The organism is Janthinobacterium sp. SUN128 (assembly GCF_030587275.1).
In the GTDB taxonomy this organism is placed as follows: Bacteria; Pseudomonadota; Gammaproteobacteria; order Burkholderiales; family Burkholderiaceae_D; genus Janthinobacterium; species Janthinobacterium lividum.
Genome location: NZ_JAPWHY010000005.1, coordinates 115,344 through 170,787, shown reverse-complemented (window position 1 = coordinate 170,787; position 55,444 = coordinate 115,344). Strand labels below are relative to the sequence as shown.

Annotated in this window: 57 protein-coding genes, 1 tRNA gene and 2 pseudogenes (2 of these 60 only partly in view); 19 read left to right on the top strand and 41 right to left on the bottom strand. The window is 62.7% G+C overall.

Features of this window, described 5'->3' with window-relative positions; genetic code table 11:
* From O3297_RS25875 to gpmA, 17 genes are all read right to left on the bottom strand, one after another.
* Window positions 1-785 carry the 5' end (the start) of a patatin-like phospholipase family protein gene (locus O3297_RS25875; RefSeq protein ID WP_305050794.1) on the bottom strand. Its footprint begins 1,477 nt before the window's first position, so only the first 785 of its 2,262 coding nucleotides appear in the window; it begins with the start codon at window positions 783-785; its stop codon lies beyond the left edge, outside the window.
* A gap of 58 nt (window positions 786-843) precedes the next feature.
* Window positions 844-1,401, bottom strand: a complete 558-nt coding sequence (locus O3297_RS25870; protein WP_070258557.1) for a type II secretion system protein N — start codon at window positions 1,399-1,401, stop codon at window positions 844-846.
* A gap of 15 nt (window positions 1,402-1,416) precedes the next feature.
* Window positions 1,417-2,637 carry a type II secretion system inner membrane protein GspF gene (gspF, locus tag O3297_RS25865; protein ID WP_034783560.1) on the bottom strand — a complete coding sequence of 407 codons (1,221 nt, stop codon included), beginning with the start codon at window positions 2,635-2,637 and terminating at the stop codon, window positions 1,417-1,419.
* A gap of 10 nt (window positions 2,638-2,647) precedes the next feature.
* Window positions 2,648-4,069, bottom strand: a complete 1,422-nt coding sequence (gene gspE, locus O3297_RS25860) for a type II secretion system ATPase GspE (protein ID WP_034783561.1) — start codon at window positions 4,067-4,069, stop codon at window positions 2,648-2,650.
* A 10-nt stretch (window positions 4,070-4,079) separates the two neighbouring features.
* Window positions 4,080-6,329 (bottom strand): type II secretion system secretin GspD, encoded by a 2,250-nt coding sequence (gene gspD / locus O3297_RS25855; protein ID WP_070258553.1) that lies wholly within the window; start codon window positions 6,327-6,329, stop codon window positions 4,080-4,082.
* Window positions 6,326-7,102 (bottom strand): type II secretion system protein N, encoded by a 777-nt coding sequence (locus O3297_RS25850; protein WP_034783563.1) that lies wholly within the window; start codon window positions 7,100-7,102, stop codon window positions 6,326-6,328. The genes gspD and O3297_RS25850 overlap by 4 nt, the downstream gene beginning before the upstream one ends.
* Window positions 7,099-7,632 carry a type II secretion system protein GspM gene (gene gspM / locus O3297_RS25845; RefSeq protein ID WP_305050792.1) on the bottom strand — a complete coding sequence of 178 codons (534 nt, stop codon included), beginning with the start codon at window positions 7,630-7,632 and terminating at the stop codon, window positions 7,099-7,101. Before gspM ends, O3297_RS25850 begins: the two co-directional genes overlap by 4 nt.
* A complete protein-coding gene (gene gspL / locus O3297_RS25840; protein WP_305050791.1) occupies window positions 7,629-8,858 on the bottom strand; it encodes a type II secretion system protein GspL in 1,230 nt (409 codons plus the stop codon). The genes gspM and gspL overlap by 4 nt, the downstream gene beginning before the upstream one ends.
* Window positions 8,859-8,877: 19 nt before the next feature.
* Window positions 8,878-9,852, bottom strand: a complete 975-nt coding sequence (gene gspK, locus O3297_RS25835; protein ID WP_070258549.1) for a type II secretion system minor pseudopilin GspK — start codon at window positions 9,850-9,852, stop codon at window positions 8,878-8,880.
* Window positions 9,849-10,472: a type II secretion system protein J gene (locus O3297_RS25830; protein WP_034783569.1), complete on the bottom strand. Its 624-nt coding sequence runs from the start codon at window positions 10,470-10,472 to the stop codon at window positions 9,849-9,851. Before O3297_RS25830 ends, gspK begins: the two co-directional genes overlap by 4 nt.
* Entirely contained in the window at window positions 10,472-10,855 is a 384-nt protein-coding gene (gene gspI, locus O3297_RS25825; protein WP_034783570.1) for a type II secretion system minor pseudopilin GspI, read from the bottom strand. Before gspI ends, O3297_RS25830 begins: the two co-directional genes overlap by 1 nt.
* Window positions 10,852-11,346: a GspH/FimT family pseudopilin gene (locus O3297_RS25820; protein WP_046681998.1), complete on the bottom strand. Its 495-nt coding sequence runs from the start codon at window positions 11,344-11,346 to the stop codon at window positions 10,852-10,854. Before O3297_RS25820 ends, gspI begins: the two co-directional genes overlap by 4 nt.
* 12 nt (window positions 11,347-11,358) lie before the next feature.
* On the bottom strand, window positions 11,359-11,811 hold the full coding sequence (gene gspG / locus O3297_RS25815; RefSeq protein ID WP_034783572.1) for a type II secretion system major pseudopilin GspG: 453 nt from the start codon (window positions 11,809-11,811) through the stop codon (window positions 11,359-11,361).
* A 93-nt stretch (window positions 11,812-11,904) separates the two neighbouring features.
* Complete coding sequence (locus O3297_RS25810) at window positions 11,905-12,666, bottom strand: HesA/MoeB/ThiF family protein (protein ID WP_092609305.1); 762 nt, start codon at window positions 12,664-12,666, stop codon at window positions 11,905-11,907.
* An 8-nt stretch (window positions 12,667-12,674) separates the two neighbouring features.
* Window positions 12,675-14,168, bottom strand: a complete 1,494-nt coding sequence (locus O3297_RS25805; RefSeq protein ID WP_034783575.1) for a S41 family peptidase — start codon at window positions 14,166-14,168, stop codon at window positions 12,675-12,677.
* Window positions 14,169-14,215: 47 nt separating this feature from the next.
* Window positions 14,216-15,679: a murein hydrolase activator EnvC gene (locus O3297_RS25800; protein ID WP_305050841.1), complete on the bottom strand. Its 1,464-nt coding sequence runs from the start codon at window positions 15,677-15,679 to the stop codon at window positions 14,216-14,218.
* A 76-nt stretch (window positions 15,680-15,755) separates the two neighbouring features.
* Entirely contained in the window at window positions 15,756-16,502 is a 747-nt protein-coding gene (gene gpmA, locus O3297_RS25795; RefSeq protein WP_034753030.1) for a 2,3-diphosphoglycerate-dependent phosphoglycerate mutase, read from the bottom strand.
* Window positions 16,503-16,608: 106 nt separating this feature from the next.
* On the opposite strand from gpmA, the gene O3297_RS25790 reads away from it, so the two are divergent.
* From O3297_RS25790 to O3297_RS25770, 5 genes are all read left to right on the top strand, one after another.
* Window positions 16,609-17,025: a rhodanese-like domain-containing protein gene (locus tag O3297_RS25790; protein WP_070220898.1), complete on the top strand. Its 417-nt coding sequence runs from the start codon at window positions 16,609-16,611 to the stop codon at window positions 17,023-17,025.
* A gap of 25 nt (window positions 17,026-17,050) precedes the next feature.
* Window positions 17,051-17,317: a glutaredoxin 3 gene (gene grxC, locus O3297_RS25785; RefSeq protein ID WP_034783579.1), complete on the top strand. Its 267-nt coding sequence runs from the start codon at window positions 17,051-17,053 to the stop codon at window positions 17,315-17,317.
* A gap of 161 nt (window positions 17,318-17,478) precedes the next feature.
* Window positions 17,479-17,952 (top strand): protein-export chaperone SecB, encoded by a 474-nt coding sequence (gene secB / locus O3297_RS25780; protein WP_034783580.1) that lies wholly within the window; start codon window positions 17,479-17,481, stop codon window positions 17,950-17,952.
* Between the two features lie 181 nt (window positions 17,953-18,133).
* Window positions 18,134-18,595, top strand: a complete 462-nt coding sequence (locus tag O3297_RS25775) for an SH3 domain-containing protein (protein WP_034783582.1) — start codon at window positions 18,134-18,136, stop codon at window positions 18,593-18,595.
* A 36-nt stretch (window positions 18,596-18,631) separates the two neighbouring features.
* Window positions 18,632-19,672, top strand: a complete 1,041-nt coding sequence (locus tag O3297_RS25770) for an NAD(P)H-dependent glycerol-3-phosphate dehydrogenase (protein ID WP_070258537.1) — start codon at window positions 18,632-18,634, stop codon at window positions 19,670-19,672.
* A gap of 14 nt (window positions 19,673-19,686) precedes the next feature.
* On the opposite strand, the gene O3297_RS25765 is transcribed toward O3297_RS25770, so the two are convergent.
* From O3297_RS25765 to mscL, 4 genes are read right to left on the bottom strand one after another with little or no spacing between them, the layout of a single operon-like run.
* Window positions 19,687-20,031: a hypothetical protein gene (locus tag O3297_RS25765; protein WP_225317152.1), complete on the bottom strand. Its 345-nt coding sequence runs from the start codon at window positions 20,029-20,031 to the stop codon at window positions 19,687-19,689.
* 15 nt (window positions 20,032-20,046) lie between these two features.
* Window positions 20,047-20,739, bottom strand: coding sequence for a DUF2461 domain-containing protein (locus O3297_RS25760; protein WP_092609311.1), 693 nt, complete (start codon window positions 20,737-20,739; stop codon window positions 20,047-20,049).
* Window positions 20,740-20,760: 21 nt separating this feature from the next.
* Window positions 20,761-21,921, bottom strand: a complete 1,161-nt coding sequence (locus O3297_RS25755; protein ID WP_070258533.1) for a Do family serine endopeptidase — start codon at window positions 21,919-21,921, stop codon at window positions 20,761-20,763.
* Between the two features lie 41 nt (window positions 21,922-21,962).
* Window positions 21,963-22,412: a large conductance mechanosensitive channel protein MscL gene (mscL, locus tag O3297_RS25750; protein ID WP_305050782.1), complete on the bottom strand. Its 450-nt coding sequence runs from the start codon at window positions 22,410-22,412 to the stop codon at window positions 21,963-21,965.
* Window positions 22,413-22,824: 412 nt separating this feature from the next.
* Here mscL and petA point away from each other — a divergent pair, with 412 nt between their 5' ends.
* The 8 genes from petA to O3297_RS25710 all read left to right on the top strand — a co-directional run bounded on the left by petA (window position 22,825) and on the right by O3297_RS25710 (window position 29,124).
* The gene (gene petA, locus O3297_RS25745) at window positions 22,825-23,433 is read left to right on the top strand and encodes a ubiquinol-cytochrome c reductase iron-sulfur subunit (RefSeq protein ID WP_034783594.1); all 609 of its coding nucleotides are present in this window, start codon (window positions 22,825-22,827) and stop codon (window positions 23,431-23,433) included.
* Window positions 23,434-23,435: 2 nt separating this feature from the next.
* The gene (locus O3297_RS25740) at window positions 23,436-24,848 is read left to right on the top strand and encodes a cytochrome bc complex cytochrome b subunit (protein WP_230522813.1); all 1,413 of its coding nucleotides are present in this window, start codon (window positions 23,436-23,438) and stop codon (window positions 24,846-24,848) included.
* 36 nt (window positions 24,849-24,884) lie between these two features.
* Window positions 24,885-25,649 (top strand): cytochrome c1, encoded by a 765-nt coding sequence (locus O3297_RS25735; RefSeq protein ID WP_305050779.1) that lies wholly within the window; start codon window positions 24,885-24,887, stop codon window positions 25,647-25,649.
* Between the two features lie 120 nt (window positions 25,650-25,769).
* On the top strand, window positions 25,770-26,381 hold the full coding sequence (locus tag O3297_RS25730; RefSeq protein ID WP_010394154.1) for a glutathione S-transferase N-terminal domain-containing protein: 612 nt from the start codon (window positions 25,770-25,772) through the stop codon (window positions 26,379-26,381).
* A gap of 139 nt (window positions 26,382-26,520) precedes the next feature.
* The gene (locus O3297_RS25725) at window positions 26,521-27,033 is read left to right on the top strand and encodes a ClpXP protease specificity-enhancing factor (RefSeq protein WP_070258525.1); all 513 of its coding nucleotides are present in this window, start codon (window positions 26,521-26,523) and stop codon (window positions 27,031-27,033) included.
* Window positions 27,034-27,059: 26 nt separating this feature from the next.
* A tRNA-Thr gene (locus O3297_RS25720) sits at window positions 27,060-27,135 on the top strand.
* 176 nt (window positions 27,136-27,311) lie between these two features.
* A complete protein-coding gene (locus O3297_RS25715; RefSeq protein ID WP_305050777.1) occupies window positions 27,312-28,535 on the top strand; it encodes an integrase arm-type DNA-binding domain-containing protein in 1,224 nt (407 codons plus the stop codon).
* Window positions 28,536-28,584: 49 nt separating this feature from the next.
* A complete protein-coding gene (locus O3297_RS25710) occupies window positions 28,585-29,124 on the top strand; it encodes a hypothetical protein (protein ID WP_305050775.1) in 540 nt (179 codons plus the stop codon).
* A 27-nt stretch (window positions 29,125-29,151) separates the two neighbouring features.
* Here the strand turns inward: O3297_RS25710 and O3297_RS25705 are convergent.
* The 4 genes and pseudogenes from O3297_RS25705 to O3297_RS25690 form a co-directional block, all read right to left on the bottom strand.
* Window positions 29,152-29,292: pseudogene (locus tag O3297_RS25705) on the bottom strand (ATP-binding protein); the annotation flags it as partial.
* 43 nt (window positions 29,293-29,335) lie between these two features.
* Window positions 29,336-29,662: pseudogene (locus tag O3297_RS25700) on the bottom strand (helix-turn-helix domain-containing protein); the annotation flags it as partial.
* 99 nt (window positions 29,663-29,761) lie between these two features.
* Entirely contained in the window at window positions 29,762-30,931 is a 1,170-nt protein-coding gene (locus O3297_RS25695) for a hypothetical protein (protein WP_305050773.1), read from the bottom strand.
* A 597-nt stretch (window positions 30,932-31,528) separates the two neighbouring features.
* Entirely contained in the window at window positions 31,529-33,424 is a 1,896-nt protein-coding gene (locus O3297_RS25690) for a DUF4209 domain-containing protein (protein WP_305050772.1), read from the bottom strand.
* A 532-nt stretch (window positions 33,425-33,956) separates the two neighbouring features.
* Between O3297_RS25690 and O3297_RS25685 the strand changes: the two genes are divergently transcribed.
* Complete coding sequence (locus O3297_RS25685) at window positions 33,957-34,163, top strand: dodecin (RefSeq protein WP_305050771.1); 207 nt, start codon at window positions 33,957-33,959, stop codon at window positions 34,161-34,163.
* A gap of 27 nt (window positions 34,164-34,190) precedes the next feature.
* On the opposite strand, the gene O3297_RS25680 is transcribed toward O3297_RS25685, so the two are convergent.
* Window positions 34,191-34,502, bottom strand: a complete 312-nt coding sequence (locus tag O3297_RS25680) for a hypothetical protein (RefSeq protein ID WP_092609338.1) — start codon at window positions 34,500-34,502, stop codon at window positions 34,191-34,193.
* Window positions 34,503-34,664: 162 nt separating this feature from the next.
* On the opposite strand from O3297_RS25680, the gene O3297_RS25675 reads away from it, so the two are divergent.
* Together O3297_RS25675 and O3297_RS25670 are read left to right on the top strand one after the other, a co-directional pair.
* On the top strand, window positions 34,665-35,039 hold the full coding sequence (locus O3297_RS25675) for a hypothetical protein (protein ID WP_092609341.1): 375 nt from the start codon (window positions 34,665-34,667) through the stop codon (window positions 35,037-35,039).
* A 211-nt stretch (window positions 35,040-35,250) separates the two neighbouring features.
* Complete coding sequence (locus O3297_RS25670; RefSeq protein WP_305050768.1) at window positions 35,251-36,237, top strand: EDSAP-1 family PEP-CTERM protein; 987 nt, start codon at window positions 35,251-35,253, stop codon at window positions 36,235-36,237.
* A 67-nt stretch (window positions 36,238-36,304) separates the two neighbouring features.
* Here O3297_RS25670 and O3297_RS25665 read toward each other — a convergent pair whose 3' ends face one another.
* From O3297_RS25665 to O3297_RS25600, 14 genes are all read right to left on the bottom strand, one after another.
* Window positions 36,305-37,366, bottom strand: a complete 1,062-nt coding sequence (locus tag O3297_RS25665) for a LytR C-terminal domain-containing protein (protein ID WP_305050766.1) — start codon at window positions 37,364-37,366, stop codon at window positions 36,305-36,307.
* 11 nt (window positions 37,367-37,377) lie between these two features.
* The gene (locus O3297_RS25660) at window positions 37,378-38,316 is read right to left on the bottom strand and encodes a type II secretion system F family protein (RefSeq protein WP_034783626.1); all 939 of its coding nucleotides are present in this window, start codon (window positions 38,314-38,316) and stop codon (window positions 37,378-37,380) included.
* A 118-nt stretch (window positions 38,317-38,434) separates the two neighbouring features.
* On the bottom strand, window positions 38,435-39,412 hold the full coding sequence (locus O3297_RS25655) for a type II secretion system F family protein (protein ID WP_092609351.1): 978 nt from the start codon (window positions 39,410-39,412) through the stop codon (window positions 38,435-38,437).
* Window positions 39,413-39,535: 123 nt separating this feature from the next.
* Complete coding sequence (locus tag O3297_RS25650) at window positions 39,536-40,882, bottom strand: CpaF family protein (protein ID WP_077408925.1); 1,347 nt, start codon at window positions 40,880-40,882, stop codon at window positions 39,536-39,538.
* A gap of 50 nt (window positions 40,883-40,932) precedes the next feature.
* Window positions 40,933-42,102, bottom strand: coding sequence for an AAA family ATPase (locus tag O3297_RS25645; RefSeq protein ID WP_034783630.1), 1,170 nt, complete (start codon window positions 42,100-42,102; stop codon window positions 40,933-40,935).
* 52 nt (window positions 42,103-42,154) lie between these two features.
* Window positions 42,155-42,763: a TadE/TadG family type IV pilus assembly protein gene (locus O3297_RS25640; RefSeq protein WP_151092154.1), complete on the bottom strand. Its 609-nt coding sequence runs from the start codon at window positions 42,761-42,763 to the stop codon at window positions 42,155-42,157.
* Window positions 42,753-43,235 carry a TadE/TadG family type IV pilus assembly protein gene (locus O3297_RS25635; protein ID WP_151092152.1) on the bottom strand — a complete coding sequence of 161 codons (483 nt, stop codon included), beginning with the start codon at window positions 43,233-43,235 and terminating at the stop codon, window positions 42,753-42,755. The genes O3297_RS25640 and O3297_RS25635 overlap by 11 nt, the downstream gene beginning before the upstream one ends.
* Window positions 43,232-44,662: a pilus assembly protein TadG-related protein gene (locus O3297_RS25630; RefSeq protein ID WP_305050759.1), complete on the bottom strand. Its 1,431-nt coding sequence runs from the start codon at window positions 44,660-44,662 to the stop codon at window positions 43,232-43,234. Before O3297_RS25630 ends, O3297_RS25635 begins: the two co-directional genes overlap by 4 nt.
* Window positions 44,652-44,954, bottom strand: coding sequence for a hypothetical protein (locus tag O3297_RS25625; protein WP_092609360.1), 303 nt, complete (start codon window positions 44,952-44,954; stop codon window positions 44,652-44,654). Before O3297_RS25625 ends, O3297_RS25630 begins: the two co-directional genes overlap by 11 nt.
* Window positions 44,955-44,970: 16 nt before the next feature.
* On the bottom strand, window positions 44,971-46,410 hold the full coding sequence (locus O3297_RS25620) for a type II and III secretion system protein family protein (protein WP_070258636.1): 1,440 nt from the start codon (window positions 46,408-46,410) through the stop codon (window positions 44,971-44,973).
* Window positions 46,411-46,428: 18 nt separating this feature from the next.
* Window positions 46,429-47,286 (bottom strand): Flp pilus assembly protein CpaB, encoded by an 858-nt coding sequence (gene cpaB, locus O3297_RS25615; protein ID WP_305050755.1) that lies wholly within the window; start codon window positions 47,284-47,286, stop codon window positions 46,429-46,431.
* Window positions 47,283-48,656, bottom strand: coding sequence for an ATP-binding protein (locus O3297_RS25610; RefSeq protein ID WP_305050753.1), 1,374 nt, complete (start codon window positions 48,654-48,656; stop codon window positions 47,283-47,285). The genes cpaB and O3297_RS25610 overlap by 4 nt, the downstream gene beginning before the upstream one ends.
* Before the next feature lie 93 nt (window positions 48,657-48,749).
* Window positions 48,750-49,283 (bottom strand): prepilin peptidase, encoded by a 534-nt coding sequence (locus O3297_RS25605; protein ID WP_034783644.1) that lies wholly within the window; start codon window positions 49,281-49,283, stop codon window positions 48,750-48,752.
* A gap of 55 nt (window positions 49,284-49,338) precedes the next feature.
* Window positions 49,339-49,521 (bottom strand): Flp family type IVb pilin, encoded by a 183-nt coding sequence (locus tag O3297_RS25600; RefSeq protein ID WP_034752975.1) that lies wholly within the window; start codon window positions 49,519-49,521, stop codon window positions 49,339-49,341.
* Between the two features lie 481 nt (window positions 49,522-50,002).
* Here O3297_RS25600 and O3297_RS25595 point away from each other — a divergent pair, with 481 nt between their 5' ends.
* On the top strand, window positions 50,003-51,049 hold the full coding sequence (locus O3297_RS25595) for a GGDEF domain-containing protein (RefSeq protein ID WP_034783647.1): 1,047 nt from the start codon (window positions 50,003-50,005) through the stop codon (window positions 51,047-51,049).
* Here the strand turns inward: O3297_RS25595 and O3297_RS25590 are convergent.
* Window positions 51,046-52,272, bottom strand: coding sequence for an HD-GYP domain-containing protein (locus tag O3297_RS25590; protein WP_070280068.1), 1,227 nt, complete (start codon window positions 52,270-52,272; stop codon window positions 51,046-51,048). The two genes, O3297_RS25595 and O3297_RS25590, sit on opposite strands and share 4 nt — an antisense overlap.
* 138 nt (window positions 52,273-52,410) lie before the next feature.
* Between O3297_RS25590 and O3297_RS25585 the strand changes: the two genes are divergently transcribed.
* Together O3297_RS25585 and O3297_RS25580 are read left to right on the top strand one after the other, a co-directional pair.
* Entirely contained in the window at window positions 52,411-53,352 is a 942-nt protein-coding gene (locus tag O3297_RS25585) for a LysR substrate-binding domain-containing protein (RefSeq protein ID WP_070258630.1), read from the top strand.
* A 194-nt stretch (window positions 53,353-53,546) separates the two neighbouring features.
* Window positions 53,547-55,444, top strand: the 5' portion of a protein-coding gene (locus tag O3297_RS25580; protein ID WP_305050748.1) for an indolepyruvate ferredoxin oxidoreductase family protein. The gene runs 1,699 nt beyond the window's last position; 1,898 of the gene's 3,597 nt are visible here — the first part of the coding sequence; it begins with the start codon at window positions 53,547-53,549; the stop codon falls past the right edge of the window.

Here is a 55,444-nt window from a genome sequence, read left to right as displayed (position 1 = left end):
GCCAGCGGCGTGCCCACGTTGACGGCGATGATGATGTCGGCGCCCATGGCGCGCGCCATGTCGACGGGCAGGTTGCGTACCAGGCCCCCATCGACCACCAGCCGGTTGTTCACGCGCACGGGCGCAAACACCCCCGGCACGGCCAGCGAGGCGCGCATCGACAGGAACAGGGGCGTGTCGACCAGCTCGACCAGCTCGCCATTGACCAGGTCCGACGCCACCGAACGAAAGGGCAGCGGCAGCTGGCTGGCGGGGCGGTCGCGCATGCCGGCCGGCAGCAGCCGATTCAACGCCATCTCCAGCGCCGCATTGCTGGCCGCCGCCGGCGGCGTGGAAATGCCGTTGCGGCTCACGCCAAATTCGATGCGAGACGGCAGCAACAAATCTTCCTCGCGGCGGCGGAATGCCAGTTCGTCGCGCGGCGGCCGGTCGGCCACCACGCGCGCCCAGTTGGTCTCGCGCGCCATCTTTTCCAGGTCCGCCACGGAAGCGCCAGCCGCATACGCGCCGCCCACCACGCCGCCCATGCTGGTGCCGACCACCATGTCGATCGGCACATGCAGCTCCTGCAGCACTTTCAATACGCCGATATGCGCCAGGCCGCGCGCGCCGCCGCCCGACAGCACCAGGGCGATGCGCGGGCGCGCCGCCACGGGCGCGGGCACGGCCAGGGTGGCAGCGGAGGTAGAGGTAGTGGCGACGGCGGGGACGTCGGCTGCGGCAGCCGACGGCAAGGCGCATAGCGCCGCCACGCAGCCCGCCAGGACGGCACGGATCGAGAACATGAAGACTCCTGTAGCGATGGCGGCATGGCGCCATCGGCAAAATACGATAAGAACAGCGTTAATTCGGCGGCGGCACGCTGCTCACTTGCGGCGCCGGCATCATGGTCGCCGGCCGCTGCTGCTCCATCGGCAGCGGCGGCGGCACCAGGTTCGAGACCGGCGCAGGGGCCGCGGCCGGCGTTGGGGTGGCGGACACTTGCGCCGGCAAGGCCAGCGCCTTGTCATCGGCCACCAGGTCGATGCGCTTGCTCACGCCGCCATCGCGCAGCAGCACGTGGCGCGCATGCACTTCCAGCACCGTCACGCCGGGCACCACCTCGGCGCCCTCCGGCAGGGCCACGGAAGGCTTGCCATCGGTCGAGATGATGGCCACGCTGCCGCGGCCATTGCCGGCGGCGACCACGCCCTTGAGCTGGTAATTGCTGGCCGTGGCCACGCTGACCTGGCCGCCAAACAGCGAAGCGCCCGCCTCCACGCTGGCATCCTGCACCACCGGCACGGCGGGCGGGTTGATGGGACGTTGCGGCGCCTTGAACAGCTGCATGGCCCAATAGGCCAGCGATACGGACAGCGCCACGACGGCGAGCAAACTTGTAACTTGAGGCAAACGCTTCATGGCTTCCTTGGATTCTTATCTTACGAGCTGATTGATTTCGATAATCGGCATCAGCACGGCCAGCACGATCAGCAGCACCACCACGCCCATCGCCAGGATCAGGGCCGGCTCCAGCAGGCCGGCAATCGTCAGGGTGCGGCGTTCCAGGTCCTGTTCCTGCGCGCTGGCGGCGCGTTCCAGCATGGCCGGCAGCTCGCCCGTGATTTCACCGGCGCGTATCATGTGGATCAGCATCGGCGGAAAATGCTTTTGCGCCGACAACGCGCGCGCCAGACTCACGCCCTCGCGCACGGCGCCGCTGGCTTCCTGTACCAGCTCCTGCATCGCCACGTTGGTGAGCGTGTCGCGGCTGGTGTCGAGCGCGCGCAGGATCGGCACGCCGGAACCCGTGGTGATGGCCAGGGTGCTGGCAAAGCGCGCCGTGTTCAGGCTGCGCTCGAATTTGCCGTACAGGGGCGCCGTCAGCAGCCAGGTATGCCAGCGCCGTTTCAGGGCCGGCTGCTGCAGCGCGCGGCGCCAGGCGAACCAGGCGCCGGCCAGGATCACGGCCACGACGAGGCCATAGTTGCGCACGAAGTCAGACAGCGCCAGCATGATCACGGTGAGCATGGGCAGCTTTTGCTTGGTATTGGCGAATACGGAAACGATCTGCGGCACCACATAGGTGAGCAGGAAGATCACGATGGAAAACGCCACCACCGTGACGATGGCCGGATACGTAAAGGCCAGCTTGACCTTCTGCACCAGCGCGTTGCGCCGCTCGATGTAGTCGGCCAGGCGCGACAGCACGCGCGACAGGTGGCCGATCTGCTCGCCCGACGCCACCAGCGCCCGATAGATCTCCGCGAAATCGCGCGGATGGCGCGCCAGCACGTCGGAAAACGCGGCGCCGCCGATCACTTCCGAGCGGATCGAGGCGATCAGGTCGCGCAAATACGGCCGCTCGGCCTGTTCCAGCAGGGCGGAAAACGCCTGCTCCAGCGGCAGGCCCGCTTCCAGCAAACTGGCCAGCTGGCGCGTAAACAGGGCCAGCTCGGTGCTGGACAGGCGCTCGCCAAAGCCGCGCCGTTTGGTGACGCCGGCGGCATCGACCTGCGCGGCGATCGGTTCGACGGCCAGCGGCACCAGGCCTTGCACGCGCAGCTCGGCGCGCGCGGAACGGGGACTGTCGGCATTGAGCACGCCCTTGCGGGTGGCGCCCTGGGCGTCGACGGCTTCATAGCGGAATGCGGGCATGGTGGCGGGCCTAGTCTTTGGTCACGCGCAGCAATTCAGCCTGCGTGGTGGTGCCGTCGCGCAGCCAGCGTTCACCGTCGTCGCGCATGCTCGTCATGCCATCCTGCAGGGCCACCGTGCGCACTTCCGCTTCCGACGCGCGGTTGTGGATCTGCGCGCGGATCTGCTCCGTCGTGCGCAGCAGCTCATACACGCCCACGCGGCCCTGGTAGCCCGTCTGGCCGCAATGCTCGCAGCCGACGGCCTGCCAGTATTGCCCGTCGAAGGTCTTGCAGGAGCCGCACAATTTGCGCACCAGACGCTGCGCCAGCACGCCAAGTAACGACGACGACAGCAGGAACGGTTCGATGCCCATGTCGAGCAAACGCGTGACGGCCGCCGAAGCGTCGTTCGTGTGCAGGGTCGCCAGCACCAGGTGGCCCGTCAAGGATGCCTGCACGGCGATCTGCGCCGTTTCCAGGTCGCGGATCTCGCCGATCATGATCACGTCCGGGTCCTGCCGCAGGATCGCCCGCAGCGCCTTGGCAAAGGTCATGTCGATGCGCGGATTGACTTGCGTCTGGCCTACGCCGGCCAGGTCGTACTCAATCGGGTCTTCCACCGTCAGGATGTTCGTCGTGGTGGCGTTGAGCATCGACAGCGCCGCGTACAAGGTCGTCGTCTTGCCCGAGCCGGTGGGGCCCGTGACGAGCACGATGCCGTGCGGCTGCGTGATCAGGCCATCGAACTGCCCCAGCATGGGCGCGCTCATGCCCAGGTGCTGCAGGTCGAGGCGGCCCGCCTCCTTGTCCAGCAAACGCAGCACGGCCCGTTCGCCATGCCCGGTAGGCAGGGTCGAGACGCGCACGTCGACGGGCTTGCCGCCCACGCGCAGGGTGATGCGGCCATCCTGCGGCAAACGCTTTTCCGCGATGTCGAGCTGCGCCATGATTTTGATACGCGAGATCAGCGAACCGTGGATGGCCTTACGGGGGCGCACCACGTCGCGCAGGCTGCCGTCGATGCGGAAGCGCACGACGGAGGTCTGCTCGAACGGCTCGATGTGGATGTCGGACGCGCCTTCGCGCAGCGCCTGCGTCAGCAGCGCGTTGATCATGCGGATGACGGGCGCGTCGTCGGACGATTCGAGCAAATCCTCGATGGCCGGCACGTCCTGCAGCAGCTTGGTCAAATCCAAGTCGGCGTCGAATTCATCGGCCATCTGCGACGCATCGCCGCCGCCGCCCGCGTAGGCGCCGGCGATGGCCGCATCGAGTTCGGCGCGCGGCAGCACCGTCAGCTGGATCTGGCCGAAACGGCGCGATACTTCGGCGATCGCCGCCGGCGCCGTCGATGCGGCCACCAGCACGTCGACGGGTGCGCCGTCGACGGCACCGGGCCGGGCCAGCAAGCCGAAATCGCGCGCGTAGGCGTAGGGAAGCAGATTACTCATGGCTGTCCCATCACTTCTGCGGCTGCGGCAGCTGTTGCGGCTGCTGCTGGTATTGCTGCAGCAGCGACTGCGGCGGCGTGGCCGCGTTGGCCGGCGCGCCTGGCGGCGGCGTCGGCGCTGGCGGCACGGGACGCGTCACCATGTTGCCGCCCACCGGCTGGCCATCCTGCAAGGCCGGCAGCACAGGCGTGCCCAGGTCTTTCAGCATCAAATTGCCTGAAGCCGGCACGGCGGCCGTCTCGGCCGAACGCATGTAGTCGTAGCGGTCGGCCGCCAGGCTGCCGCTCTGCTCCTTGTTGCGCACGATGACAGGGCGCAGGAAGATCATCAGATTGGTTTTCTTGCGCTCGCGCGTCTGGTACTTGAACAGGTTGCCGATCAGGGGAATGTCGCCCAGGCCGCGCACTTTTTCCGCATTGTCGCCCGTGCTGTCCTCGATCAGGCCGCCGAGCACGATGATCTGGCCATCGTCGGCCAGCACATTGTTTTCGATCACGCGGTTGTTGATGGTGATGCCGCTGACGGCCGTCGACGTGGATTTGTCCACGCTCGACGTTTCGTGATAGATGCCCAGCTTGATGGTGCCGCCTTCGGAAATCTGCGGACGCACCTTCAGGGTCAGACCCACTTCCTTGCGGTCGATGGTCTGGAACGGATTCGTGTTGGTGCCGGCCGTGCTCGTGTACTGGCCCGTCAGGATAGGCACGTTCTGGCCCACCTTGATGGTGGCCAGCTCGTTGTCCAGGGTGATCAGGTTCGGCGTCGACAGGATATTCGCGTTGCCGTCCGATTCCAGCGCATGCGCCACGGCGCCCAGGCCCAGCGCGCCGTTGATCTGCTTGAAGATGCCCAGCGTCAGGCCGCCCGTCGGCAGCACCTTGCCGCCGCCCAGCGCCAGCTTGGCGATATTGTTGTCGGTGCCGCCGGCGAACGACTGCAGCGCGCCCACGCGGTAGCTGCTGTTGCTGTCGCCGGAAAGCCCCAGCCACTGCACGCCGAATTCGGAGGCCTTGGCCGACGTCACTTCGACGATCAGCGCCTCGATGTAGACCTGGGCGCGGCGCACGTCGAGCTGGTCGATCACGGCGCGCAGGTTGCGGTAGACAGCCTCGTTACAGGTCAGGATCAGGGTGTTGGTGGAAGCGTCGGCCTGGATGAAGCCGGCCGCGCCGCCCGACGACAGCTGCTGCGGTCCGTTGCTCAGCGAAGCGCCGCCCGAGGTGCCGCTTTGCGTATTGCCGCCCAGGCCAGTGCTGTTCATGCCGCTGCCCTGGTTATTCTGGTTATTCGTATTCAGGCTGTTGCTGGTCGGCTGCTGCGCCGAGGCGGCCGTGCCGTCCGACGTCACGACCGAGCGCAGGGTTTGCGCCAGCTTGGTGGCGTCCGCATTTTTGAGGTACACCACGTGCACATTGCCCAGCTGCGTGGTGGGCTGGTCCAGCTTCGAGATCAGCGACTTGGCCAGGTTGGCGCGCGCCGCCGACGGTGCGCGCAGCACCAGCGAATTGGTGCGCGGATCGGCCAGCACGGAGACCTTGCCCGCATCGGCCCCTGCAGCGCCGCCCGCATTCCCGCCTTCCATCAGTTTGTTCACCATCGAGGCCAGGTCGGACGCGATGGCATAGCGGACGGGGATCACGTCCAGGTCCGTCGAGGCGGGCACGTCGAGCGCGGCGATGATCTTCGCCAGGCGCTTGAGGTTATCCGCGTAATCGGTGATCACCAGCGAGTTGTTGCCCGGGTTGGCGTTGATCGTGTTGTTCGGCGAGATCAAGGGGCGCAGCACGGCCAGCAGGTTGGCCGACGATTCGTAGTTCAGGTAAAACACCTGGGTGGCGATCTGGTCGCCCTTCACCTGGCTGGCGCCGTTGCCCACCTGGGTCGGCACGGACTGCAGCTTGGCGTCCGCTTCCGGCACCACTTTCGCATAGCCGTCGCCGGAGACCACCGCATAGCCTTGCAGGCGCAAGGCCGATGCCAGCAGGGCGAAGGCCTGCGTCTTGCTGATGGATTTTTCCGACACCAGCGTGATCGTGCCCTTGACGCGCGGGTCGATGACGAAATTGATGTTGGTGTAATGGCCCACCGCCTTAATCACGGACTCGATGTCGGCGCCGACAAAATTGAGTGCCGCTTCGTCGCCGGGCGCGGCCCAGACGGGCGCCGGCATGCCGGCCACGGAACAGCACAGCAAGGCGGCGGCCGACAGGCGGCGCAGCGAGAAGGTGGATTTATTTGGGCTCACGGATGGTTTTTTCATTGTCTGAACTCTAAGGCGATGATGTTTTTTTCGCTATTGCTACGGCGCTGTCCCAGCAAATTCAACAAACTCGCCAAGGTCTCTTCATATCCTGCTGCGGCCTGGGCCTGGCCGGAAAACTGCATGCGCCCCTGTTGCAGGCTGCCGCTGCCGTCGAGCAGCAGCGGTCCCCTGATGGAGCGCAAGGTCAATGCCGCCTGCTGCCCCTGCCAATCGAAATCAAGCTCATAACTGCCCAGCGGACGCAAGGACGACAGGCGCGACGCCATGTCCGTCATTTGCAAGGTCGTGCGGCCGACGGCGGAAAACTGCTGTTTTTCCAGTGCCAGCTGCAGGGTGCTCCACGACAGGCGCATGCTGCCCGTCGGCGCCACGGTATTCAAAGGTGCCCCCAGGCCGCCCAGGCCATCGGCCGGCAGCAGCAGGGCCGCCGGGCTGACCTGCCAGTGCGACCATGAGCCGCGCAGGTTCACCGCCTGCGACAGCGCCTGCGCATTCTGCAATTCCACATCCACCGATCCCCACAGCACGGATGGCGAAATGCGCCAGCTGAAGCGCCCCGGCAGCAGCGGCGTCACGGCGCCATTCGCGCTGGCCGCCCCGCCGATAAAGGCCGAGCCGCGCCACAGGGTACCTTGCGCATCGCCCAAGGTCAAACGTCCGCCCGTCTGCTTTTCCACGATACTGGCCACCCAGCCGGCCGGGAAAAACACCAGCAGGGTGACGCAGACGCTGACGATGATGGCCAGCAGCCAGGCAAGCAAGCGCATCATCGCGCCGCGCCCGGGCTCTGATGCAGGGTCAGGCTGGCATCGACCAGTCCCGCCTTGCCCTGCGCCGTGATCTTCGCTTCCTGCACCGCCACGCGGCCTTCGCGGCGCAAGCCGTCCAGCCACAGCATGACGCTGGCAAATGGCACGCCATTCAGCTGCACGCGCGCGTACTCTCCCGTCAGCGACAGCGATTGCGGCGCCAGGCCGCGCGCTTTCAGCGAGGCGTCAATGCTGTCACGGCTCATGGGTGCCACCTGCACGGGCGCCTGGCGCGCCAGGTCGCCCGCCTCACGCGCCAGCGCCTGCAGCTGGGCCGCGTTCTGGCGCAGCTCGGGCAAGCTCTTTTGCAAGGCGATGCGGCCCGTCCAGGCCGGCTCGAAGAATATGGCGTAGACGAGGGCCAGCCCCGCCACCACGCCGCCGATGCTCAAGAGCTTGCGCTCCTGCTGCGTGCGCTCGGCCCAGAAGGCCTGCACGGCCTGCTGCTGCCCCGCCCACGCGGCGCGCGCCTTGTTGACTGCTGCACTCATGCTTTTGCTCCCGTGGCCGGCGTGATCTTCCACACGCCCGGCGCCGTTTCATTCAAGGCCAGCTTGCGCGCGGCCAGGCCGTCGCGCACCTGCGCCTGGGCGCTGGCGTCGACCATGTCCGGCTTCAGCCTGACGATCAGGCTGCGCTCGCGGTATTCCAGCGACGCCACCACGCCGCGTCCGGCCAGGCCGCCCAGCGCTTCGCCCAGCGCCGCGCTCATGCTGGTGAAGTCATCCATGCTGGCTTGCCCGCCCTGCAGGCGGGCAGCAGCGATATTGCGCCGCATCTGCTCCGCTTCCAGGCCATACACGGGCGCTTCGTTCGGATACGCAGCCTTGAAGGTTTGCTGCATCGAGGTGCGCACGGTGGCGGCCTCGCGCTTCAGCCGCATCCATTCGATATTCATGCCGGCCAGGTTGACGATCACGGCCAGCAGCGCCAGGCGCAGCGGCCAGCGCCAGCGGCGCCATTCGGTGGCCGATCCCGTCGCCGTGCCCAGGGCGGCGGCCAGGTCCAGTCCCGCATTTTTGGCGCCGGCGATCCAGTGCGCCCAATGGTCAAGCTCCACCGTCACGCCATCCATGCCGGCAGCGAGCTGCTGATACTGCGCCAGCTCGGCCTGCGCCACATAGACCGTCAGGGGCACGTCGCCGGCAAACGCGCGCGTCGTCAGCAGCGCCTGCTGCGGCTGGGATGGCAATACCAGGCCCAGGCCCTCCTGCGGCGCCTGGCGCAAGGCCAGTTCCAGGCCGTCGCCGCTTGCCTGCAGGGCGGCCGTCACGCTGCCCGGCTGCAAAGGCAGGCACAGCTGCGACGGCAGCAGCGCCACCTTGCGCGCGCCCTGCGCCAGCAAGGCCTTCACCAGTACCTCGGCCCAGGCGCGCTGCGCCACGGCCACCGTGCGCATGCCGGCGGCATCGGGCGCGCCGGCGGCCAGCAGGCAATCCTGGGTGTCGCCAAGGATGTGTTCTTCCACCAGGCCGGGCAAGGCCGCGCGCAAGCGGGCGCCGGCCAGCGGCGGCGTTTTCAGGCGCAGCAGGGTCACGTCGGCAGCGGCCAGCAGCAGCACCACCTGCTTCGCGCCGGCGATCAGCTGGCCCAGGCTGCCCAGCGGCGCGCTGCCTTGCTGCAGCAGGGCGCCGCCGTCGCCGGCCAGCACGAAGGAGCAGGCAGGCGCGCTGTCGGTGGACGCCTTGGCCGGGTGACGGATATACAATATTGTCAAAGTGACTCGCTTTCAGCTGTTAATTTTCCCGCAACCAGACCAGGCTGGTGGTGCGCTGCGGATCCGTTTTTCGATTGATGAGCGCCACGGCATCCAGGGCGGCACGGTCCAGCCGCACGCGGATGACGGTGAGGAAATAGCGGCTCTTCACATCGAGTTCCACGCCTTCAATCAGTTCAGCATTAATATTATTCTGGAAATTTGCTTTATCGACAAACTTTTTGCGCGGATTGCTCAAGGTCAGAGCGCTGGCCTCGGACAGCGACATCATCGTCACGGCCGCCAACACCTCGGCCGGCGCCGTATTCACGTTGACTCCCGTGATCTCCGGCAAGATGATGACGACATCGCGCAGCTGCTCGACCATCTGCGGCGTATAGCCGGGCACGGCCAGCAAATCCTCGACCTGCGTGAAGGCCACCGGCTCGCTGCTGCCGCCCGTGGCAGGCGTGGCAACGGGCGTCTTGCCATCGGCGCCGCTGTCGGCAGTGCGTGGTTTCGGCCGCGCGCGCAGCACGGCGTCGGCCGTCGCTTGCGCCAGGCCACTGTCGAGCTTCATGTTGGCCAGCAGGCGCTGGTAGGCCAGCACCTGTTTCGGATTGATGCTGCCCGTGGCGTCGACCAGGTTGGTGATATTGAAGCGCGCCTGCGCATCGAGCGCGCGGCCCGAGACGGTGGCGTCGAATTTTTCCGTGTCGACCTTTTCGCGGTCCACATAATCGTCGAGCCGCGCTTCCTCGATGGGCGTGGCCCACACGCCGTCGGCGGCCGTCAGCATGGGATTGTCCTGGCGCAGCCAGAAGCGGGCAAAGTCGACCATGCCGCGCATGGCCCACTGCGTCTGCAGGCGCAAACGCTGGTTTTCCATCGAACGCACTTGCACCTGCTGTTGCCAGAACAGGCTGGCGACGACAGTAATCGCCAGCGCCGTCAGCAGCAATGCCGTGATGACGGCCACGCCGCGCTGGCGCGAAGGGCGCGTAAACGGCTTCATCCCGGCCCCAGTAAAAAGACTTTGGACAGGCCCGCGTCCTGCCCCGGCATCTGCAAGGTCACTTCCAGGCCCGGCACCTGCTTGGAGATGGTGGCGCCCGCCGTCAGCACGTTCCAGGCGCCATTGCTCCAGCCGCGCATGACCATGCTGTCGACACCCTGCATCAGGGCCACGTCGGCGCTGGAGGTATCCGTATCGTCGCGCGCCGCCTGCCACAAGGTGTCGAGTACGGCCAGGTCGCGCGTGCCGTTCGACTCGCGCCGCGTCAGCACGCCGCCGCGCAGGCGGTAAGTGACCACTTGCAACTGTTGCGGTTCCTGTTCCGACGCGGCCAGGCGCACGAGGGTCAGGCGGTCATTTTCCGCCGACAGGTTGATGCGGCCATTGAGCAAACTCGTGCTCAAGCCGGCGCCGGCCAGGTGGTCGCAATCGCTCTGCATCTGGGCAAACGCCAGCTGCATGCCGCGCGCCTGCTCGAGCTGGCTGGTCAGCACTTCGCGCGAACGCATGATGCTGTCCAGACCGCGCCAGCCCAGCACGGCGACCATGGCCAGGATGCCGATCGCCACGAGCAGCTCGATCAGGGTGAAACCGCCAGCAGGAACAGTGCGGCGCGCCATCAGTCGTTAAAGGAAAGTAACACCAGGCGCACGATGCGCCGGGCCGGATATTGCGCGTCATACACGTTGACGCGCACTTGCCGGATGCGGGGATTCGGCGTGGCCACCACTTCTTCTTCACAGATCAGTTTCAGGTCGCCCTGCGGGCAGTCGACCGTGCGCTTGCCCGTCTGCGGGAACGTCTTCGCTAGGCGCAAGCGCACCAGGTGGTTTTCCGCCGACCAGGTGGCCATCATGGCACTGCGCAAGCCATCGCTGTTCTGCGTCAGGCTGCCGACGGCGCGCAGCGAGGCGCCCAGGGCCGTGCCGACGATGACGAGGGCGACCAGCACTTCCAGCAAAGTGAAGCCGCGCTGGCGGCCATGACGTGGGAGCCGCATCATTGCTCGACCGTGAAGTGGCCGATGCCGTCGGCGCGGATGGCCACACTGCGTTCGCCGCTGGCCAGGGTCAGCACGAAAGGCTTGTCGACCGGTTCGCGGCCGAAGATGATGCGCAAAGGCTGGGCTACGCTGTTCGACGGCTGCACGCTGAGCAGCATGGGCGTGTTGGCAAACGCCCGCTCGCGCAGCAAATCGTCCTGCGTCACGGGTTGCCACAGCTTTTCATTGAGGACCAGGAAACGGTATTGATTTTCGTCAGCCTCGAACGCCACCTGCCGGCTGCGCACGATGGCTTCATCGCGCGCCAGTTGCAGCAGCAGCGCGATGCGCTCGGCTTCCTTCTGCAGCGCTTGCTGGCCATTCGGCATGGCGTTCAGCGACACCAGGCCCAGGGTGACGCCGATGATGACCATCACCACCAGCAGCTCGATCAGCGTGAAGCCGCTGGCGCGGGGCCGGGGCAGTGCACGGCCGGTGGTCATGGCAGGCATGCAATGGAAAACTTACAGTTCCCAGGAGCCGATATCGGCATCGTCGCCGCTACCGCCAGGCTGGCCGTCGGCGCCCAGCGAAATGATGTCGACTTCGCCTTTCACGCCCGGCGACAGGAACTGGTACGGGTTGCCCCATGGATCCTTCGGCATCTTTTCCAGGTAACCGCCCGCTTTCCAGCCATTCGCGGCCGGTCCCGTGGTCGGTTTTTCGATCAGCGCCTGCAAGCCCTGTTCGGTGGTCGGGTAGCGTTGGTTATCCAGGCGATACAGTTTCAAAGCTTGCATCACGGTGGCGATATCGACCTTCGCCGCCGCCACTTTCGACTCACCCGTGCGGGCGATCAGCTTGGGCACCACCAGCGACGCGAGGATACCCATGATCACCACCACGACCATGATTTCGATCAAAGTGAAGCCGCGCGCGCGGCGCTGGCGTATCGAACGGTTTGCTGCGTTTTGCATAAGAAAGAGAGAAGAAGGTGAGTAATGAGTGCAGAGTATAAAGCGGAAATATGACAAAGCCTGTCATATAGGGAAAAATTTCTGCGGGGGCTGTCAGGCCGGCAAGACCACTTCGCCGCAAACGGCGCAGCCGGGGTCGCGCGCGACGCGCATGCTGCTCCATTCCATGTGCAAACCGTCGAGCAGCAGCAGCCGTCCGGCCAAGGACTCTCCCACGCCCATGATCAGTTTCAGCGCTTCGGCCGCCTGCATGGCGCCCACCACGCCCACCAGCGGCGCGAAGACGCCCATGGTCGAACATGCCTCGTCCGTGAACTGCTGCTCCTGCGGAAACAGGCAGGAATAACATGGCTGCTTGCCCGTGCGCGGGTCGAACACGCTCACTTGTCCGTCGAAACGGATCACGGCGCCCGACACCAGCGGCACCCTGGCCGCCACGCAGGCGCGGTTGACGGCGTGGCGCGTGGCGAAGTTGTCGGTGCAGTCGAGCACCACCGTGCTGGATAAGACCAGTTCGGCCAGTCGCGCACCGTCGAGGCGTTCCTGCAAGGCGATGATGTCGATCTCGGGATTGATGCCGGTCAAGGTTTCGCGCGCCGACAGCACTTTCGGCTGGCCCACGCGCGCCGTCGTGTGGGCGATCTGGCGCTGCAGATTGGTCAGGTCGACCGTGTCGTCATCGACGAGGGTCAGTTTGCCGACGCCGCTGGCCGCCAGGTACATGGCGGCCGGCGAGCCGAGCCCGCCCGCGCCGATCACCAGCACATGCGCATCGAGCAAGGCTTGCTGGCCTTCGATGCCGATCTCGTCTAACAGGATGTGGCGCGAGTAGCGCAGCAGCTGATGGTCGTTCATGGCGGCGACTACGGTTTCCGTACAGGAGTCTTCTTGTCATCGGCCTTGATGTCGGAAGCAATTTCCGGCTTGGCGCCGATCTTCTCCGCCTTCGGGTCCACCTTGGCCAGCTGCACCGGCAAGCCCTGGAAGTGGTTCAAGGCTTGCTGCAGCTGGAAGTCATCCTTGGCGCCGTATTCCAGCGGTTTGCGCTTTTTCGCCGTGGCGATCAGGCGCTGCTCTTCTTCCAGCTGATCCTGCATGCCTTCCATCGTCGGCTTGGCCGCTTCCGGCTTGCCGTCGTTGCTGCTCAAGTGTTTTTCCAGGTCCGCCTCGCGGATGCGCAGGCTGTTCCAGCCATCGCCTTCGGCCGTTTCATCGACCAGCAGGTCGGGCACGATGCCGCGCGCCTGGATGGCCCGGCCTTTCGGCGTGTAATAGCGGGCCGTCGTCAGCTTGACGGCCGTGTCGGCCGTGATCTGGCGCAAGGTTTGCACGGAACCCTTGCCGAAGGTTTGCGTCCCGATGACGGTGGCGCGCTGGTAATCCTGCAAGGCGCCGGCGACGATTTCCGAGGCGGACGCGGAACCGGCATTGACCAGCACCACCAGCGGCACGGTTTTCAGCGCGGCCGGCAGCTTGGCCAGCGGGTCGGCCTTGGCACCCGGCGGCGCATAGAATTCGCGGCGGCCATAGAACACCTGTTTCGACTCGGGCAACTGGCCCTTGGTGGACACGATCACGGAGTTGCCCGGAAGGAATGCTGTTGCCACGCCGATGGCGCCCGGCACGACACCACCGGGATCGTTGCGCAAGTCCAGCACCAGGCCCTTGAGCTTGGGGTCTTGCGCATACAGCGCGTTGATCTTTTTGACCATGTCATCAACGGTCGGTTCCTGGAATTGGGCGATGCGCAGCCAGGCATAGCCGGGCGCGACCATCTTGGCCTTCACGCTTTGCACGCGGATTTCCTCGCGCACGATGGGAAACACCAGCGGCTTGCTCTCGCCCTTGCGCGACATCGTCAGCACCAGCTTGCTGCCAGGCTGGCCGCGCATCTTCTTGATGACTTCTTCCAGCTGCAAGCCTTTCAGCGGGATATTGTCGAGGCGGGTGATCAGGTCGCCCGCCAGGATGCCGGCCTTGGCGGCAGGGCTGTCCTCGATGGGCGAAACGACTTTCACGTAGCCGTCTTCCATGCTCACTTCGATGCCGATGCCGACAAACTTGCCCTGCACGCTTTCGCGCATTTCCTTGAAGGCATTCTTATCGAGATAGACAGAATGCGGGTCCAGGGACGACACCATGCCGGAAATGGCTTCCGTCAAGAGTTTCTTGTCTTCCACCTTCTCGACGTAATCGGTCTTGATCAGGCCGAAGACGTCGGACAGCTGGCGCAACTCGTCGAGGGGCAGCGGGGCATTCGTGATTTTCTGCGCCACTGCCGGGAACTGCAGCGACATGCCGATGCCGGCCAGTACGCCCAGACCGATCAGGCCGATACTTTTGACTTTGATACCCATGTATTCTTCGCAATCTACAAATTCGCTGCCGCAGCAATGGTGGGAACTTAAAACTTCACCCAGGTGGCTGGATCGAAGGCGCGGCCCTGATGACGCAGTTCAAAGTATAGCCCTGATTCCTCGTTGCCGCCGCTGTTGCCCGCGCTGGCAATGGCGTCGCCGCCCTTGACGGCGTCGCCCACGCGTTTCAGCAGCGATTGGTTATTGCCATAAATACTCATGTACTGGCCGCCATGATCGACGATGATCAAATTGCCGAAACCGCGCAGCCAGTCGGAAAACACGACACGGCCGCCGGCGATGGCGTGGATCTCGCTGCCTTCGCCCGTGCGGATGAACACGCCCTTCCAGCTGGGGCCGTCACCGCGCTTGCTGCCGAAACGGGCCGCGATCTTGCCCGCCACGGGGGCGCGCAGCTGCCCTTTCAGGCTGGCAAAGGCGCCGGCTGGCGCGGCCGGGCCCAGGCTTGGGCGCTCCGGCTCCGGTTCCGGCTTCGGTTCGGGTTTCGGCGTCACCTTCGCCGCTTGCGGCGGTTCGTCGTCGTCGATCGGTTCCAGTTTCACGGGCGGTGGTGGCGGCGTTTGCGGCTTGATCTTGCCCGACTTGTTTTGTTGCTCTTTCGCAATGCGTTCGCGTTCAGCCTGCGCCTGGGCGGCCTTGGCGCGCGCGGCCAGCAAGCGTTCGCGTTTTTCCGCCGCGATCTTGGCGTCGGCGGCTGCCTTGGCGGCGGCCCGTTGCTCGGCCAGCAATTGCTGGCGTTTCTTTTCCGCTGCGGCAGCGGCGGCCTGCTCTTCGATCAGTTTTGCCAGCTTGTCGACCAGGTTGCCCATGCGCTGTTCGTCGCGCTCGACATTGCCCACTTCCTTGCGCTGCGCCACCAGGCGCTGAGACAAGCTCGTCAGCAATGCCGCGCGGCGCGCCTTCTCCTGCACCAGCAGGGCTTTCTGGTCGCGCTCTTCCTGCGCGATTTCTTCCAGCTCATCCTTGGCGTTCTGCACGTCCGCCTGGTTTTTCTCCACGGCCAGCAAGTTGGCGCGCAAGGCTTCCAGCAGGCGCGCCTGCGCCTGCGACACATATGCCATCAGTTGCAAGTCGCGGTTGATGCGGTTGGGGTTGTCGCCCGACAAGAGCAGCTTGATGCGGTCTTCGTTGCCGGCGACATATTGTTCACGCAGCAACTTCGACAGCTGCGTCTTTTGTTTCTCGACGGTGGCCGTCAATTGCTGGTGCTCTTGCCCCAGCGCATTGAGTTTCACACCCGTCTCGCTTTGCTCCTGCGCCAGGTCGCGCAAGGCGCGGTTGGCGTTGGAAATGGCTTCTTCCGATTCGGCCAGAGTATCGGCCGCGTCATCCTTGGCGCTTTCCGTGCGGCTGATGTCGCGCTTGAGCGCCGTCAGCTTTTGTTGCAATCCAGCACGTTGTGCTTCCGCGGCCGCCTTCTGCTTGCTGCGTTCGGTGGGCTTGGCGCCCTGCGCGGCACCGCTGGAAAGCAGCAGCGCCAGGCACAGCATGGCACCGGCGCGCCACGCCGGCAGGAGTCGTTCAGCAGAGGGGGCGATGGCTGTGCCGCGGAAGAAAGACGACAAGTTACTTGGCCTTCCCTTGGTTCGCCACGGCCGCTTGCGCTGCCGCAATCGCTGCCGGGTCGCCCAGGTAGTAATGACGGATCGGTTTCAGGTCGGCGTCCAGTTCATACACGAGCGGCTGGCCGTTCGGGATGTTCAGGCCGACGATGTCGCTGTCGCTGATGCCATCGAGCATCTTGATCAGCGCGCGCAAGCTGTTGCCGTGGGCCGAAATAATGATTTTCTTGCCGGCGCGGATGGCCGGGGCGATTTCTTCATCCCAGGCCGGCATCACGCGCGCCACGGTGTCTTTCAGGCATTCGGTCAGCGGAATCGACGCTTTCGGCAAGCCGGCGTAGCGCGGATCGTTGAACGAGGCGCGGTCGTCGTCTTCCGCCAGCGGCGGCGGCGGGGTGTCGTAGCTGCGGCGCCATACCAATACTTGCTCGTCGCCATACTTGGCGGCCGTCTCGCCCTTGTCCAGGCCTTGCAAGGCGCCGTAGTGGCGCTCGTTCAAGCGCCAGTCGTTCTTGATCGGCAAATACATCATGTCCATCTCGTCGAGCGCCAGCCACAGGGTGCGGATGGCGCGCTTCAGGACGGAAGTGTAGGCCACGTCGAACGTAAAACCTTCCTGCTTGAGGATCTGGCCGGCGGCCTTGGCTTCGTTGACGCCCTTTTCCGTCAGATCGACGTCGGTCCAGCCGGTGAAGCGGTTATCGAGGTTCCAGGTGGACTCGCCGTGACGCATGAAAACGATTTTGTACATAGTTCTATCTTCTCAAGGGGTTCAAATCAAAAAAGCAAAACGTAAAAAGACCTCGTCCAGCTTCTATTTTATAATGCGCGGATTGACTTAAACCATTGGACCCTACGTGAAATTCATTATCGACCACATTTTTCTGTTTGCCATCGTCATTATTTCCGGCGGCGCCCTCCTCTGGCCACTGCTGTCGATGCGCGGCAAGCGCGCGACCGTGCTGGAAGTCACGCAACTGATCAACCGTGGCAAAACCATCATCGTCGATGTGCGCAGCGCGGAAGAATTTGCCACGGGCCACTTGCCTGACGCAAAAAATATTCCGCTGCCGGAACTGGCAAAACGCATGGGCGAGCTGGAAAAATTCAAAACGCGCCCCATTGTAGTGGTTTGCCAGAAAGGTTCGCGTTCGGCAACCGCCGTCGGCCTGCTGGGCAAAGCCGGTTTCGCTGAGGCAACGAGCCTGGAAGGCGGCCTCGACGAATGGAAAAAGCAGGGTTTGCCATTGAAAACCTTGTCGCTGGCGAAATAAGCCGGCCTTAACTGAAGGAATCATCATGACCGTACCTGTTATTGTTTACAGCACCGCCGTGTGCCCGTATTGCGTGCGCGCCGAGCGCCTGTTGGAAGCCAAGGGCGTGACCGTGCAAAAGATCCGCGTCGACCTCGACCCGGAAGAGCGCATCAAGATGATGGAACGCACGGGCCGCCGCACAGTGCCGCAGATCTATGTGGGCGATACCCACGTGGGCGGATTCGACGATTTGTATGCGCTCGATCAAGCCGGCAAGCTGGACCCCTTGTTAAATGGCACGGCAGCCTGATATAAAGCGGGTTCGAGAAATTGCTTGGTTTTTTGTCGTATTGTTTTGATACAATTGCCCTCGCACCTGATCTGGCCGCGCCTACCCGGCGCGGTTTTGAATACCGCAAGCACCATATTTGAACGGTGTGCCGTTCTTGTCCTTTACAACGAAAGCGTTCCATGTCTGACGAAAATCTGCAACCAGTCTTCCAAATCCAACGCGTCTACCTGAAAGACATGTCGCTGGAACAACCAAATTCCCCAGCTATTTTCCTGGAACAAGAAGCACCAGCGATCGAAGTAGCTCTGGACGTGGGCGCTGCGCCTCTGGCCGACGGCATCTTCGAAGCCACCGTGACCATCACCGTGACCGCCAAAGTCGGCGAAAAAGTCGCTTTCCTGGTTGAAGGCAAGCAAGCCGGTATCTTCGAAGCACGCAACATTCCTGCTGATCAACTCGATCCGCTGCTGGGAATCGGCTGCCCGAACATCATCTACCCTTACCTGCGCGCCAACATCGCCGACGTGATCACCCGTGCCGGCTTCCCGCCAGTGCACCTGGCCGAGATCAACTTCGAAGTGTTCTACCAACAACGTCTGCAAGCTATTGCTGACGCCGCTGCCGCAGCACCAGCAGCCAGCGAAACGCACTAAGAACATCTCACCAAACCTGCTGCGCGGCGCGCTTTGCGGCCTGTGATGCTCGCTGTGCTCTAGCACAGCTGCGCTTCTCGGCCACAATGCACTGCCGCTCGCGACGGTTTTGTGAGTGTTCTATACTGCAGGTAAGAAACGGCGGCCTGGCCGCCGTGTTTCGTTAAGGTTCAAAAATATCATGTTGAAAAGTGCGCTCTTGAGCAAGTTCCGCTGGATGGCCGGCGCCGTACTGCTGCTGGCGACCGCCGCCAGCCATGCCGTCGATTTCAAAACGGTGGGCGCGGCTCCCGTGATCCTGTACGACGCACCGTCCTCCAAGGGCGGCAAGCTGTACGTGGCGCCACGCGGCATGCCGCTGGAAGTCGTGCTCAGCTACGGCGAATGGGTCAAGGTGCGCGACGCCAGCGGCGAAATGGCCTGGACGGAAGCCAAGGGCCTGTCGGCCAAGCGCAACCTCGTGGCACGCGCCGCGAACCTCAAGGTTCGCGCCAGCCCCGACGACACCGCCTCCGCCATCATCCTCGTCGACAAGGGCGTGCTGCTGGAAATGAGCGAGCAACCGACCTCCGGCTGGGTCAAGGTGCGCCACAAGGATGGCCAGAGCGGCTACGTCAAGACCAGCGAAGTGTGGGGCATGTAAGCACCGCACCCGTTCCCCCTGCCCCATTGAGGTTGCATGCAAGTTTCTCCTGAAGTCACTCCCGATATCATTCCCACCGCCCGCAAGATCACCATCCTGGGCGCTGGCGCCTGGGGCACGGCCGTGGCGATGGCCCTGGCCGGCCGCCACGACGTGCTGCTGTGGGGCCGCAATGGCGAAGCCATGGCCGCCATGGCCGCCAGCGGTGAAAACAGCTATTTGCCAGGTTTCCCTTTGCCGCCCCAACTGCGCATCGGTGCCGATTTCGACGCCGCCGTCGCGCATGCCGACGGCGAACACGGCCTCTTGATCGCCGCCTGCCCCGTGGCGGGCTTGCGGCCCATGCTGCATCAATTGAAAGACAAGGCCATCGGCAACCTGGTGTGGCTCTGCAAAGGCTTTGAAGGCGGCACGGGCTTGCTGCCGCACCAGATCGTGCAGGAAGTGCTGGGCGACAATATTCCCGGCGGCGCCCTGTCCGGCCCTTCGTTCGCGCAGGAAGTGGCGCGCGGCTTGCCGTGCGCGCTGACCATCGCCTCGCACAGCGCCGCCTTGCGCGGCGCCGTCGTCTCGGCCTTGCATGGCGGCACCATCCGCGTGTATGCGAGCGAAGACCTGGTGGGCGTGGAAGTGGGCGGCGCCGTCAAGAACGTGCTGGCCATTGCCACGGGCGTGGCAGACGGCCTGGGCCTGGGCTTGAATGCGCGCGCCGCGCTGATCACGCGCGGCCTGGCGGAAATCACGCGCCTGGGCACGGCCCTGGGCGGCCAGACGGAAACGTTCATGGGCTTGACGGGCATGGGCGACTTGATTTTGACGTGCACGGGCGACCTGTCGCGCAACCGCCGCGTCGGCCTAGGCCTGGCGCAAGGCAAGGCGCTGGCCACCATCGTGGCCGAACTCGGTCATGTGGCCGAAGGCGTGCCCTGCGCCAAGGCCGTGCGCGAACTGGCGCGCCGCATGGGCGTCGACATGCCGATCACCAACGCGGTGGCCGGCGTGCTGTTCGACGGCGATTTGCCGCACGTGATGGTGCAGCAACTGCTGTCGCGCGATCCGCGCGCCGAAGCGGCTTGAGCGCCAGAAAAAACCTAACGTCCCGCCTTGTGCATGAGTATGGTCAGTAATAACAGGCTGTCTTCGCGCGCTTCCAGGGCGTGCGCCTGGCCGCCGAGCAGGTACAGCATCTGCCCCGGCCCCAGCAGCTGCACGCCGCCATGCGCCGTCACCGCCACCTGCCCCTGCAGGCACAGCAGGGTGATTTCACCGAGCACATGATGCTCGGGCATGGTCTTGCCCTTGGGCATGCACATGCGGATCAATTCCAGTTCGTCCGTCTTGGCCAGCGCAATGGCGGAAAACTGCGACAGGTCGTCGCCGTCCCTGCGCAGCACCTCGATCACCTGTCCTGAACTTGCGTGCTCCAGTGCCATCATGTGCTCCTTCCGCAATTACTCGGTGACTTCCTCCGGCTCTTTCGCGCCGCGCATCCACTCGACCAGCGGCCACGCATCCTTCAAGCCTTCCGCCAAGGTCGGCAGCAGTTTCTCGGGCGCGTTGACGGGCAGCGGCACTTCGGTCCAGACAAAAAAGCTTTTCAGCTTGATGAATTCGATATGTTCGGCATCCGCCTCGAAACCCTTGGGCGGGCGCTGCAATTTGCCCTCGTTCTGGATGGTGCCGAAGCGGGCCTTCAAGCGCTTATTCTTCAGCACTTTGGAGAAACCTGGCGCGTCGTTGACCATGTGTTCGCGCAGCGCCTTCAGGCGGCCCGGTGGCGGCATGTATTCGCCGGCGCCGAACAGCAGGTTGCCCTGGCCATCGATCTGCAGATAATACGTGGGGCCGCCCGCCTTGCTGGGACGGCGCATGTCGTTCGGCGCGATGGCGGCCGAAAAACGCGTTTTATACGGGCTCTTGTCGTGCGCGAAACGCACGTCGCGGTTGATGCGGAACATCGCCTTCTTCGGATTGCAGTACTTCACGGCCGGGTCAAACTTGCCCAGCTCACCGATCAGGCTGGTAACCAGGGCGAGGAATTCCTCGCGCAGGATATCGTAGCGGGGCTTGTTCATGACAAACCAGGGACGGTTGTTGTTGTCGCTCAGTTCACGTAAAAATTGGGTCAAATCACGCACATGCATGTGTCAAATTCCGATCAGCAACTATTTGGAAAGCTCTTTCGGGATGGGGCGCTTGCCCACCATCACGTCGAGCGCCGCTTCGCGATTCTTGCGCAGCACCGTCATTTTAGCTTTTCCGCCGGGCGGCAGTTGGGCGATCAGGTTCAGCATTTCCGTCGTATCGCCCACGGGCTTGCCATCCACCGTCAGCAGGATGTCGCCGGGCACGATGCCCGCCTTGTCGGCCGGCCCGTTGCGCACCACGCCGGCGATGATGGCGCCGCTGGTGCGCTGCAAGTTGAAGCTTTGCGCCAGCTCGGGGGTGATGTCCTGCGTTTCCACGCCGATCCAGCCGCGCACCACGTGGCCATCCTTGATGATGGCTTCCATCACCGTTTTCGCCGTCGAGACGGGAATGGCGAAGCCGATGCCGACGGAACCGCCGCTTTGCGAGTAGATCGCCGTATTGATGCCGATCAGATTGCCGCGCGTATCGACCAGGGCGCCGCCCGAATTGCCGAAGTTGATGGCCGCATCCGTCTGGATGAAGTTTTCAAAGCTGTTGATGTGCAGGTTGTTGCGGCCCAGGGCGGAGATGATGCCCATGGTCACCGTCTGGCCCACGCCGAAGGGGTTGCCGATGGCCAGCACCACGTCGCCCACGCGCGCCAGTTCCGACTGGCCCAGCACGATGACGGGCAGCTTGTCGAGGTCGATCTTGATCACGGCCAGGTCCGTTTCCGGGTCCAGGCCCACGACCTTGGCGGGCGCCTTGCGGCCATCGGTGAGTACCACTTCGATTTCGTCGGCGCCTTCGACCACGTGGTTATTCGTCAGCACATAGCCTTCATGGCTGACGATGACGCCCGAGCCGAGGCTGTTTTTCAAGTCCTCGCCATCCTCGCCGTCCGGGTCGCGGTCGCCGAAGAAACGTTTGAAGAAGGGATCGCGCGCCAGCGGATGGGCGCCGCGCTTGGGTACTTGCAGGGTGAGGATATTGACGACGGCGGGCATGGCGCGCGCCGCCGCGTCGCGGTAGGAACCGGGCGCCAGGCTGCTGGACGCCGTTTCCACCACGGGCACCGGTTTCGCAGGAGAGCCCAGCTGCTGTACCCGGCTGGCCGGGCGCAGCGCGCCGTACACAAAGTACAGCGCCAACGCGATCGTCACGGTTTGCGCAAACAATAACCAGAATCGTCGCATACAGTTCTCTGCCCAGGTCAGCCGGCCCGTGCCGGAACGACTTATTTTGCCAGATTGTTGCTGTTGCGTGCGTTCTGCTGCAGGGAGTCGCGGATTTCACGCAGCAGCACGATGTCTTCGGGCGTGGCCGGTGCCGGCGCCGGCGCGACCGGTTCGCTGCGGCGGGCCTTGTTCATCAGGCGCACCATCTGGAAGATGATGAAAGCAAGAATGATGAAATTGAGCAAAATGGTCAGGAAGTTACCGTAGGCCAGCACGGCGCCCGCCTTTTTCGCTTCCACCAGGGTCATCGTTGTCGCCTGGCCATTCAAGGGCAGGTAGTAATTGGCAAAATCGAGGCCGCCGAAAATGCGGCCGATGGGCGGCATGATCACGTCTTGCACCAGGGAATCGACAATCTTGCCGAAGGCGCCACCGATAATGACACCGACCGCCAGATCGACGACATTGCCTTTCATTGCAAATTCTTTAAATTCCGTCATCATTGCCATGAATTTCTCCTTCGGATAGATATAAAAACATGCCGATCATACTATTGATTCCTGGGGACACCAACTTGTGGTTGCCAGCAGGACCAATTCCGGCACAGCCGTGCGCATCTAGTTCGAAAGAACTAGCCACCTCCTGCAAAAGTATATAAATTATGGTACAAGCAACGTTTTTGTTTTATTCGTTGTTTGCTTCACTTATAATTTGCGGTTGCCAGAAGTGGCTTTTTCGCTTCCGGATAATCAACAAGAAACTGGCACGGGCTGCGCCATTGGCCGAAGTTCCGCAGGGATGTTGCCACTTTACCGTACAAAGATGCGGGTTGCGGCAAACAGTGGGAAAGAGCTTCGGCGACGGGTTTTTCGCGGCTGCCACTCATAATAAAGATTCGCATTTTGACTGATTGGGGTTTGCATGAGTAACGAAAAGCAGGTCGATTCAGGCCGTCGCGGCTTGCTCGTCGCCACGTGCGCGGCGGGCAGTGTAGTTGGATTGGCAACCGCGGGAGCCTTGGTAAGCACCTTCCAGCCGTCGGAGCGCGCGAAAGCGGCTGGCGCGCCGGTCGAAGTAGACATCACCACCTTGCAACCCGGCGAAATGCGCACCGTCGAATGGCGCGGCAAGCCGGTCTGGATCCTCAAGCGCACGCCGGAAATGATCGCGTCGCTCAAGCAAACCGATGGCAAGGTCGCCGATGCCAATTCACAACGCAATCCCGCCGAATTCACGCCTGAATACTGCATGAATGAAGCACGCTCGATCAAGCCTGAAATTCTCGTCGCCGTCGGCATCTGCACCCACCTGGGCTGCTCCCCTTCCTCGAAATTTACCCCTGGCCCGCAACCGTCGCTGCCCGATGACTGGGAAGGCGGCTTCCTGTGCCCTTGCCACGGCTCCACCTTCGACATGGCAGGCCGCGTGTTCAAGAACAAGCCGGCGCCGGACAACCTGCAAGTGCCGCGCCATATGTACCTGAGCGACACCAAATTGCTGATAGGTAAAGACGAGAAAGGCGAGGCTTGATCATGGCTGCTTTCAAAGAGACGAAATTCCCGGCAGACGCTCCCGTCGCCGAAAAAGCACTGGGCTGGGTCGATGACCGCTTTCCCCTGACCAAGCTGTGGAACGACCAATGGGGCAAGTACTACGCCCCGAAAAACTTCAATTTCTGGTACATCTTCGGCTCGCTGGCCATGCTGGTGCTGGTGCTGCAGATCGTCACCGGCATCTTCCTGACCATGCACTACAAACCGGATGCGGCCCTGGCCTTCAATTCCGTCGAGTACATCATGCGCGAAGTGCCGTGGGGCTGGCTGGTGCGCTACATGCACTCGACGGGCGCCTCCGCCTTCTTCATCATCGTCTACCTGCACATGACGCGCGGCCTGCTGTACGGCTCGTACCGCAAGCCACGTGAGCTGATCTGGCTGTTCGGTTTCGCCATCTTCCTGTGCCTGATGGCCGAAGCGTTCTTCGGCTACCTGTTGCCATGGGGCCAGATGTCGTACTGGGGCGCACAAGTGATCGTCAACCTGTTTGGCGCCATCCCGCTGATCGGCCCTGACCTGTCGCTGTGGATCCGCGGCGACTACGTCGTGTCCGATGCGACCCTGAACCGCTTCTTCGCCTTCCACGTGATCGCCATCCCGCTGGTACTGCTGGGCCTGGTTGCAGCGCACTTGATCGCCCTGCACGAAGTCGGTTCGAGCAACCCGGACGGCATCGAAGTGAAAGAAAACCTGGGCGCCGACGGCCACCCCCTCGATTCGATTCCTTCGCATCCGTACTACACCGTGCATGACCTGTTCGGCGTGTCGATCTTCCTCGTCATCTTCAGCGCCGTCGTCTTCTTCGCGCCGGAAATGGGTGGTTATTTCCTGGAATACAACAACTTCCTGCCGGGCGATTCGCTGAAGACCCCGCTGCACATCGCGCCAACCTGGTACTTCACGCCGTTCTACTCGGTGCTGCGCGCCACCACGGCCGACTTCATGTACGTGCTGATGGGTGTCGTGGCCGCCTACGTGGTGTTCATCTGGCTCAAGTCGCGCCTGTCGACGACCGTCAAATCCATCATCGCCGGCATCGCCATCGTCGCCATCATCGGCATGCTGCCGCAGGTGCTCGATGCAAAATTCTGGGGCGTGGTGTTCTTCGGCGGTTCCGTCGTGATCCTGGCGTTCCTGCCATGGCTCGACCATTCGCCGGTGAAATCGATCCGCTACCGTCCGACCTGGCACAAATACATCTATGCCATCTTCGGCCTGTCGTTCCTGATCCTCGGCTACCTCGGGACCCAGGCGCCAACGGATACGAAGACCATCGTGTCGCAAGTGTGCACCCTGATTTACTTCAGCTTCTTCCTGTTGATGCCATGGTGGAGTGCAATGGGCCAGTTCAAGACCGTGCCGTCGCGTGTGACGTTTCACCCGCACTAAGCCGCTCTCACGCCACGCTCAAAGGACATACATCATATGAAGATTGCAAAAAAACTGCTCGCCATCCTGGCCTTCGTGCCCGCCATGGCTCTCGCCAGCGAAGGCGGCTTTCCGCTGGACAAGGCGCCTGACCGCCAGACCAACATGGCAGCGCTGCAACATGGCGCCAAATTGTTCGTCAATTATTGCTTGAATTGCCACGCCGCCGTGTCGATGCGCTACAACCGCCTGCGCGACCTGGGCTTGACGGAAATCCAGATCAAGGAGAATCTGTTGTTCTCAGGTGATAAAGTAGGCGACCTGATGACGACGGCCCTGGCACCGCAGGACGCCAAGGCCTTCTTTGGCGTCGTACCGCCGGATTTGTCGGTAATTTCGCGCGCGAAATCATCTTCCGCTGGCACAGGCGGCGACTACCTGTATACTTACCTGCGTACGTTCTATAAAGACGACACTCGTCCGACCGGCTGGAACAACATGGTCGTGCCGAATGTTGCCATGCCGCATGTATTATGGGAATTGCAAGGTATCCAGACTGCCAAGTTCGTGGAAGAGAATGATCCGCACGAAGCTGGCAAGAAGATCCACAAATTTGCCGGCTTCGAGCAGGTCAAGCCAGGTACGTTGAACAAGATCGAGTATGACAATGCGGTAGCCGACCTGGTCGGCTACATGGAGTGGATGGCCGAACCGGCACAGCAAACACGCAAGCGCCTGGGCGTGTGGGTGCTGCTGTTCCTGTCGGTCTTTGCTCTGCTGGCATGGCGCCTTAACGCGTCGTTCTGGAAGGAAGTCAAATAAGTGAGGCGCCGGCCATAGGCCGGTTTATGCCTGTTTCTGCGTTGTCCGCATGAGTGGACAAGCGACCTGGGGTGAGCCGTTCGCGGCTTCACCCCCTTTGTTTCTAAGGAACTATAAAAAATGATGGTTCTCTATTCGGGTACAACCTGCCCATTTTCGCAACGCTGCCGCCTGGTCCTGTTTGAAAAAGGCATGGACTTCGAAGTGCGCGACGTCGACCTGTTCAACAAACCGGAAGACATTTCGACCATGAATCCGTACGGCCAGGTGCCTATCCTGGTTGAGCGCGAACTGATCCTGTATGAATCGAACATCATCAACGAGTACATCGATGAGCGCTTCCCGCATCCGCAACTGATGCCGGCCGATCCGCTGATGCGTGCCCGCGCGCGCCTGATGCTGTTCAATTTCGAAAAAGAACTGTTCGTGCACGTGCACGTGCTGGAAAGCGAACGCGCCAAGAGCAACGACAAGGCCCACGACAAGGCACGCGCGGAAATCCGCGACCGCCTGACGACCCTGGCGCCGCTGTTCCTGAAGAACAAGTACATGCTGGGCGACGAATTCTCGATGCTCGACGTGGCTGTCGCGCCGCTGCTGTGGCGCCTGGACCACTACGGCATCGAACTGTCGAAGACGGCTGCACCGCTGATGAAATACGCCGAACGCATCTTCTCGCGTCCTGCATATATCGAGGCATTGACCCCTTCCGAAAAGGTCATGCGCCGCTAAAGATCATCCCGGCAGGCCGCGCCTGCCGGGATATCTTGGGGCATGTGGTAAAGTTGCTTTTTGCGCTGTCCCAGTCTTTTGAACTACCGGTGCGCCCGCCTCATGCTGACGGGGGCGCTCCCGCCTCACCGTGCCTACCATGTCTGAAATCTCAACCAAACCTTATATGCTGCGCGCCATCTACGAGTGGTGCACCGACAGCGGCTACACGCCTTATCTCGCGGTCAAAGTCGATTCGCGCACCACGGTACCGATGGAATACGTGAAAAAGGGCGAAATCGTGCTCAACATCAGCTTCGGCGCCACCAGCGGCCTGAAGATGGACAACGACGCCATCCGCTTCCATGCCCGCTTTGGCGGCGTCTCGCGCGAAATCTACGTGCCGGTCGACAACGTGATGGCCATCTACGCCAACGAAAACGGCCAGGGCATGGCCTTCGAGCCCGTGCTGGGCAACGATGACCCGGACGCGCAACCGACGGACAGCCCGGCCTCCGCCGACGTCCCGCCGCCCGTGCTCGCCCCCGCCGCCAGCGGTCCCACCCTGTCGTCCGTGCCGACCGGCTCCCCCGAACAACGCGACAACGCCACGCCCGGCGACGACGAGCCACCAAAAAAAGGCGGCCGCCCGACCCTGACACGCATTAAATAGCGTATAATTCGCAACGCGCAGTTTTTGCCGACTTAGCTCATTTGGTAGAGCAGTTGATTTGTAATCATCAGGTGGCCAGTTCGAAACCGGCAGTCGGCACCAAGAACATGTTTTACCCCGTATCAGGTAGTCTCAAAGCCCGCTCGCCTCATAGGTGACGCGGGTTTTTTGTTGTGTCACGTCAAGTTATGCCATAGCATGAGATACCAACAAAAAGATGGGTTCTTTGTTGGTATCGACGAAACACAAAATGGCGCATACCAACAGAGGGCGAAACGATGGCACTGACAGATACGGGCATTCGACTGGTAAAGCACACTGGCGCCCCTGCTGGCGACAAGCTCAGCGACGGCGGCGGCATGTATTTGTTGGTGACCGCAACAGCCAAGTGCTGGCGCATGAACTACCGGTTTAATGGCAAGCAAAAAACGCTCGCATTGGGAATCTACCCAGCGGTATCGTTAGCTCAAGCAAGAACTCGTCGCGATGAAGCCCGCAAACTTCTGGCCTTGATACCCCCTATCGACCCGAGCCAGGCCAAGCGCGAGGAAAAACTGGCACGTATCACGGCGGCGGAAAAAACCTTTGAAGTGGTGGCTCGACAGTGGCTCGACAAGACGGCGGCGGACCGAGGCGCCAACACTCAGGAAAAAGTAACTTCAGCTTTGGAAAACAATGTTTTTCCATTCTTGGGCAAAACGCCCATATCGACGATTAAGCCCTTAGACGTGCTAGCGACAGTTCAAAAAATGGAAGCGCGGGGCGCGATAGATACAGCGCATCGGGTCAAACAAATATGCGGGCAAGTATTTCGCTATGCGGTGGCCGCCGGCCTTGCCGAACGCGACGTAACCGCCGATCTTAAAGGTGCACTGGCCGCTGTACCCAGATCACATTTCTCCGCCATCACGGAACCGAAACAGGTGGGTGCCCTGATGCGTGCCATATTCGACTACCATGGTTTCCCTGCCGCAGTCGCCGCCTTAAAGCTGGCTCCACTCGTGTTCGTGCGCCCCGGTGAACTTCGCACTGCGGAATGGGTGGAAATCGATCTTGACGCTGCAGAGTGGCGTATCCCGGCAAGCAAGATGAAAATGAAGGCCGAGCACATGGTGCCGCTATCGGTCCAAGCGGTGGAGATTCTACGCTCGCTGCATCCGGTCACTGGCCACGGCAAATATGTGTTCCCTAGCCTTCGCAGCAAAACATGCATGAGCGAAAACACGATTAACGCAGCCTTGCGAGGCATGGGCTACACCAAGGAGGTCATGACCGGTCACGGCTTCCGGGCAATGGCTCGGACCATCATGGACGAAGTACTAGGCGAGCGCGTAGATCTTATCGAGCACCAGCTTGCGCATGCTGTCAAAGATGCTAATGGCCGTGCCTACAACCGCACCGCACACCTTCCTGCTCGCCGGGAAATGATGCAACGATGGGCTGACTATCTGGACAAGTTGCGTGTTGGTGCGGAAGTCCTTCCGTTGCGCGTCGCGGGCTAAATCTTGGGATCTGTTGTCACATTAGTGCGCTGAATAATTTTTACCAACTATGGGACATGGCATAGCCATCAATTTACCCGAAAGAAACTATCTCACTTTCCCAGAGCTATATGACCGTTGGAAGTGCTCGGAAAATGATATTCGAGAACTAATCCTAGAGGAGCAATTAAAGCCAAGTTTATTCTTGGGTGGACTTAGCGGCTATTTTATCGACTTCAAGTATGACGAAACAATTTTCGGTACGCGTACCATTGAGAAGCTTCGATTTGAAGGAGGATATGGGGCCTCATCAAACCCTGACCTGTTCTACTTGCGTGAGCCATGGCAGACGGCCGCACTGGACTGCACTTTCAGGTTTTGCTCTTGGTCATCAGATAGCCAAAAAATGGAATCATGCGAGCCGGATACCTTCGGCTCAGCGTTCAAAATAGAATGGTGCCAGCTCGATAGCCTGATTTCGCTAGATGACGTGCTCGGCACTGGCGTCGTGACCAACATCGAGATTGCACGGTTTGAAGAAAAAATGAAAAATGGCTCAGAAAAGCCCCTTGTTGGGTTGCACCGAACTCTGACCCGGAATTTGCATTGAATTCCGACCCGCTCAGGTATGTAACGGTCAGGCGGATCTGAGCCGGGTTTTCCTTCCTTTTGCGAGGGGTTGAGTCGAGCTGTTCTTAAAGCGATAGCTGTCATTGCCCGTTTCGATGATGTGGCAATGGTGTGTTAAACGATCAAGAAGAGCGGTGGTCATCTTGGCATGTTCGTTTGCTCGCAGAATTGACCCACTCTGTTTGACCCGCCTTCCACTGCCTGGCAAACGCTGCCACGCGGTCGTATGACCCTGCATAGCCCAGCTCTTTCAGGTCCTCATGGATCTGCTTCAAATTGCGCCGCTGCTTACGCGGCTTAGTCGTCTCGGCCTTGAGCCACCCGGATAGCTGCACCGAGTATTTGTCTAATCCGCTAACTGATCGCCGCTCCGCATAGGAGGGCTCAGTGGTTTCCGAGCGCAGATAGCGTCGGACGGTATTGCGAGAGATATCCAGTCGCCTGGCGATTTCTCGTATTGGGATCTGGTCACGAAGGTGCCAGCGTCGAATGATACCGAGTAGAGCCACGTTGATCACTCCGATCTCCTGCCGATAAGACAGGTGGAATTGTGCTACTAACGTGGGTCAGATTCCGTTGCAAATTCGTGGGGAAAGTGGGTCAATTTTCAGTGCAACTTAACAGGTATCTTCAGATGGAAAATGTTTCGCCAAAATCTCGTCACAGAACTCATCAAAGGCGCGGGCAAACATTCGCATCTGCTCCTCGGACTTCCGGTTACGCCTGGCATTATTACGCATCGACCAAGCGAAGGCGCGAGAAAAATCCTCCACGTCATCACTTCCGCCTTGTACCGATGCTCCCATACTTCCGGCACCTGATCGTAAGATCAACGAATCATGGAGACGGCGGTCAAAGGTTAGCGCCATGGTAATTTCGGGACTATTTGCCATAGTTTGCGTGGTCAAATCACAATATGTCATCAGCTCGATATCACCAAGTCCTTCAACGCCAGCAACTCGCGATTTCAGAATCGAAAATGCAGTAGAGGCACCGTAAAGCATCATACTGCGTGCACGGGGCTGTTCTTTATTTTCGCGATACATTCCCTTTTCGATCATGTGCATAAGCAGGAACTTAACCATCCAAGGATCAAAGTAACGAAGTCGCAGAGTGGGGCATTCATCTTCTGCGAGACTAAAAGGAATACGTATACCAAAGCCGGACTCTGACTTGAAATCACGGCGCCACTTTTTCGCGGCTACTTCGTCAAGAGCCTTACGTAGTTTCTTCTCATCCTCATGAATAAGTTTGAATAATCGTCGCAGCGAATTTGGTGTGGTGAAGCCGACTCGATGCACAACTAAGCCGATTTCAGCAACTGCCAACGTGATTTTCATGAGCAAAGCAGAGACTTCTTGGTTTGATAAATTTGATTTCTTCCCCGCAGCCTCAAACAAAATAGCCGGCGACAAGCATGCAAATATTTCAAGCATGTAGTATTCCTGCGCGAGCATAAGCGCAGCCAAAAGGGAGCTAAAGCGTTGCATCCGTTTTCGATCCGTCTCGCGTTTAGCGATGTCTTCCAAGATATTATTATCTATAAATACAAGTAACCGCTCTGACACTGAGGCATAGCAATGTAGAAGAGAGATAATTTTGTCATAATCCTTGAAGAAATCGATTTTCTCTTCATCACTAGCTGATGTCAGGAACTCATCAATATATTTACTGCGTTTTGCCCGATTATAGAGAATACGGTTACCTATTGGCGTCTGCGTACGTAGTCCAAAAACTTTCGCACTCTTGGTTGAGCGTCCCGCCCTTCTTAAAATCCAATTCAACATTACTTTTCATTCCCCCGTTTAGGTCTTAACCTGCACATCTATTTTACAAAGGCCCATCCATTACCATCGGATTAAATTTCATCTAGCGTAACTTCACCATTGATCATCTGGCCGGTAGCATTATCTTCCGTCACTTAAATATCCGACAATACAAATGATGCGGAGGTCTCCCGCCAAGCAGCGTGTTGATCAGCAAGCCTTATGAACCGTCGCCGCTTCAACTCTTCAGCATCCACGATGGGCATACTGGGCACTATGATCATCCTTGGAAGATTCAGACATGAATAATCCTATCGAAGAACAAGCGGCATGCAATGGGAGGAATCAAACTCGGCGATCCCTATTGGGTTCACTGGTGAGCCGAGAAGGATAGCACCGCGATAAGATTCAGACTATTGAAGCGAAACTTGCCTGATCTTATCGACCTGAATCAACACTACAATTTCTGTGCGGCTACAGGTCCTGTTTCATCTGCGAACTGTGCTCGCAGTAGTACAGTTCAGCGATGGGCTGCTGCGGAATACTCAAACGGGAAGCGCGCAGCGCCATGTAGTCGATGCGTATGTACCCTATCGCATTAGTGTGCTCGGTATCACACTACGTCTTAGCGGGCTCGGAAGGTGGCGCAGTTGCCTCCTCAGCGGCTGAACGGGCTTTGTTCCAGAACTGAATAAATACAATCCGCAGCACAAACGACCAAGCATACACGCTGGGGATTGAATACCCTTCGCCGTCTCCCAGCAGACCATGGGCCAGTTCATTCCGCAGGTTCGGTCCCTCTGGATCGCAGTACAGGGCGGTAATCTCGAACGATAGGTCATCCCCGAAAACTACCCTCATTTCCGGCAATTTCACGAGGTTACTCAATCCGTTCTCATTATCGATACCTTCCTTGGATAATGTGGTCGTCAACGCACCTGCGCTTTTTAGGTGGAAGCGGACCATATTCTCGATCTGCGGCACCAGTATGTGCAGCGCGGTTTCAAAGTCCCCGCAATACCCCGCATATAGACCTTTCCCGAACAGGGCCACACGGTCTGGCGGCACAATCGGCGAATTTCTGGCAATTTCAACGAACACCTGTTCATTAAGGTGATGTTCAAGTTGCATCGCCTGAAGTGCTGGCAAGATTCCGCCTTGCACAGTCAGTGCCATCCAAATTTGCTGATCGCGCACCATCTGGGACTGGAGCCGCGCCTCGCGCCGTTCGGTCTCGCCAACGCCACTCCCCACGGCCGCCTGCTTCGACGTGATTCGCCCATCGCGCGCAACAACAGTGCTGCCGAATAACTGGCCAAAGATACTCTTCGCCAAGATCAGTTCGGCATTACGCCGCACTTCGGCCTCGACCACCCCCCGGTTGACCATTGCCAGGCCCCGCAGACTATTCATCGGGGTTTTATTCATCACCCTGGCGCGAGCCTGATTGATTAGCTCGGAAATATCCATTGGTGGCGTCGAAAGCAGTTTCAATTCGCCGACTGAACGCTCACCTGCAGCAAGCAGTTTGGTGCGCAGCTCCGCCATGCGTTCATTCCCCCGGTACGGCGAGCGCTCGACCACGGGGACTGAGCGGTACACTTGGATCGCCTTTTCATAGCAGCTCGCCGCGACAGCGAATGATGGTGGTGACATCGATTCGCGCGCCAGGGCTTCGCTCACCCAAGCCTCCGCCACAGCAACCGTGGCCCGGTAGCCATCGGCAGGTGCGCCAGCTTTTTTAAACCAGCGCACGGCACTTTCCCAGAACTGGCGCGCTTCCTCGAAGCGGCCGCCATCGCTGCGCAGTTGCCCGGCCAGCGTCAGCGCCACGGCGATCTGTGTACGCTGGTTGTTCGATAGTCGACGGTCAATTAACAGGTCGCTGTACCAGAGGGGCGCGAAGCTTATCGTCTTGTCGGCCGCGTCGAACGCCACGAGCAACGCAGCTTCGATCTCGTCGGCTTGTACCTTTCCCGTCTTCCCCAACTTGGTCGCCAGTTGCAGGGCCCGTTGCCAGCAATCGCCCACTCCGTGGCGCCAAGTACCGACATCGATCGGGAAGGAGCGATAGTCGGCGATCGCCGCCAGCGCTAACGTGGTGCCACGCTGCGGCTCCAGTAACCAGACAAGATCGCCCAAGCGCGCGCGCAGGCCTGAATGGGCGGTGTGGCTGGCGATCAGCGCGAAGAATTCGATATCGGCGTCATTGAAGTCGGCCGGGATCGGCGAACGCCGATCATGAAAGATCGCAAACGGCTTGAACGGCGCCGTTAAGTCGCCGGGCACCAACATCATCGAGCAGGCGTCCGCCAGCGATTGCAGCACGGCCGCATGGCGCGTGCGCCCCGCGGCGGCCGCCACACGGGCGGCGTTGAGCAAGTTATTCCACAAGTCTGTGTAAGAGCCATCCGGATTCGGATGCAGCAGGGCTTCGCAGCCAGCCTCGTCGAAATCAGCGGTGGTCAGTGGCGGTTCAGTCGCCGGTGTAGCGGCGGCGGTATTGGTTATCATGGTGCCTCGGTGGTGTATGGCACTTTCGCGCGCGAAAGTCGGGGTTAGGGCGATGGCTCGGCCGACGGCCGGAAATAGTGCCCTTCGACCAATGATAGCTGTTTCTTGCAAAGGAACAACACTATCACCATAGTGACAATTGTTGGTATTATCAGGGAAGGATGTCGTCACAGAGCGACCGCCACCATTGCAACACTTTTACAACAAGATGGTGAAGGTTTATTTTTGTTGGTATTATTGTTGGCATTCATCGATTTTTTTTCAATTTCTCATAGTGTGCTGTGATACCGGCAGTCCCCAGAATTTAGTAGAAAATCAAAGGGTTACCCGCTTCGGCTGGTAGCCCTTTTTTCTTTTCTCCCGCCTGCAGGGCACTCCCGCAACCATAGAAACGCATCGCCATCCGGCGAAGCCCCTTGCGCAACGCATTGCTGCACCGCGCAATGACTATCAGCACATTTAGGCGCAAGATGAGCACGTGCTTGCGCAAAGCAGGCTCCCGATGTCTGGCTTGCCTACCTGGGGAAATATCATGTCCGCACACACTTACAAGCTGATCGAACTGGTCGGCACGTCGACCGAGAGCAGCGATCAGGCGATACGCGATGCCATTGCCAAGGCGGCGCTGACGGTCAAGCACATGGACTGGTATAAAGTGACCGAGTCGCGGGGACATATCGTCGACGGCAAGGTAGCGCACTTCCAGGTCACGCTCAAGGTCGGCTTCCGGCTCGAGTAAAGGAGTCGAGTAAGGCAGGCGGCGCATTCACCGCCGCGCGACCGCTCCCCGGCTTTCCAGCCACTCCCGGCCGCCGGCCTCCAGCGCGGTCTCGATGACATTGTCCGGCAAGCTGTAGACGGTCGCCCAGCTGGCACGGCCATCCTGCGTGTTGGCGGGAAAGCTGTGCGTCTCGATCGGCCAGTGGTATTTGCGTTTGAGCGCCTTGACGATGGCGGCCAGGGAAACGCGGCCTTGCAGCGGTTCGGCGCCGGACTGGTCGCGGTTCGACAGCAGCACGGCCAGGACCTGGCCGCGGCCCGTGCGCGCGCCGGGGAAGGTGGGGGTTTTGTTTGCCATGGCCTATTTTACCGGGCAATGATCGGACGAGAGGCGACGTGCCGCACCTTTGATCCGGCGCAAGCGCCGCAGCGGCTTTGCGTCCACGATGGGTATTTCGCCAGGCGTGCCGGCGCCCCTCTGCCAGCCTGGGCCTATCATCATGGGGCACAGGAGCCTATCATGCACAGCCTGAACATCCACGCCATGCAATGGCAGCCCGTTGCCGATATTTCCGCCGTCGATCCGCTGCTGCCCGAGGATCTCGCCTGCTTTCGCGAACTGCGCGATGTGCTGCAACGCTATGGCGCGCTCGACCGCTTCGGCATTTCCCTGATCCACCGCCATTTCGACATTGCCGACGACGAGGAGCTGATGGAGTACACGGATGCGGAAGCACGCACCCTGACGGTCAAACCTGTCAAGAAAAGCGACATCGACTGGCAGCATACGACGATTACCAACTGGAAATTGACGGAGGGTGAGGAAGTGGCGCGCATCGGATGCGGCTGCGCACGCAATTCCGGTGGCCACCTCGGCTATCACCGGGGCACCTGAGGCTGGCTGGCACCGCCCGCCAAGCGGCGTCGGCCTTTCTTACACTTTGCTTCCGCCAGCTCAGTCCGCTTTGCGCAAGCAATTGATTTCACGTGATTTTTTTGTGTGGCACGCAAGCTGCTTATCCCTGTCTACGAGATGAATCCAGGCAAGTCATCCTGGATTTTTTGTCCCCCGGATTTTTCGAGACTGACCACGATAAGAGGCTGCGATGAACGTCGATCACACACGAAGCAAGACCCTGGGCTGGCTGGGCGCACTGGCGGCGGCAAGCCTGCTGGCCAGCGGCCAGGCACAGGCCGGCGCGTACGGCCTGGCCGTCAATGAGTTGAACAATTTCCGCATCACCACCAGCGCCGGCGCGCTGTCGCTGGCCGGCGCGAACCGCAATGCCAGCGACAGCGCGTTTTTCGAAGGCGGCGTGGCCGTCAATCCGCGTGCCGTCAATACGGGGCCGGCCGCCAACGCCGACGTACTGCAAGTGTGCTCGGGTGGAGGCTGCAGCGGCTTGCCGCAAAACCATTACGCCCCCAGCCCCAGTTCCACCCTGGAGTTCGCCCGCGGCGATGCGCATGCCTTCGGCAACATGCTCAATGGCGGCGCCACCGTGCGCGCCGTGGCGGAAGCCCAGCGCAACACGGTCGGTGCCGCCACGTCCACGGCCGGCGACACGCTCACCGGCTCCGTCAACCTGACCCTGTCGAGCGCCGGCTTCATCACCTTCAGCTTCATGGGACGGCGCGACCTGCGCACCAGCGTGACGACCATGGGCGACAAGTCGAACGTGTCGATCATGGATATCTTCAATATCTCCTGCAACAGCGCCAGCCCCGTCGGCTGCCTGTCGAACGCAAATGCCGATGGCGTGATCTTCCAGTTCGCACCTGATGGCGATGCCAACAATGGCAGCGACATCAACGGCAACCATACGGTCGGCAGCCTGGATCCCTTCAGCCTGAACATGACGGCCGGCACCAACGACCCCGCTACCGGGCGCGCCTTCACGAATGGCTTTGCGATGTTTTCCCTGACCTCGAATTTCGCCCTGCCGGCCGGCAGCTATACCTTGAACTTTTCCAAGTCCACGCGCACCGACATCGTCGTCATCGATCCCCAGGCCGTGCCGGAACCGGGCACCCTGTTCCTGCTGGGCATGGGATTGGCGGCGCTGGCTTTTAAGCGGCGCCGCCAGCCATAATCATCAGCAGCATGAAATAAAACGGCGCCTCATGGGCGCCGTTTTATTTTGCATCAACAGAGGCGTGTTAACCGAGCCGCGCCAGCGCCTGGCGCGCCAGCTGCAACTGCTGCAGATAATAGCGGTGCAGCATGGCCGGATCGCTCAGGTCGCGCCCCAGTACCAGGCGCAGCTCGCTGACAGGACAATCGGCGGCCTGGGTCTGCACCTGGGTTTGTACCTGCATCCCCAACTGGCGGGCCAGCTGGCGCGCCGCCTGCTCCTGCGCGGGCCGGTATTCGACGCGCGTGCGCGCCACCTGGAAGCTGGTTTCATTGGCCAGGCGCACCACCTGCACGGGACTGCCGGCCAGGCTGCGCGCCAGTGCGGCGGCCAGGCCAGGCACGCCATTGCCATTCACAATTTCCAGGCGCGGACGGGGTACGGCAGCGGCAACGGGCACGCTGCGCACGGCTGCCGGCACACGCTGCAAGCGGGCCATGCCCTCGCCTTGCGTGATCTCGATGCGCGCCATGGCGGGCGCATCCGGCACCGGCGCGGCCACGGGTACACCCTGCGGCGGCGTCTCGCTGCGCAAGACGGCCATGTCGCGCCGCAAATCGTGCTCATGCAAGCTGGCCGCCTGGCGCCGCATGACGGCCGCGCGCGCGTGTTGCCCCCGCCGTTCCAGCACTTGCGCCAGATGCTGCCAGGCCAGCGCATTGAGCGGGTCGAGCAGACACGCCTGCTCCAGCGCGGGCAAGGCTTGCGCAGCGCGTCCACTCAGATAATAAGCATGACCGAGATTGCTGAACAGATACGCCTGTTGCGGCTGCGGCGTGCCCGCCTCCTGCGTCAAGGCCAGCCAATGGGCAATCGCCGCATCGTGCTCGCCCCGCTGCGCGTGCAGCACGGCCAGGCCGTTGCGCGCATTCACATGGCGCGGCGCGGCGCGCAAGGCTTGCTCGTAGGCCGCTTGCGCGGCGGGCAGGTCGCCCGCATCAAAATACTGGCGTCCCGCGACATAGGCCGCATCGGCAGCGGCAGCGGGCGGCGCCGGCAGCCGCGGCGCGTGCGCCGTGTGGCTAGCGCACGCGCCCAGGCCCAGACAGGCACAGGCGGCGGCCAGGCGGGAAATCGTCAAGCGCATGGTAGCTCCTTTCAGCGGCTGGCCATGGCCGGCACGAGCACGCGATACACTTCGATCACGGCCGGCCCCATGAGCACCAGCATGAGGGTGGGAAAGACGCAAAAGATCAGCGGGAACAGCAGTTTCAGGGCAATCTTCGCGGCCGCCTCCTCGGCCAGCAGGCTGCGCTTGCCGCGCAGGTTTTCCGAATGCACGCGCAGCGAATCGCCCATGCTGGTGCCGAAGCGTTCCGACTGGATCAGCATGGCGACCAAGGTATCGACGTCTTCCACGCCGCTGCGCAGGGCCAGGTTGCGCAGCGCCTTTTCCTTGGAAAAGCCGGCGCGCATTTCCATCAGCACCAGCTGCAACTCCTGTGCCAGCACCACGCTCTTGATATGGATTTCGCCCGACACCTTCACCAGCGCGCGCTCCAGGCTCAGGCCCGCTTCCACGCACACGGTCAGCAAGTCGAGCGCGTCCGGGATGTTTTCAAAGATGTCGCGCTGGCGCCGCTTGGCCGTGCTGGCCAGCACCAGGTTGGGCAGGTAATAGCCGATGGTGGCGCTGACGCACAGCAGCAACAGCAGCACGCTGCGCAGCTGCGCCGCCATGGCGCTGGCCGCATACAGGCCCAGCACGGTGGGAAACAGCAGGGCCAGCACGCTTTTCGCCGCGAAGTACAGGGCCGGCGCGCTGGCCTGGCGCCAGCCTGCGTTCATGAAGCGCGTGCGCAGCGGCGAGCGCTCCCAGCCCTCTTCCGGCAGCGACAGCTTGCTGAACGGCTGCGCCACGCGCGCCACGCGCTCCACCCAGCCGTTTTCCGCCACCGCCTCGCTGGCGGCCGGCGCCATGGAACCGAACAGGCGCTGGCGCAAGGCACCGGGAAAGAAGATCAGCCATGCCAGCAGGGCCAGCGCCACCACCACGGCGAAGACAATCAACAGAAACAGCAGTTGCGAGCCAGTCATGGCATTTCCTCCGATTGATCGACTGACAAAACGTTCAGGGCTAGGCGTGTCGCCGAAGGCAGTACGAAAGTACGACAAGGCGACGCAACAACGCCATGGACTTTTTTCAGACGATCTCTTAGATGCGGATGCGGATCACATTGCGCATCCACACGACACCCAGCGCCACCATGCCGGCCGCATACCACAGCAGTTTGATGCCGCTGGGATCCGTCCACAGCAGGCTGATGTATTGCGGATTGACGAGCGCCATGACGCCGATCATCACCACCGGCATCAAGCCCAGCACCCAGGCCGACATGCGCCCCTCGGCCGACAGCACGCGCACCTGTCCCAGCAGTTTTAGCCGGGCGCGGATGATGCGCGCGATGCTGACCAGCACTTCGGCCAGGTTCCCGCCCGATTCACGCTGCACCAGCACGGCGATGACAAGGTAGCGCAAGTCCGTCAGCGGAATGCGCGCGGCCAGGTTTTGCAGCGCCTCGTTCATCGGCACGCCGTAATTGATCTCTTCGTGCGCCATCTTGAATTCGCCGCTGATCGGCTCATTGAGTTCATCGCCCACCATCTGCAGCACATTCGAAAACGAGTGTCCGGCGCGCAGCGCGCGGGCCAGGAAATCGGCCGCTTCCGGCAATTGCGCCTCGATCTTTTTCAGCCGCGCGGCGCGCGCGCGCAGCACGACCATGCACGGCCCGCCGCCTGCCACGCCCAGCAGCAGCAAGGCACCCGGCAGCGGCATGGGCCAGATGGCCAGCCACAGCAGCGCCAGCAGCAGCAAGCCGCCCGCGCCGCCCAGGAACTGCGCCACCGACCAGGACAAGCCCGATTGCAGCAGCAGGTGGTCGAGCCGTGCCGCCTGCGGCAGGCGCCGCAGCAAACGCTCGAGGCCGGGCGAGCGCGCATAGCGGCGCTGCTTGAGGATGGAAACCCGCTCGCCGCCCGCCTCGCCGCGCGCCGCCATCAGCCGCAAACGCCGGTTGATGCGCCGCGCCGCGCTGCCGTGCGTGCCCGACCACCACAGCCAGGCGCCCTCGACCATCAGGATGCAGGCGGCGAACAGCAGCACGGCAAAGCCGTAGAACACCAGGTCCATGATGCCTCCATAAAACAGATAAGAAAACCGTAGCGAGCGGATGTGATTTGTGGCTGAGAAGCGGAGCTGTGCTTTAGCACAGTGAGCATCGCAGGCCGCAAAGCGCGCCGCGCAGTAGGTTTTTCATTCGTAGATGCGGTCAGGGTCGAAGACGCTATCTGGCACCGGCGCGCCGAACATGCGCAAGCGCTCCGTAAAACGGGGCCGCACGCCCGTGGCGCAAAAGTGGCCCAGCACCTTGCCGGCGGCATCGACGCCCGTCTGCTCGAAGCGGAAGATTTCATGCATGGCGATGATGTCGCCCTCCATGCCCGTCACTTCCTGCAGGCTGACCAGCTTGCGCGCGCCATCCGTCAGGCGCGACACTTGCATCACCACCGTCACGGCCGAACAGATCTGCTGGCGCGTGGCGCGCGGCGTCAGGTTCACGCTGGCCATGCCGACCATGTTTTCCAGCCGCGCCAGCGCGTCGCGCGCCGTGTTCGAGTGGATCGTCGCCAGCGATCCTTCATGGCCCGTGTTCATCGCCTGCAGCATGTCGAGCGCCTCGGCGCCGCGCACCTCGCCCAGGATGATGCGGTCGGGCCGCATGCGCAGCGCGTTGCGCACCAGCGCGCGCTGGCTCACTTCTCCCTTGCCCTCGATATTCGGCGGGCGCGTTTCCAGGCGCACCACGTGCGGCTGGCGCAGCGCCAGTTCGGCCGCATCCTCGATGGTGACGATGCGCTCGCTGCCAGGTATGAAACCGGACAGCACGTTGAGCAGGGTCGTCTTGCCGCTGCCCGTGCCGCCCGAAATCAGGATGTTGACCTTGGCCTGCCCCAGCGCCTGCAGCACCTGCACCATGGGCGGCGTCAGGCTTTTATAGTCGAGCAGGTTGGCGATCGTCAAAGGCTGCACGGCAAAGCGCCGGATCGACAGGATCGGGCCATCGACGGCCAGCGGCGGAATGATGGCGTTGACCCTGGAGCCGTCCGGCAGGCGCGCATCGACCATCGGGCTCGATTCGTCGACCCGCCGTCCCACGCGCGAGACGATTTTTTCGATGATCTTCATCAGGTGCGCATTGTCGTGGAACGTCACGTCCGTCAGCTGCAGCCGCCCGCCCCGCTCCACATACACCTTGTCGCAGGTATTGACGAGGATATCGGACACGCTGGCATCGGCCAGCAAGGGTTCCAGCGGACCGAAGCCCAGCATCTCGTGCTGGATGTCGAGCACCAGGCTGTGCCGCTCATGCTGGTTCAACACGATGCGCTCTTCCTCGATCACGCGCTGCACCAGCAGCGCCAGCTCGTGCTTGAACTGCTCCGCCGTCAGGCGCTTCAGGCGTTCCAGGTCGATACGGTCGAGTATCGTCTGGTGCATGGTTTTTTTCAGTTCCTGGTAGGCGTGCAGCGCCAGCGCGCCTTGTCCATTCGTGGCGGGGCGCACCGTTTCATTCGCCGCCAGGCGTTCGCGTAAAGTCATCTCGGCTCCCATGATGGCTCCCGGCGGGAGCCTTGACATCCATTGCTGTCCTAAGCCTCGCTGCGGCTGAACAGACGGTCGAACAGGCCGCGGCTTTCCGTCACGCGGCGCGCCGTCACCAGTTCCACCAGCTCGGCCAGGCTGCGCGCCACGGCGCTGGTGCGCGACAGCTGCAGCAGCGGGATGCCCTGGTTGACGGAATCGGTGGCGGCGATGTAATCGTTGGGCACCGTGTGCACCACTTCCGCGCCCAGCGCCTGCTCCAGGTCCGCCAGGCGCAGCCGGCCGCCCTTCTCATAGCGGTTGACGATCAGGCGCAGGCGCTCGCCCGGATAGCCGAGCGAGCGGAAGATGTCGAGCAGGCGGCGCCCGTCGCGGATGTCCGGCAAGGCCAGCTGCAGCACCGGATAGATGGCGTCGGCGTTGTCGAGCGCGCGCAGCGACAGCGCATCGATCTGGCGTCCCACGTCGAGCACGATGTAGTCGTAGTGCTGGCGCGCCACGGCCAGGATGCGGTCCATGTGCTCGGGCTGCATGTCGACCTTGTGCGCCGGGTCGTCGGCCGCCGCCAGCACGCCGAAGTTCGGCGTCACATGCACCAGGCACGAGGCGAGAAAGGCGCCATCCATGCGCGCGATCTGCGCGCAGATGTCGGACAGGGTCATGGCCGGCTTCTGGTCCGAGACATACAGGGTGGCGTCGCCGAACTGGCCGTGCAGGTCGATCAAGAGCACCTTGCAGCCGGCCAGTGTCGCCATCGCATAGGAAAAATTCGTCGACAAAAAGGTGGCGCCGCTGCCGCCCTTGCACGAGATGAAGGCGAGCACTTTGCCATCGCGCATCTGCGTCACGCCGGCCTGGATATCGACCCTGTCCATCGCCTCGTGGAAGGCCTTGTGCACCAGCGGCAGCTGCAGCACTTCGCGCATGCCGGCGCGCATGGCGCGTATCAGGACATCCTGCTGCTGGCCGCGCGTGAGCAGCATCAGCACGGCCAGCGGATACTGGCGCGCCAGGCGCTCGAGCAGGTCGGCCTCGTCGGCATCGATGCCGCTGGCGTCGACGATCACCAGTTCCGGCGCTTCGGCCAGCATGCGCTCGACGGCGTCGCGCAGGCCGCTGCGCCGGTCCAGCAGCCGCAGCACGGGCATGCGGGCCGCGCCTTGCGCCGCGATTTCATCGTGCAAGCTGGCGTCGCGGGTAATCATCAAGGCTTTCATCGCCCCTCCTTCATTCAAGGCTACACATTCGGCTGCGCCGGCGGAGCGGCGCTCATGGACAAAAACCGGGATTGTCCGGATAGCCCAGCGACTCGGCCACCGCCATGGTCGTCCCGCTGGGCAAACGTATGGCGCCTGCGCCGGAAGGAAACATCACCCCCAGCAGCGGCAGGATGGGCCGGTAGGGCACGCCCTCGCAGCGCGCGCCGAGACCCGGCTGGCACAGGCGCGCGCGCACGAAGCGGATGCAGCTGGCGCCATGCGGATCGTCCAGGCAATTGATGCGGTTGCGTTGCGGACAGCCCGGCAGCACCGTCACCGGCACTGCCGCCAGCGCGGCGCCGCCGCTGCTCTCCGACAAATAATCGATGCGCACATGCGCGTCGCCGATGCCGCCGCCCAGCGGCAGCGTGCCCGGCGTGGCGCGCAGCACGGCGTGCGTGCGCACGGCCTGCAAGGCGCCGGCATTGCTGAAATCGGTGACGGCGGCAGCGCGCGCCGCGCGCCGGGTGATCTCATGCACCATGTTCCACACGTACACGGCGCGCGCCATTTCCAGCATGGCAAACAGAAACAAAAAGAACAGCAGCGCCAGCATGGCAAATTCGACGGCGAAGACGCCCTCTTGGCGCTGCCGGCGGGGGCGCAGATTAATTAACATAGCGCAATGTCGCATTGGCGCGCAGGGGAATCGGCTCCAGCTGCGGCAGCCACTTGCGGGTCAGCTCAGGCAGGAAATCCACCGGCATGTCCACGGTGACCTTGATGCGCACCTGCAGCGGCGCCGTCGCGTAGCTGCCGCAGCCATAGGAATCGTCGGCATACACGCAATCCACGTTGACCCTGGCGGCCTCCATGTCGGGCCAGCTTTCCGCCATCGCATCGACCACCATCTGCCGGGCCAGGGCGGCGCCCTGGTTCGCCGTGCCGATGCTGCCCATCTGCGGCAGCGGCATGGTCGCCATGTAGCGCGCCGCATCGTGCACGCTTTTTTGCAGGGCCGTGTACACCAGCAGCGCGCGGCCGAACAGCAGCACGAAGGGCAGCAGTCCCATGAAAAACAGCAGGATCAGCGACAGCTCGATGGCGGCGACACCGCCCTGGCGGCGTGGCGCGCGGCAGGCCGGCTTCATTGCAGCAGCTCCGCCGGGCCGATCAGCGATCCCTCGGCTGCCAGGCCGGCAAATTCGGCGCTCAGCACGCCATTGCTGGCCGGCGCCGTCATGAAGAAGCGGCCGATGCCCAGCACCTGGGCCAGCACGTCGCTGCCGGCCGGCACGGGACAGGCGAGCAGCGCAATGTGCAGCAAACGCCGCTGCGCCAGGCCCGCGTTGCCGGTCGGCGCCGTCTGGTACGCCAGCGTCAGGTACGGCGACTTGTCGGTCGGATAGCTGGATTTGGCGGCCGGGGCGGCCGGCGTGGCCGGATACAGCTTGGGCCAGTCGGTGGTGGCAAACGGCGGATAACCGCCGGCCGGCTTCGGGTTGCTGTACCTGGCCGCCCTGGAAAATGACCACAGCGGCCCGTAGCTGCCGACCGCCGGCGGCGTCGCATTCGACTCCGGATCGGCCACGGACAGCAGCGGATTGCCCGTACTCAGCGCACTGGGCGCATCGGGCGCATTCGTCATCCACCAGTTCGCCGCCGTGTTCGGATAGGCGCGGATGTTCGTGTCGGACGGCGCCACCACCGGATGGCAGCCGCTGCCCGGATACTGGTTGAAGCGCGCATTGAAGGCCGTCCATAGCGCGGCGGGAAAAGGCCGGTGCACATGCACCTGGGCGCTGCCGATGCGCGGATACAGCACCGTGCCGCTGCAGACAAACGGCAAGACGTTCGATTCGCTGACCTGCTGCGACGGTCCCACCACGCCCGGCCGGCCCAGCGGATTGAGCACGAAATGTTCGGCCGCCGGGCCGTGCGGATTGAGCTTCAGCAAGTTATACGCCACGCCGCGGCGAAAGCCATATTCCAGCAGCTCGACGGCCGGCAGCAGTGCCGCATTCGTGCGCGGGCTGGCGGCACTGGCCGACAGCGCGCAGACAGCCAGCGGCATCAGATTCAAGCTGCTGCGCCCCGCCACGGCGCGCGCGCCCGTGTCCAGGGTGCGCAGCGCCGGCGACCAGGCGCCGAGGAACGCCGTCGCCACCCGCCCCAGCGAGGGATCATTGGCCTGCGTATCGACGCGCACGAACAGCGCCGTGGCGGCGTCGGGCACGGCGCCCGCCGCATGCCATTCGCTGGCGGGCGCGTCGGGAGCACTGGCGAAGCGGATGCTGGCGTCCGACAAGGTCGCGCCCTCCATGCGGCGGCGCCATGCGCTGCGGTCGGCCGCACTGCTCTTGGCTTTCGTCACGGCGGCAAGCAGGCCCTCGGGCGTGCCCACCAGCTCCGCCGCCGCCGCCATCGCCGCGTTGTCGGCCAGGTTCTGCAGTTCCGTCTTGCGGCCGATGACTTGCCCCACGTCCAGCGCCAGGCCGATAAAGCCCAGCACCACGATGAGCAGGATGGAAAAGGCGATCAGCATCGCCCCGCGCTGGCGCAGGCGTCTATTTGCCATTGCCGCCTCCCAGCATGAATTGCACCGGCTGCGGCGCCTGGGCATTCGGTTCGGCAAACGAGGCGCGGTAGCGCTGCATGACGGCGTGCGCGCTGGGGCCGTCGAGGCCGTCTGCCGGCGTGCGATTGCCCGCGCCGGCCGGATCGCGCACCTGCTGCGCCATGGACAGGCGCACGGCGTCGCCGAAGCGGCGGTCCAGCTGCGGCGTGCTGCCGTGCGCGCAGGCGGCCAGCTGCAAGGCCAGGGCCAGGGCAGCCAGGCGCCGCAGCGACGTCAAGAGCGAGTTCGGCATGGCGTATCTCCCCGTCTCATTTCAACTCGAAACCGTTGGCCGCGCGCGGTGGCGGCACGGACGGCGGCGCCGAGGGCACAGGCCCTTCCATCTTGCCGCCCAACATCAAGTCCATGCGCGACGGCGGCGCCAGCTGCGCCGTCGGCAGCACGGCATCGGCCGGCAAGGGTTTGACCAGGTGCGCGGTAATGACGAACAACAATTCCGTGCGGTCGTGCTGGAAATCCGTGCTGCGAAACAGCGCGCCGAGGATCGGCACTTCGCTCAGCCAGGGCAAGCCCGTGATGTTGCTCACCTGGTTGTTCTTGATCAAGCCGCCGATGGCATAGCTCTGGCCGTCGTACAGCTGCACCGTTGTCGAGGCGCGCCGCGTGGTGATGACGGGCAAAATCGAGCGCCCGCTGACGCCGGCGGCGGAAATGCCCACCCCTTCGCGCGACAGTTCCGACACTTCCGGCGCCACCTTCAGGTTGATGCGCCCGCCCGACAGCACGGTCGGCGTGAAGCGCAGGCCGACACCGTACTCGCGCTCTTCCAGCGTGATCTTGTTGTTGTCCTGGCCGACGGGAATGAAGATCTTGCCGCCGGCCAGAAAACTGCCCTCTTGCCCGCTGATCGCCATCACCGTCGGTTCGGCCAGGATGCGCACCAGGCCATCCTGTTTCTGCGCCTCGATGGTCAGCTGCTGGCCATTCGACTTGCGCACGTCGAGCAGGCCGTTGGCCGTGCCGCTCAAGAAATTCGACAGCAAGGTGGTGGCCCAGCTGCCAGAAGCAAAGCGCAGGGTGGCGCCCACTTCCAGCCGTTCCAGCAGCGACTTCGACACTTCCGCGATCTGCACGGCCAGCATCACTTGCTGCGGCGCACTGACGTCGAGCATGTTGATGATGCGGCTGTTCGCGCTGCCCGCGCCGCCAGCGGGTGCCGTGGCGGCGGGCGGCATGGCGGCGCCATCGGCGGGCTTGGGCAGCGCCAGTGGCACCGTGGCGCGGCGCACGTACGCATGCGCCAGCTCGACGGCGCGCAGCACGGCGCCCGCGTCCTGCACCGTGCCCGACAGCACCAGGGTGTCGGCCACGGCCGTGACGCGGATGGCTTTTTCGTCCGGCATCAGGGCCGCCAGGGTTGCCTGCAAGCCGGCCGGGTCCATGCTGACGCTGACGTTCACCACGCTGCACACGCCGCTGCGTCCCTGGATGATCATGTTCGTGCTGCCCACGTCGACGCCGACCACATACAAGGTGTCGGGCGCCACCAGCATGGCTTGCACCACGGCAGGATTGCCAACGCTGCGGGCCAGCACCGCCTCGGGCAGGCGCAGCATGCTCGACTTGCCCACCTGCAGTTGCAGGTTGCCGGGCGAGGCCGCTTCACCGCCGCAGCGCGGGCCAGGATCGGCCGCCGCGCCGGCAAGCGGCGACAGCAGGCAGCACAGTATCAGCAGGGCGCGGTTCATGAGTGTGTCCATGGTTGGCTAAAAACATTCGCGCGACTGGCGCGTCCCGTCGATGACGCCGCTGCACTGGCGCGTTGGCTCCGGCGGCGCCTTGGCCACGCGTGCCGGACGCGGCGCTGCGGCCGGCACGGGCGCGGCGGCAGGAACGGGCTCGTCGGCTTCGTGCGGTCCACCCAGCAGGGTCAGCTTGGTGGCGCCCGCCGTCACGCCCGGCTGCGGGTCGACCTGGTTGCGCAGCACCAGCGACAGGCTGCCCACGCTGCGCGCCAGGTCCAGGTTTTCCGCCTGTTCCGGCGTCACTTCCAGGGTCACCGCATTGACCACGCGCGGCTTGGTCTCGTCGCGCCCCACTTCCTGCGCCACGGCCAGCACGAGGATGCGTTCGAGCACGATCTTGGAAATGTTGCGGCTTTGCGGAAAGGCGCGGTCGCCAGAATCCTGCTGGGTGCTCACGATGATGTCGACATAGTTGCCCGGCAAGGCGAAGCCGGCCACGCCGATCACATCGTTGACGCGCACGGTAATGGCGCGCCGCCCTTCCGTGATGAGAGCCGACAGGCCGCCCAGGGTGCCGGCCGGCGCCAGCTTGGCTTCGCTCAGCGGTTCGCCGCGCAGCACGCTGGTTTTCAGCACCCGTCCCGCCAGTTTCGCCGGGTCTTGCAGCGCGCCTTGCGGCAAGCTTTCCGCCGGCCACTCTGCCAGGCGCAGCATCTCGGGCGCCAGGCGCTGGCCCAGGTTGACATCGCTGGCGGCGACGACGATCTTGCCCTTGCCGGCCGGCGTCTGGCGCAGCAGCCAGTGCGAGGCCAACAGCACGGCCAGCAGACCCAGCACGACCGCCAGGCCCATCATCAGGAGGGCGCGCCGGTTTTTCATGCGATACGCTCGCACAGGCTGGCGGCCGGCATGTCGCAGCTGGCAAACAGGCTGCCCCAGGCCTGTTCCAGGGCGCCCACCGTCAGGCGCGCTTCGCAGCCGGCAAAGCCGGCGAAGTCGCCTATGCGCGCCAGCAATTCCTGCGGATAGCTGGCCAGCAGGGGCCGTCCCTGCGCGCCATGCAGGTGCAGCAGATGGTTCAGGGCCAGCTCGTCGATGGCCATGCCGGCCAGCCGGCATTGCTGGCGGAACAGCGCGCGATAGGCGCTCTCGGCCAGCGGCCCCACGTGCACCTTGTAGCCGATGCGGCGCAGCAAGGCGGCGTCAAACAGCTCGCCCGGCGGCACGTTCGTGGCCAGCACGAGGGCATTGTCGAACGGCACACTGATCTGCACGCCGCCGGGCAAGCCCAGCTGGTCGCTGCCGTGCGCCAGCGGCTGCATCAGCCGCGTCAGCAATTCCGGCGCGCCCAGGCGCTGGCGGCCCAGGTCGTCGATGATCAGCATGCCATTGTTGGCGCGCACATGGGGCGGCGCCTGGTAGCAGCCGCCGCTGGCGTCGAGCCGCAGTTCCAGCATGCCGGCGTCGAGTTCGGCGCCCACGTGGATCACGGGACGCTGGCACAGCACCCAGCGGATGTCCGTGCTGCGCCGCTCCAGCGCCTGGCGCGCATGGCTGACATGCTGCGGCGCGGGCGGCAGGTGCTGGGCCGGATCGTACAACTGGATGATGTCGTGGCCGACGATGACGGCGTACGGCACGGCGACCAGCCCGTGCAGCAATTGTCCCAGCTGCAGCGCCAGGGTCGACTTGCCGCTGCCGGGCGGACCGTACAGCAGCAGCGAGCGCCCCGAATGCAGGGCCGCGCCGACCACGTCGAGCATGCCCGGCCCCGCGTGGGCGCCACCCAGCACGGCGGCCAGGTCATCGCTGCCGACGCGCTGTTCCTGCACCAGCCACGACTGGCGCGCCACCATGGCGCGGTAGGCTTCCAGGGTAACGGGCGCGGCGCCGATATACGCGCAGCGCTCGAGGAAGGCGCTGGCGCGCTGCTTGCCGGCGCTCGTCAGCTGGTATTGCACGTCGATATCGGATTCGCCGCGCCAGGCCACTTCGGCCATCTGCTCGCTCACCATGAAGTCGAGCACTTCGCGCAAGACATTGATCGACAGGCGCAAGCGCGTCGTCAGTGCGGACAGGTGCGTCTTGCCGCTCACAAACATCAGCTTGGCGATCAGTTCAACCACCAGGGGCCGCTCCAGTCCCGTTTCACGCAAGCTCTTCGGCTGCGGCGGCAAGGGCGGCATCAGGTTCGCATCGGCAGGGCGCGGCGCACTCTCGGTGCTCATGGAATAGTCGACCTCGGTCATGCTGCGTCTCCTAGCCGGTTAAGACTGCATTCAACAGAATTCATTCTAGCGAGCGGGGACCGGTGCCCATTGATCAAGAGCAATGAATACCAATCAGAAATAATGCCGCCCTTGCACCAGCAGGCAGCCCAGGGCAATGGCCAGTCCGTACGGCATGTTGCCCACGCTGGCGCCGCTGCCCAGGGCGTTTGGCGCCAGGGGAATACCGGCCATGCGCGCGATCATCGGCCACAGCAGCTGGCGCAGATTGCCGAGGCAGGCGCGCCACTTGCCCTGCCAGGTGATCATCAGCACGGCCATCAGGCCGCCCAGGACAAACGTGGCGAAACAGATCTGCAGCACGGGCCAGGGACCGGCAAAGGCGCCCGCCATGGCGATCAGCTTGACGTCGCCGGCAGCCATGCCGCGCAGCACGTACAGCGGTAGAAACAGGAAAAAGCCCGTGGCCATGCCGCCCAGCCACAGCGGCAGCACGTTTTGCGGCCACAGCCACAGGTGCAGCGCCAGGGCGGCAAGGATGCCGGACAACACCACGCCATTCGGTATCTTGCGGCGGATCAAATCACTGACGGCGGCCCCCGTCACGAAGCACAGCAACAGCAGGTCGAATACGGCATAGGCAGGCATGCGACACCTCCTGAAAAAAAAACCCGCCGCTGGCCGGCCAGCGGCGGGCACCCGCTTAGGGCGTCAACACCAGGTTCGACGAAATGTCGGTGAGGACGGCCAGCAAGTTGGTCTTGATCAGCAAGAAACCGGCCGTGATGGCGGTAGCCATCAACGCCGCAATCAGGCCGTATTCGATTGCCGTAATGCCATCCTCATCCTTGACAAACTGCTGTACTGCCGACAGGAAGGTATGCATGACAAGCTCCCAAAAGTGAATCACAAGTCCCTGGCGCAATCGGGTGTGAAACATTGCCCATTCCTGCTAATATGTTTCCTGCCGTAAATTTCTGCGCCATTGCATTGACTATAAAGCGTCCACGTTTTGGCAAATTGACGCGCCACAAGTTTCCATATGGAAATTATCAAACCCTGTTGAAATGCCGGCTGGCGCAAACAAATGTTGCGATCAGGATTGAAAGCCTTCGTCAGGGCAAGTTTTTTGCAATGCGGTGCATGAATCTCATGTATTTACATGAAATATTGCATACGTTAATTGCCTATTAGGCAAAAAGACATTATCCTGCTTAGCTCTTCTTTGGAAAGGCCTCTCGCCCGGCGGTAAAGAGCGTCATGCCACCAAATAAATCTTGGCTTCTTGTAGACGGACGCGAACATGCTCTTGCTTGATGCAATGCTGGTATGACGACACTTGTGTGACTACTTTCCAGAGATCGACAATGGATTCCCTACTGAAACACATGGTGGACATGACCGGGCACCGCGACCACACGATGCTCGACATCTCCGTGATCTCGGCCGTCCAGGAACTCGCTGCCGCGTCGCAGACCCGTGTGCTGGCCCTGACCACCGTGCGTGGCCAGGTGTTCGTGCGGTCGCGGGCCATCATCGTGGCGGGCAGCGTGGCCCGCATGGAAGAGCATAACGACCCGACTCTGCCAGGCGAACCGCTGTCGGACTACCCGGCCCTGGCCGCCTGCATCAAGCGCCATGAAGCGAGCGCCGACACCCTGTGCGCCGACGGCCGCCACCTGCTGTGGCTGCCCATCTGGATCGGCGACCAGGTCACCACCTGCCTGGAAATCACCAACCCCACGCCGTACACGGGCGCCACCATCCAGGTGATCGGCGGCATCGTCAGCGTGTACCGCAATTTCCAGAACCTGCTCGACTACAGCGAACGCGATTCGCTCACCGGCTTGTTGAACCGCAAGACCTTCGACGACCAACTGGCGAAAATCCTGCAAAGCCGCGGCGAACCGGAGGCGGAGAAGCCGCTTCCCGTCGATGCAGAACGGCGCCACCATACGGACACGGAACGGCAATGGCTGGCCGTGATCGATGTCGATCATTTCAAACTGGTCAATGATAAATTTGGCCACCTGTATGGCGATGAAGTGCTGATCCTGATCGCCAACCAGCTGCAATCGTCGTTCCGCTCGCAAGACCGCATCTTCCGCTTCGGCGGCGAGGAATTCGTCGTGCTGCTGCGCTCGATCACCCTGGAAAATGCGCAGAAAATCATCGACCGCTTCCGCACCAATGTCGAAGCGCACGACTTCCCGCAAGTGGGACGAGTGACAGTCAGCGTGGGCTTCGTCAGCATCAACGCCTACGAGGCGCCCGTCATCATCCTCGGCCGCGCCGACCAGGCCTTGTATTACGCCAAGAGCCATGGCCGCAACCTGGCTTGCCATTACGACGAGCTGGTCGCCAAGGGCCTGTTAACTACCATTACCTCGAACGATACGGCGGAATTCTTCTAGGCATCCGCTAGGGAAAGAAACCGCATGGGATCAACCTGCCACTTGGCGGCCGACTCATGGCCGACGATCTTGTCGGCGCCGCCAAAACCGAAGCCGCGCGACAGGTCGACCGTTTCCGGCTTGATGTAGGTCTTGCTCTTCGTACTGAAAAACACATTCACTTTCGGCGCCAGCAGATTGCTTTCGTGCGCCTCGATGACGACGGCCAGGCGGCCTGATTCCAGCATCACCATGGTGCCGACCGGATAGATGCCCACGCAGCGCATGAAATCCTGGGCGAACACGGGGTTGAAATGGAATTTGCTCCACTCATAGATCTTGCGCAGGGCTTCGGCGGCGGCGATGCCCTTGTGATAGCTGCGGTCGGACGTCAGCGCGTCATACACGTCGACGATGGCGGCCATCTGCGCCAGTTCGCTGATGGCGTCGCCGGCCAGCTGGTCCGGATAGCCGCTGCCATCGCGCCGTTCGTGGTGGTGCAAGGCGATGTCGAGGGGAATCGCGCCCACCTCGGGCGACTGGCGCAGGATTTCGTAGCCGTCGCGCGGATGGCGCTTGATCAGGGCAAATTCTTCCGGCGTGAGGGGGCCGGGCTTGTTGAGCACGCTGTCGGGCACCAGGGCCTTGCCCGTGTCGTGCAGCAAGCCACCGAGGCCAGCCTGGTGCGTGGTGGCCGCATCGATGCCGCGCGAGCGGCAGAACGCCACCAGCAGCGCGCACACGCTGACGGAATGCAAAAAGGTGTAGTCATCCTTGGTCTTGATGCGCAACAAGCCGACGAGGGCACCGGGATTGCGCAGGATCGATTCGGTAATATCCTGGACCGTGTGCTGCACGCGGTCCAGCTCGACAGCCTTGCCCAGGCGCACGTCGGCCATCACCGTGCGCACCAGGCTGGCCGCCTGCCGCCGCACTTGCGTGGCGCGCGCCAGTTCCATGCCCAGCGACACGCGCGTGACCACTTGCGGCGCCGCGGCGATCTGCACCAGTTCGCGCTCCGTCTCGGCGCGCGCCTGCGCCACGGTAGGCGCATCCTGCACGTCGAGGCCCTTGCCGCTGTCGATCACCACGTCGTGGATGCCGGCTTGCATGATCTTGCGGATTTCATCGTCGCTGCGCAACAGGAAACGGTTGCGCACGAATGGATGCGTCATCCAGTCGCAGCTGAGGTCATGAATGTACATGCCCACTTTTAATTGAGACGAATCAACTTTCTTGAGCATGCTGTCATCCCACAAATACGCGGCTGGAGCACCGAAGGCGCTAGAATGAGTATAACAAAATTGTTATTCTGCTGGCCGCGTTCGGCGCTGCGGCGCAACACCGTGTTTTTTCCGCTCAACGCACCGCTTCTGGGACCCATGGAACTGCGCCAATTACGCTACTTTGTTGCCATCGTCGACCACGGCTCGCTGTCGCGCGCGGCCCTGATCCTGCACGTGGCCCAGCCGGCCCTGACACAGCAGCTGCGCCAGCTGGAAGAGGAACTGGGCGTGCAGCTGCTGCACCGCTCGGCCCAGGGCGTGCTCAGCACGGATGCAGGCAAGGTGTTTTACGAACATGCGCAAGCGATCCTGAAACAGGTGGCCGACGCCCGCTCGGCCGTCACGCAAAGCGCCACGCGGCCGTCCGGCAATGTCACACTGGGCTTGCCGCACAGTATTTCCGGCGCCCTGGCCCTGCCCCTGCTGCTGGCCGCGCGCGAGCGCTATCCCGAAATCACCCTGCAATTGACGGAAGAAATCACGGGCAACCTCAATGAACAGCTCAAATCGGGCCGCATCAACCTGGCCGTGCTGTTCGACGATGGCCAGCTCACGCCGTTTGCCTGCAGCCCGCTGGTGGAAGAAGAGATGCGTTTCATCTGCCGCAGCGATTCGCCATTCGCCCCCGCCGGCCATGCCGTGTCGTTCCAGCAAGCCTTGAGCGCCACCTTGATCCTGCCGGGCCTGCAGCATGGCGTGCGTCCACGCATCGACAGCCGCGCGCGCGAACTGGGCCTGGAAACGGCGAACGTGATCGAGATCAACTCGATCGCCATCCTGAAATCGGCCATCCTGGCCGGCATGGGCGCCACCATCCTGCCGGCCGCCCCCCTGCTGGCCGAGCTCGACAGCGGCGCCATGCGCAGCTACGCCATCCACAGCCCCGTGCTGTCGCGCACAGTGGCCCTGTGCGCCTCGAAAAACATTCCCCTCACCAATGCGGGCAACGCCGTGAAAAACCTCGTGCTGCAAGTGGCCGCCGAACTGTGCGGCAGCGGGCGCTGGGTGGGGGCGAATGTGCTCTCACCCATGGCATAAGTATTTCTTATACCCCCATCGGCAAAGCGTATTTGCCCCCTTTCCTGACTCGTTCTACACTGACCACATTAACTATTTTAAATTTAAAATGGTTATGTGCCGCCCACACGCGGCCATCCCGTCTGCACAGTGCGCGCCTTACCGGGCGCGCCACTTGTACAGCCGTCATCTGAAACACCCTTTTGGAGACAGCCATGTCCGTGACCACGGAAAACGGCTCCGCAGCGTTCGCTAGAAACGCCGGTGCCGCGCCATCTACGCCCCCCGACACTTCCCGTTTGACCACCGTCAGCCTCGACGACAAATACACGGCCACTTCCGGCGCCATCTTCCTGTCCGGCATCCAGGCCCTCGTGCGCCTGCCCATGATGCAGCGCCTGCGCGACCAGGCCGCCGGACTCAACACGGCCGGCTTCATTTCCGGCTACCGGGGCTCGCCCCTGGGCGGCCTCGACGAGAACCTGTGGAAAGCCAAGAAACAGCTGGAAGCGCACCACGTGCAATTCGTCCCCGGCGTCAACGAAGACCTGGCCGCCACGGCCGTCTGGGGTTCGCAGCAAGTCGACCTGATCGGCCCGGCCAAGTACGACGGCGTGTTCGCCATGTGGTACGGCAAGGGCCCCGGCGTGGACCGCTGCGGCGACGTCTTCAAGCACATGAACCATGCGGGAACGGCCAAATTGGGCGGCGTGCTGCTGGTGGCCGGCGACGACCATGGCGCGTATTCCTCGACCCTGCCGCACCAGTCCGACCACCTGTTCTCCGCCTCGATGATTCCCGTCCTGTATCCGTGCAATGTGCAGGAATACCTGGACCTGGGCATCCACGGCTGGGCCATGTCGCGCTTTTCCGGCTGCACCGTGGCTTTCAAGGCGCTGGCCGATACGGTCGAATCATCGGCTTCCATCGATGCCGATCCGTTCCGCGTGGAAGTCAGGATTCCGCAGGACTTCGTCATGCCCGAAGGCGGCCTGAATGCCCGCCTGTCGAGCATCCCGCTGGGCCAGCAGGCGCGCAACCAGGAAGCGCTGATGCAGGACTACAAGATCTACGCGGCCCTGGCTTACGCGCGCGAAAACAAGCTCAACCACACCACCATCGACAGTCCGAACGCCAAGCTGGGCATCATCGCGTCCGGCAAGTCCTATCTGGACGTCCTGGAAGCGCTGGAAGAGCTGGGCATCGACGAGCAGATGGCGGCCGACGTGGGTATGCGATTGTTCAAGGTGGCCATGCCGTGGCCGCTGGAACCGGACAGCGTGCGCGAATTCGCGCAAGGCCTCGATGAAATTCTCGTCGTCGAAGAAAAACGGCAGATCGTCGAATACCAGCTCAAGGAACAGCTGTACAACTGGCGCGACGACGTGCGCCCACGTGTCATCGGCAAATTCGACGAAAAGGGCGAGTGGGTGGCGCCGCGCGGCGAATGGCTGCTGACCTCGAAGGCGGACTTTTCCGTCTCGCAAGTGGCGCGTGTCATCGCCAGCCGCATCGCGCGCCTGATTTCCGATCCCGTCACCTGCGACCTGATCAAGGCGAGATTAAGTTTCCTCGACGCCAAGGACGCGGTATTGAAGAAAGCCGTGAACACGCCGTTCCGCCCCGCTTTCTACTGCTCCGGCTGCCCACATAACACGTCGACCAAGGTGCCGGACGGCAGCCTGGCCCTGGCCGGCATCGGCTGCCACGTGATGGCCACGTCGATCTACCCGGAAATGAACAAGCTGACCACGCACATGGGCGGCGAAGGCGCGCCGTGGATCGGGCAAGCCGCGTTTTCCGAGCTGCCGCACGTGTTCCAGAACCTGGGCGACGGCACATACTTCCACTCGGGCTATCTGGCCATCCGTGCCGCGCAGGCCGCCAAGGTCAACATCACCTACAAGATTCTGTACAACGACGCCGTCGCCATGACGGGCGGCCAGCCCGTGGACGGCTTGATCACCGTACCGATGATGGCGCAGCAAGTGGCGGCCGAAGGCATCGCGCGCATCGCGCTGGTGACGGAAGACCTGTCGCGCTACAGCGACCGCAGCAACCTGCCCGCCCACGTGACCTTGCACGACCGCAAGGATATGGATGCCGTGCAGCG

Bases quoted from the DNA above. Each gene is read 5' to 3' on its own strand.
- O3297_RS25595 (WP_034783647.1), top strand. From the start codon at position 50,003: ATGGATTCCCTACTGAAACACATGGTGGACATGACCGGGCACCGCGAC.
- mscL (WP_305050782.1), bottom strand. From the start codon at position 22,412: ATGGCAATGATGACGGAATTTAAAGAATTTGCAATGAAAGGCAATGTC.
- O3297_RS25590 (WP_070280068.1), bottom strand. From the start codon at position 52,272: ATGCTCAAGAAAGTTGATTCGTCTCAATTAAAAGTGGGCATGTACATT.
- O3297_RS25650 (WP_077408925.1), bottom strand. From the start codon at position 40,882: ATGACTTTACGCGAACGCCTGGCGGCGAATGAAACGGTGCGCCCCGCC.
- O3297_RS25605 (WP_034783644.1), bottom strand. From the start codon at position 49,283: ATGCCTGCCTATGCCGTATTCGACCTGCTGTTGCTGTGCTTCGTGACG.
- gspM (WP_305050792.1), bottom strand. From the start codon at position 7,632: ATGAGTGCAGCAGTCAACAAGGCGCGCGCCGCGTGGGCGGGGCAGCAG.
- O3297_RS25765 (WP_225317152.1), bottom strand. From the start codon at position 20,031: ATGATGGCACTGGAGCACGCAAGTTCAGGACAGGTGATCGAGGTGCTG.
- O3297_RS25805 (WP_034783575.1), bottom strand. From the start codon at position 14,168: ATGGGTATCAAAGTCAAAAGTATCGGCCTGATCGGTCTGGGCGTACTG.
- cpaB (WP_305050755.1), bottom strand. From the start codon at position 47,286: ATGAAAAACCGGCGCGCCCTCCTGATGATGGGCCTGGCGGTCGTGCTG.
- O3297_RS25640 (WP_151092154.1), bottom strand. From the start codon at position 42,763: ATGTTAATTAATCTGCGCCCCCGCCGGCAGCGCCAAGAGGGCGTCTTC.
- O3297_RS25620 (WP_070258636.1), bottom strand. From the start codon at position 46,410: ATGAACCGCGCCCTGCTGATACTGTGCTGCCTGCTGTCGCCGCTTGCC.
- O3297_RS25665 (WP_305050766.1), bottom strand. From the start codon at position 37,366: ATGCGCTTGACGATTTCCCGCCTGGCCGCCGCCTGTGCCTGTCTGGGC.
- O3297_RS25690 (WP_305050772.1), bottom strand. From the start codon at position 33,424: ATGATAACCAATACCGCCGCCGCTACACCGGCGACTGAACCGCCACTG.
- O3297_RS25675 (WP_092609341.1), top strand. From the start codon at position 34,665: ATGCACAGCCTGAACATCCACGCCATGCAATGGCAGCCCGTTGCCGAT.
- O3297_RS25645 (WP_034783630.1), bottom strand. From the start codon at position 42,102: ATGAAAGCCTTGATGATTACCCGCGACGCCAGCTTGCACGATGAAATC.
- O3297_RS25680 (WP_092609338.1), bottom strand. From the start codon at position 34,502: ATGGCAAACAAAACCCCCACCTTCCCCGGCGCGCGCACGGGCCGCGGC.
- O3297_RS25820 (WP_046681998.1), bottom strand. From the start codon at position 11,346: ATGCCTGCCATGACCACCGGCCGTGCACTGCCCCGGCCCCGCGCCAGC.
- O3297_RS25740 (WP_230522813.1), top strand. From the start codon at position 23,436: ATGGCTGCTTTCAAAGAGACGAAATTCCCGGCAGACGCTCCCGTCGCC.
- O3297_RS25625 (WP_092609360.1), bottom strand. From the start codon at position 44,954: ATGCCGAACTCGCTCTTGACGTCGCTGCGGCGCCTGGCTGCCCTGGCC.
- O3297_RS25585 (WP_070258630.1), top strand. From the start codon at position 52,411: ATGGAACTGCGCCAATTACGCTACTTTGTTGCCATCGTCGACCACGGC.
- O3297_RS25600 (WP_034752975.1), bottom strand. From the start codon at position 49,521: ATGCATACCTTCCTGTCGGCAGTACAGCAGTTTGTCAAGGATGAGGAT.
- O3297_RS25870 (WP_070258557.1), bottom strand. From the start codon at position 1,401: ATGAAGCGTTTGCCTCAAGTTACAAGTTTGCTCGCCGTCGTGGCGCTG.
- O3297_RS25830 (WP_034783569.1), bottom strand. From the start codon at position 10,472: ATGGCGCGCCGCACTGTTCCTGCTGGCGGTTTCACCCTGATCGAGCTG.
- gpmA (WP_034753030.1), bottom strand. From the start codon at position 16,502: ATGTACAAAATCGTTTTCATGCGTCACGGCGAGTCCACCTGGAACCTC.
- O3297_RS25715 (WP_305050777.1), top strand. From the start codon at position 27,312: ATGGCACTGACAGATACGGGCATTCGACTGGTAAAGCACACTGGCGCC.
- O3297_RS25800 (WP_305050841.1), bottom strand. From the start codon at position 15,679: ATGCTGTGCCTGGCGCTGCTGCTTTCCAGCGGTGCCGCGCAGGGCGCC.
- O3297_RS25655 (WP_092609351.1), bottom strand. From the start codon at position 39,412: ATGGACCTGGTGTTCTACGGCTTTGCCGTGCTGCTGTTCGCCGCCTGC.
- gspF (WP_034783560.1), bottom strand. From the start codon at position 2,637: ATGCCCGCATTCCGCTATGAAGCCGTCGACGCCCAGGGCGCCACCCGC.
- O3297_RS25660 (WP_034783626.1), bottom strand. From the start codon at position 38,316: ATGACTGGCTCGCAACTGCTGTTTCTGTTGATTGTCTTCGCCGTGGTG.
- gspI (WP_034783570.1), bottom strand. From the start codon at position 10,855: ATGATGCGGCTCCCACGTCATGGCCGCCAGCGCGGCTTCACTTTGCTG.
- O3297_RS25710 (WP_305050775.1), top strand. From the start codon at position 28,585: ATGGGACATGGCATAGCCATCAATTTACCCGAAAGAAACTATCTCACT.
- O3297_RS25695 (WP_305050773.1), bottom strand. From the start codon at position 30,931: ATGTTGAATTGGATTTTAAGAAGGGCGGGACGCTCAACCAAGAGTGCG.
- secB (WP_034783580.1), top strand. From the start codon at position 17,479: ATGTCTGACGAAAATCTGCAACCAGTCTTCCAAATCCAACGCGTCTAC.
- gspK (WP_070258549.1), bottom strand. From the start codon at position 9,852: ATGAAGCCGTTTACGCGCCCTTCGCGCCAGCGCGGCGTGGCCGTCATC.
- O3297_RS25670 (WP_305050768.1), top strand. From the start codon at position 35,251: ATGAACGTCGATCACACACGAAGCAAGACCCTGGGCTGGCTGGGCGCA.
- O3297_RS25725 (WP_070258525.1), top strand. From the start codon at position 26,521: ATGTCTGAAATCTCAACCAAACCTTATATGCTGCGCGCCATCTACGAG.
- gspG (WP_034783572.1), bottom strand. From the start codon at position 11,811: ATGCAAAACGCAGCAAACCGTTCGATACGCCAGCGCCGCGCGCGCGGC.
- O3297_RS25730 (WP_010394154.1), top strand. From the start codon at position 25,770: ATGATGGTTCTCTATTCGGGTACAACCTGCCCATTTTCGCAACGCTGC.
- O3297_RS25610 (WP_305050753.1), bottom strand. From the start codon at position 48,656: ATGACCGAGGTCGACTATTCCATGAGCACCGAGAGTGCGCCGCGCCCT.
- O3297_RS25770 (WP_070258537.1), top strand. From the start codon at position 18,632: ATGCAAGTTTCTCCTGAAGTCACTCCCGATATCATTCCCACCGCCCGC.
- O3297_RS25810 (WP_092609305.1), bottom strand. From the start codon at position 12,666: ATGAACGACCATCAGCTGCTGCGCTACTCGCGCCACATCCTGTTAGAC.
- O3297_RS25635 (WP_151092152.1), bottom strand. From the start codon at position 43,235: ATGAAGCCGGCCTGCCGCGCGCCACGCCGCCAGGGCGGTGTCGCCGCC.
- O3297_RS25755 (WP_070258533.1), bottom strand. From the start codon at position 21,921: ATGCGACGATTCTGGTTATTGTTTGCGCAAACCGTGACGATCGCGTTG.
- O3297_RS25850 (WP_034783563.1), bottom strand. From the start codon at position 7,102: ATGATGCGCTTGCTTGCCTGGCTGCTGGCCATCATCGTCAGCGTCTGC.
- gspD (WP_070258553.1), bottom strand. From the start codon at position 6,329: ATGAAAAAACCATCCGTGAGCCCAAATAAATCCACCTTCTCGCTGCGC.
- O3297_RS25735 (WP_305050779.1), top strand. From the start codon at position 24,885: ATGAAGATTGCAAAAAAACTGCTCGCCATCCTGGCCTTCGTGCCCGCC.
- O3297_RS25775 (WP_034783582.1), top strand. From the start codon at position 18,134: ATGTTGAAAAGTGCGCTCTTGAGCAAGTTCCGCTGGATGGCCGGCGCC.
- O3297_RS25630 (WP_305050759.1), bottom strand. From the start codon at position 44,662: ATGGCAAATAGACGCCTGCGCCAGCGCGGGGCGATGCTGATCGCCTTT.
- O3297_RS25685 (WP_305050771.1), top strand. From the start codon at position 33,957: ATGTCCGCACACACTTACAAGCTGATCGAACTGGTCGGCACGTCGACC.
- petA (WP_034783594.1), top strand. From the start codon at position 22,825: ATGAGTAACGAAAAGCAGGTCGATTCAGGCCGTCGCGGCTTGCTCGTC.
- O3297_RS25760 (WP_092609311.1), bottom strand. From the start codon at position 20,739: ATGCATGTGCGTGATTTGACCCAATTTTTACGTGAACTGAGCGACAAC.
- grxC (WP_034783579.1), top strand. From the start codon at position 17,051: ATGACCGTACCTGTTATTGTTTACAGCACCGCCGTGTGCCCGTATTGC.
- gspE (WP_034783561.1), bottom strand. From the start codon at position 4,069: ATGAGTAATCTGCTTCCCTACGCCTACGCGCGCGATTTCGGCTTGCTG.